The sequence below is a fragment of the Pseudoalteromonas sp. Of7M-16 genome (assembly GCF_022347805.1).
In the GTDB taxonomy this organism is placed as follows: Bacteria; Pseudomonadota; Gammaproteobacteria; order Enterobacterales; family Alteromonadaceae; genus Pseudoalteromonas; species Pseudoalteromonas luteoviolacea_F.
Map to the genome: position 1 here is coordinate 1 of NZ_JAKRFY010000030.1, position 56,959 is coordinate 56,959.

The 56,959-nt window shown below is 40.8% G+C and carries 64 protein-coding genes (1 of these 64 cut by a window edge); 15 read left to right on the forward strand and 49 right to left on the reverse strand.

The annotated features are described in order from the left end of the window. Positions 1–263, forward strand: a 263-nt coding sequence (locus MHN81_RS23195; RefSeq protein ID WP_239426823.1) for a hypothetical protein, incomplete at its 5' end; no start/stop codon positions are given. On the opposite strand, the gene MHN81_RS23200 is transcribed toward MHN81_RS23195, so the two are convergent. After that, positions 260–667 carry a helix-turn-helix domain-containing protein gene (locus MHN81_RS23200; protein WP_239426824.1) on the reverse strand — a complete coding sequence of 136 codons (408 nt, stop codon included), beginning with the start codon at positions 665–667 and terminating at the stop codon, positions 260–262. The genes MHN81_RS23195 and MHN81_RS23200 overlap by 4 nt on opposite strands. 287 nt (positions 668–954) lie before the next feature. On the opposite strand from MHN81_RS23200, the gene MHN81_RS23205 reads away from it, so the two are divergent. The 3 genes from MHN81_RS23205 (at position 955) to MHN81_RS23215 (ending at position 2,391) form a co-directional block, all read left to right on the forward strand. Further along, positions 955–1,137, forward strand: a complete 183-nt coding sequence (locus tag MHN81_RS23205) for a hypothetical protein (protein WP_239426825.1) — start codon at positions 955–957, stop codon at positions 1,135–1,137. Then, positions 1,124–1,447, forward strand: coding sequence for a hypothetical protein (locus MHN81_RS23210; RefSeq protein WP_239426826.1), 324 nt, complete (start codon positions 1,124–1,126; stop codon positions 1,445–1,447). Before MHN81_RS23205 ends, MHN81_RS23210 begins: the two co-directional genes overlap by 14 nt. A gap of 188 nt (positions 1,448–1,635) precedes the next feature. Beyond that, the gene (locus tag MHN81_RS23215; RefSeq protein ID WP_239426827.1) at positions 1,636–2,391 is read left to right on the forward strand and encodes a hypothetical protein; all 756 of its coding nucleotides are present in this window, start codon (positions 1,636–1,638) and stop codon (positions 2,389–2,391) included. Between the two features lie 16 nt (positions 2,392–2,407). On the opposite strand, the gene MHN81_RS23220 is transcribed toward MHN81_RS23215, so the two are convergent. Next, positions 2,408–2,896, reverse strand: a complete 489-nt coding sequence (locus MHN81_RS23220; protein WP_239426828.1) for a hypothetical protein — start codon at positions 2,894–2,896, stop codon at positions 2,408–2,410. 212 nt (positions 2,897–3,108) lie between these two features. On the opposite strand from MHN81_RS23220, the gene MHN81_RS23225 reads away from it, so the two are divergent. Continuing rightward, positions 3,109–3,582, forward strand: a complete 474-nt coding sequence (locus MHN81_RS23225) for a hypothetical protein (protein WP_239426829.1) — start codon at positions 3,109–3,111, stop codon at positions 3,580–3,582. A gap of 100 nt (positions 3,583–3,682) precedes the next feature. Continuing rightward, positions 3,683–4,453, forward strand: coding sequence for a hypothetical protein (locus MHN81_RS23230; RefSeq protein ID WP_239426830.1), 771 nt, complete (start codon positions 3,683–3,685; stop codon positions 4,451–4,453). Positions 4,454–4,701: 248 nt separating this feature from the next. Here the strand turns inward: MHN81_RS23230 and MHN81_RS23235 are convergent, their stop codons facing one another. The 6 genes from MHN81_RS23235 to MHN81_RS23260 all read right to left on the reverse strand — a co-directional run bounded on the left by MHN81_RS23235 (position 4,702) and on the right by MHN81_RS23260 (position 8,899). Further along, complete coding sequence (locus MHN81_RS23235) at positions 4,702–5,295, reverse strand: tyrosine-type recombinase/integrase (RefSeq protein ID WP_239426831.1); 594 nt, start codon at positions 5,293–5,295, stop codon at positions 4,702–4,704. Next, complete coding sequence (locus tag MHN81_RS23240) at positions 5,282–5,650, reverse strand: DUF6283 family protein (RefSeq protein ID WP_239426832.1); 369 nt, start codon at positions 5,648–5,650, stop codon at positions 5,282–5,284. Before MHN81_RS23240 ends, MHN81_RS23235 begins: the two co-directional genes overlap by 14 nt. Before the next feature lie 2 nt (positions 5,651–5,652). After that, positions 5,653–5,868: a hypothetical protein gene (locus tag MHN81_RS23245; protein WP_239426833.1), complete on the reverse strand. Its 216-nt coding sequence runs from the start codon at positions 5,866–5,868 to the stop codon at positions 5,653–5,655. Between the two features lie 59 nt (positions 5,869–5,927). Beyond that, positions 5,928–6,179, reverse strand: a complete 252-nt coding sequence (locus MHN81_RS23250) for a hypothetical protein (RefSeq protein ID WP_239426834.1) — start codon at positions 6,177–6,179, stop codon at positions 5,928–5,930. A 168-nt stretch (positions 6,180–6,347) separates the two neighbouring features. Then, complete coding sequence (locus tag MHN81_RS23255; RefSeq protein WP_239426835.1) at positions 6,348–7,841, reverse strand: terminase; 1,494 nt, start codon at positions 7,839–7,841, stop codon at positions 6,348–6,350. Beyond that, positions 7,841–8,899, reverse strand: a complete 1,059-nt coding sequence (locus tag MHN81_RS23260) for a hypothetical protein (protein WP_239426836.1) — start codon at positions 8,897–8,899, stop codon at positions 7,841–7,843. The genes MHN81_RS23255 and MHN81_RS23260 overlap by 1 nt, the downstream gene beginning before the upstream one ends. A 153-nt stretch (positions 8,900–9,052) precedes the next feature. On the opposite strand from MHN81_RS23260, the gene MHN81_RS23265 reads away from it, so the two are divergent. Continuing rightward, positions 9,053–9,292 (forward strand): hypothetical protein, encoded by a 240-nt coding sequence (locus tag MHN81_RS23265; protein WP_239426837.1) that lies wholly within the window; start codon positions 9,053–9,055, stop codon positions 9,290–9,292. On the opposite strand, the gene MHN81_RS23270 is transcribed toward MHN81_RS23265, so the two are convergent. From MHN81_RS23270 to MHN81_RS23360, 19 genes are all read right to left on the reverse strand, one after another. Beyond that, positions 9,270–9,812: a hypothetical protein gene (locus MHN81_RS23270; protein WP_239426838.1), complete on the reverse strand. Its 543-nt coding sequence runs from the start codon at positions 9,810–9,812 to the stop codon at positions 9,270–9,272. The genes MHN81_RS23265 and MHN81_RS23270 overlap by 23 nt on opposite strands. A gap of 2 nt (positions 9,813–9,814) precedes the next feature. After that, positions 9,815–10,345 (reverse strand): VRR-NUC domain-containing protein, encoded by a 531-nt coding sequence (locus MHN81_RS23275; RefSeq protein WP_239426839.1) that lies wholly within the window; start codon positions 10,343–10,345, stop codon positions 9,815–9,817. Next, positions 10,332–11,249 carry a recombination-associated protein RdgC gene (gene rdgC / locus MHN81_RS23280; RefSeq protein WP_239426840.1) on the reverse strand — a complete coding sequence of 306 codons (918 nt, stop codon included), beginning with the start codon at positions 11,247–11,249 and terminating at the stop codon, positions 10,332–10,334. Before rdgC ends, MHN81_RS23275 begins: the two co-directional genes overlap by 14 nt. A gap of 63 nt (positions 11,250–11,312) precedes the next feature. Beyond that, complete coding sequence (locus MHN81_RS23285; RefSeq protein WP_239426841.1) at positions 11,313–11,780, reverse strand: hypothetical protein; 468 nt, start codon at positions 11,778–11,780, stop codon at positions 11,313–11,315. A gap of 11 nt (positions 11,781–11,791) precedes the next feature. Then, entirely contained in the window at positions 11,792–12,031 is a 240-nt protein-coding gene (locus tag MHN81_RS23290; protein ID WP_239426842.1) for a hypothetical protein, read from the reverse strand. 6 nt (positions 12,032–12,037) lie between these two features. Next, positions 12,038–12,301, reverse strand: a complete 264-nt coding sequence (locus MHN81_RS23295) for a hypothetical protein (protein ID WP_239426843.1) — start codon at positions 12,299–12,301, stop codon at positions 12,038–12,040. A 15-nt stretch (positions 12,302–12,316) separates the two neighbouring features. Further along, on the reverse strand, positions 12,317–12,598 hold the full coding sequence (locus MHN81_RS23300; protein ID WP_239426844.1) for a hypothetical protein: 282 nt from the start codon (positions 12,596–12,598) through the stop codon (positions 12,317–12,319). Positions 12,599–12,617: 19 nt separating this feature from the next. Continuing rightward, the gene (locus MHN81_RS23305; protein ID WP_239426845.1) at positions 12,618–13,487 is read right to left on the reverse strand and encodes a hypothetical protein; all 870 of its coding nucleotides are present in this window, start codon (positions 13,485–13,487) and stop codon (positions 12,618–12,620) included. Between the two features lie 3 nt (positions 13,488–13,490). Further along, positions 13,491–14,183, reverse strand: a complete 693-nt coding sequence (locus MHN81_RS23310; protein ID WP_239426846.1) for a hypothetical protein — start codon at positions 14,181–14,183, stop codon at positions 13,491–13,493. 57 nt (positions 14,184–14,240) lie between these two features. Further along, on the reverse strand, positions 14,241–14,459 hold the full coding sequence (locus MHN81_RS23315; protein WP_239426847.1) for a hypothetical protein: 219 nt from the start codon (positions 14,457–14,459) through the stop codon (positions 14,241–14,243). Beyond that, positions 14,452–14,712: a hypothetical protein gene (locus MHN81_RS23320; RefSeq protein ID WP_239426848.1), complete on the reverse strand. Its 261-nt coding sequence runs from the start codon at positions 14,710–14,712 to the stop codon at positions 14,452–14,454. Before MHN81_RS23320 ends, MHN81_RS23315 begins: the two co-directional genes overlap by 8 nt. Positions 14,713–14,723: 11 nt before the next feature. Then, the gene (locus MHN81_RS23325; protein ID WP_239426849.1) at positions 14,724–15,014 is read right to left on the reverse strand and encodes a hypothetical protein; all 291 of its coding nucleotides are present in this window, start codon (positions 15,012–15,014) and stop codon (positions 14,724–14,726) included. A gap of 10 nt (positions 15,015–15,024) precedes the next feature. Continuing rightward, entirely contained in the window at positions 15,025–15,399 is a 375-nt protein-coding gene (locus MHN81_RS23330) for a hypothetical protein (RefSeq protein WP_239426850.1), read from the reverse strand. Between the two features lie 34 nt (positions 15,400–15,433). Continuing rightward, positions 15,434–15,715 carry a hypothetical protein gene (locus MHN81_RS23335; RefSeq protein WP_239426851.1) on the reverse strand — a complete coding sequence of 94 codons (282 nt, stop codon included), beginning with the start codon at positions 15,713–15,715 and terminating at the stop codon, positions 15,434–15,436. Beyond that, positions 15,690–15,974, reverse strand: a complete 285-nt coding sequence (locus MHN81_RS23340; RefSeq protein ID WP_239426852.1) for a hypothetical protein — start codon at positions 15,972–15,974, stop codon at positions 15,690–15,692. The genes MHN81_RS23335 and MHN81_RS23340 overlap by 26 nt, the downstream gene beginning before the upstream one ends. Then, positions 15,971–17,284 (reverse strand): hypothetical protein, encoded by a 1,314-nt coding sequence (locus tag MHN81_RS23345; protein ID WP_239426853.1) that lies wholly within the window; start codon positions 17,282–17,284, stop codon positions 15,971–15,973. Before MHN81_RS23345 ends, MHN81_RS23340 begins: the two co-directional genes overlap by 4 nt. A 27-nt stretch (positions 17,285–17,311) precedes the next feature. Next, complete coding sequence (locus MHN81_RS23350) at positions 17,312–18,001, reverse strand: phage N-6-adenine-methyltransferase (protein ID WP_239426854.1); 690 nt, start codon at positions 17,999–18,001, stop codon at positions 17,312–17,314. A gap of 8 nt (positions 18,002–18,009) precedes the next feature. Then, complete coding sequence (locus MHN81_RS23355) at positions 18,010–18,486, reverse strand: hypothetical protein (RefSeq protein WP_239426855.1); 477 nt, start codon at positions 18,484–18,486, stop codon at positions 18,010–18,012. Continuing rightward, positions 18,458–18,724: a hypothetical protein gene (locus MHN81_RS23360; protein ID WP_239426856.1), complete on the reverse strand. Its 267-nt coding sequence runs from the start codon at positions 18,722–18,724 to the stop codon at positions 18,458–18,460. Before MHN81_RS23360 ends, MHN81_RS23355 begins: the two co-directional genes overlap by 29 nt. A 546-nt stretch (positions 18,725–19,270) precedes the next feature. On the opposite strand from MHN81_RS23360, the gene MHN81_RS23365 reads away from it, so the two are divergent. Next, positions 19,271–20,134: a helix-turn-helix domain-containing protein gene (locus MHN81_RS23365; RefSeq protein WP_239426857.1), complete on the forward strand. Its 864-nt coding sequence runs from the start codon at positions 19,271–19,273 to the stop codon at positions 20,132–20,134. A gap of 56 nt (positions 20,135–20,190) precedes the next feature. Beyond that, positions 20,191–20,610 (forward strand): hypothetical protein, encoded by a 420-nt coding sequence (locus MHN81_RS23370; protein WP_239426858.1) that lies wholly within the window; start codon positions 20,191–20,193, stop codon positions 20,608–20,610. A 277-nt stretch (positions 20,611–20,887) separates the two neighbouring features. Here MHN81_RS23370 and MHN81_RS23375 read toward each other — a convergent pair whose 3' ends face one another. Then, on the reverse strand, positions 20,888–21,796 hold the full coding sequence (locus tag MHN81_RS23375) for a hypothetical protein (protein ID WP_239426859.1): 909 nt from the start codon (positions 21,794–21,796) through the stop codon (positions 20,888–20,890). Between the two features lie 11 nt (positions 21,797–21,807). Further along, a complete protein-coding gene (locus MHN81_RS23380) occupies positions 21,808–23,427 on the reverse strand; it encodes a hypothetical protein (protein ID WP_239426860.1) in 1,620 nt (539 codons plus the stop codon). Positions 23,428–23,496: 69 nt separating this feature from the next. Here MHN81_RS23380 and MHN81_RS23385 point away from each other — a divergent pair, with 69 nt between their 5' ends. Next, a complete protein-coding gene (locus MHN81_RS23385) occupies positions 23,497–30,141 on the forward strand; it encodes a helicase-related protein (RefSeq protein WP_239426861.1) in 6,645 nt (2,214 codons plus the stop codon). A gap of 2 nt (positions 30,142–30,143) precedes the next feature. Beyond that, a complete protein-coding gene (locus tag MHN81_RS23390) occupies positions 30,144–30,584 on the forward strand; it encodes a hypothetical protein (RefSeq protein WP_239426862.1) in 441 nt (146 codons plus the stop codon). 20 nt (positions 30,585–30,604) lie between these two features. On the opposite strand, the gene MHN81_RS23395 is transcribed toward MHN81_RS23390, so the two are convergent. After that, complete coding sequence (locus MHN81_RS23395; RefSeq protein WP_239426863.1) at positions 30,605–30,838, reverse strand: helix-turn-helix domain-containing protein; 234 nt, start codon at positions 30,836–30,838, stop codon at positions 30,605–30,607. A gap of 132 nt (positions 30,839–30,970) precedes the next feature. On the opposite strand from MHN81_RS23395, the gene MHN81_RS23400 reads away from it, so the two are divergent. Next, positions 30,971–31,123: a hypothetical protein gene (locus tag MHN81_RS23400; RefSeq protein ID WP_239426864.1), complete on the forward strand. Its 153-nt coding sequence runs from the start codon at positions 30,971–30,973 to the stop codon at positions 31,121–31,123. A gap of 147 nt (positions 31,124–31,270) precedes the next feature. On the opposite strand, the gene MHN81_RS23405 is transcribed toward MHN81_RS23400, so the two are convergent. Next, positions 31,271–32,371: a transposase gene (locus MHN81_RS23405; RefSeq protein ID WP_239426865.1), complete on the reverse strand. Its 1,101-nt coding sequence runs from the start codon at positions 32,369–32,371 to the stop codon at positions 31,271–31,273. Positions 32,372–32,444: 73 nt separating this feature from the next. Here MHN81_RS23405 and tnpA point away from each other — a divergent pair, with 73 nt between their 5' ends. Beyond that, positions 32,445–32,864 (forward strand): IS200/IS605 family transposase, encoded by a 420-nt coding sequence (gene tnpA, locus MHN81_RS23410; protein ID WP_239426866.1) that lies wholly within the window; start codon positions 32,445–32,447, stop codon positions 32,862–32,864. Positions 32,865–32,970: 106 nt separating this feature from the next. Here tnpA and MHN81_RS23415 read toward each other — a convergent pair whose 3' ends face one another. Genes MHN81_RS23415 through MHN81_RS23425 form a run of 3 tightly spaced genes read right to left on the reverse strand, consistent with a single transcriptional unit; the run spans position 32,971 to position 35,793 of the window. After that, entirely contained in the window at positions 32,971–33,522 is a 552-nt protein-coding gene (locus MHN81_RS23415; RefSeq protein WP_239426867.1) for a pesticin C-terminus-like muramidase, read from the reverse strand. A 58-nt stretch (positions 33,523–33,580) separates the two neighbouring features. Next, positions 33,581–34,555: a hypothetical protein gene (locus tag MHN81_RS23420; protein WP_239426868.1), complete on the reverse strand. Its 975-nt coding sequence runs from the start codon at positions 34,553–34,555 to the stop codon at positions 33,581–33,583. Between the two features lie 2 nt (positions 34,556–34,557). Beyond that, on the reverse strand, positions 34,558–35,793 hold the full coding sequence (locus MHN81_RS23425) for a ParA family protein (RefSeq protein WP_239426869.1): 1,236 nt from the start codon (positions 35,791–35,793) through the stop codon (positions 34,558–34,560). A gap of 253 nt (positions 35,794–36,046) precedes the next feature. Here MHN81_RS23425 and MHN81_RS23430 point away from each other — a divergent pair, with 253 nt between their 5' ends. Together MHN81_RS23430 and MHN81_RS23435 are read left to right on the forward strand one after the other, a co-directional pair. Continuing rightward, the gene (locus MHN81_RS23430; protein WP_239426870.1) at positions 36,047–36,418 is read left to right on the forward strand and encodes a S24 family peptidase; all 372 of its coding nucleotides are present in this window, start codon (positions 36,047–36,049) and stop codon (positions 36,416–36,418) included. A 362-nt stretch (positions 36,419–36,780) separates the two neighbouring features. Next, positions 36,781–37,020 (forward strand): hypothetical protein, encoded by a 240-nt coding sequence (locus tag MHN81_RS23435; RefSeq protein WP_239426871.1) that lies wholly within the window; start codon positions 36,781–36,783, stop codon positions 37,018–37,020. Between the two features lie 281 nt (positions 37,021–37,301). Here MHN81_RS23435 and MHN81_RS23440 read toward each other — a convergent pair whose 3' ends face one another. The 15 genes from MHN81_RS23440 to MHN81_RS23510 all read right to left on the reverse strand — a co-directional run. Beyond that, positions 37,302–37,442, reverse strand: coding sequence for a hypothetical protein (locus MHN81_RS23440; protein WP_239426872.1), 141 nt, complete (start codon positions 37,440–37,442; stop codon positions 37,302–37,304). 85 nt (positions 37,443–37,527) lie between these two features. Continuing rightward, positions 37,528–38,355 (reverse strand): hypothetical protein, encoded by an 828-nt coding sequence (locus MHN81_RS23445; protein ID WP_239426873.1) that lies wholly within the window; start codon positions 38,353–38,355, stop codon positions 37,528–37,530. 1 nt (position 38,356) lies between these two features. Further along, positions 38,357–43,312 (reverse strand): hypothetical protein, encoded by a 4,956-nt coding sequence (locus MHN81_RS23450; protein WP_239426874.1) that lies wholly within the window; start codon positions 43,310–43,312, stop codon positions 38,357–38,359. A gap of 3 nt (positions 43,313–43,315) precedes the next feature. Next, positions 43,316–43,909 carry a hypothetical protein gene (locus MHN81_RS23455; RefSeq protein ID WP_239426875.1) on the reverse strand — a complete coding sequence of 198 codons (594 nt, stop codon included), beginning with the start codon at positions 43,907–43,909 and terminating at the stop codon, positions 43,316–43,318. Next, positions 43,902–44,363 (reverse strand): hypothetical protein, encoded by a 462-nt coding sequence (locus MHN81_RS23460; RefSeq protein WP_239426876.1) that lies wholly within the window; start codon positions 44,361–44,363, stop codon positions 43,902–43,904. The genes MHN81_RS23455 and MHN81_RS23460 overlap by 8 nt, the downstream gene beginning before the upstream one ends. Continuing rightward, the gene (locus tag MHN81_RS23465) at positions 44,363–44,665 is read right to left on the reverse strand and encodes a phage holin family protein (RefSeq protein ID WP_239426877.1); all 303 of its coding nucleotides are present in this window, start codon (positions 44,663–44,665) and stop codon (positions 44,363–44,365) included. The genes MHN81_RS23460 and MHN81_RS23465 overlap by 1 nt, the downstream gene beginning before the upstream one ends. Before the next feature lie 100 nt (positions 44,666–44,765). Continuing rightward, positions 44,766–45,086, reverse strand: a complete 321-nt coding sequence (locus MHN81_RS23470) for a hypothetical protein (RefSeq protein WP_239426878.1) — start codon at positions 45,084–45,086, stop codon at positions 44,766–44,768. A 13-nt stretch (positions 45,087–45,099) separates the two neighbouring features. After that, positions 45,100–45,735, reverse strand: coding sequence for a hypothetical protein (locus MHN81_RS23475; protein ID WP_239426879.1), 636 nt, complete (start codon positions 45,733–45,735; stop codon positions 45,100–45,102). Between the two features lies 1 nt (position 45,736). Continuing rightward, positions 45,737–48,511, reverse strand: coding sequence for a hypothetical protein (locus MHN81_RS23480; RefSeq protein WP_239426880.1), 2,775 nt, complete (start codon positions 48,509–48,511; stop codon positions 45,737–45,739). Between the two features lie 13 nt (positions 48,512–48,524). After that, positions 48,525–51,344 (reverse strand): hypothetical protein, encoded by a 2,820-nt coding sequence (locus MHN81_RS23485; protein ID WP_239426881.1) that lies wholly within the window; start codon positions 51,342–51,344, stop codon positions 48,525–48,527. A gap of 3 nt (positions 51,345–51,347) precedes the next feature. After that, positions 51,348–51,755 carry a hypothetical protein gene (locus MHN81_RS23490; protein ID WP_239426882.1) on the reverse strand — a complete coding sequence of 136 codons (408 nt, stop codon included), beginning with the start codon at positions 51,753–51,755 and terminating at the stop codon, positions 51,348–51,350. A gap of 35 nt (positions 51,756–51,790) precedes the next feature. Next, a complete protein-coding gene (locus MHN81_RS23495) occupies positions 51,791–53,026 on the reverse strand; it encodes a hypothetical protein (RefSeq protein WP_239426883.1) in 1,236 nt (411 codons plus the stop codon). A gap of 3 nt (positions 53,027–53,029) precedes the next feature. Further along, positions 53,030–54,427: a hypothetical protein gene (locus tag MHN81_RS23500; RefSeq protein ID WP_239426884.1), complete on the reverse strand. Its 1,398-nt coding sequence runs from the start codon at positions 54,425–54,427 to the stop codon at positions 53,030–53,032. Continuing rightward, positions 54,424–54,768 carry a hypothetical protein gene (locus MHN81_RS23505; RefSeq protein ID WP_239426885.1) on the reverse strand — a complete coding sequence of 115 codons (345 nt, stop codon included), beginning with the start codon at positions 54,766–54,768 and terminating at the stop codon, positions 54,424–54,426. Before MHN81_RS23505 ends, MHN81_RS23500 begins: the two co-directional genes overlap by 4 nt. Beyond that, positions 54,761–56,959, reverse strand: the 3' portion of a protein-coding gene (locus MHN81_RS23510; RefSeq protein WP_239426886.1) for a hypothetical protein. It continues 2,049 nt past the right edge of the window; only the last 2,199 of its 4,248 coding nucleotides appear in the window; the start codon falls outside the window, past its right edge; it ends in the stop codon at positions 54,761–54,763. The genes MHN81_RS23505 and MHN81_RS23510 overlap by 8 nt, the downstream gene beginning before the upstream one ends.

Sequence of the window (56,959 nt, forward strand, 5' to 3'; positions counted from 1 at the left end):
TGCTCCAATCAAAGGAACTTGACACATTTTGTATGAAACTAAAGAATTTATCAATTTTTAAGCGGTTACATGTACCAAACAACAAAAAAGCATTAGAAAAGCTTGAAAAAGCGTGTGTTTTTCATGCGCTCGCCATGGCGCGGATAGAGTCAGACATTGCCGCAGCATCCACAGCCAAGGCAAAGCTGGTATTAATCGACCAATTCAACGAAGAAAAGGCCGCATTAATGCAAACAGCGGAACAAATAAAAGTGCTCTCTTAGTAGAGTACTTCTTTAACAACATTCACCACACCTGTTGCGAACATATCCGGCCCATCTTCTTGGTCTAACAAGTTAAAGCGTATGGCGTTTACCACCAAGTCTGTCACCTCGTCTTTAATCTTGGTTTGAGTCTCTTTGGTGAAACTCGGTGCAGGCTCGACACCTGTTAACAACCAATCAAATGAAGTGTTGGATTTGCCAGCGCAATCTAACATCGCATCATACGGTACGCGCTTGTTGAATATCCATGATTTAACGGTGCTTTCACCTGCCTCAATATATTCAGCTAGTCGCTTTTGGTGGCCTTTCTGTGCGTCTATACCATACGCAATACACATACGTTTAATTATGTCTTTTATTAACTCTTTCTGTTTCTCTTCAGGCAGAGCGCGTACATCAATCATATTTCTTCCTGTTAAAATTGCCGTGTCAATTACAGCGCATTACAGCTAATACTACACAAAGCGCATCCAAATTTCATTAAACACTGTAATTATTGCAGCCTTCCCTTCATTAAAGTTTAAATATAACAACCTGAGATATTAAAAACCACTTAAAAGTATACATTTTAAAACCTTATGAATATAATCATAGCAAATGTATGTAAATTGTAACTTTATTTGTAAGGGAAAGGGTTCACCGCGCTTTAATCCAGCGCTAGGTTGTACTTTTATTTATCGCTGGTGGTTTTATGGAATTTAACACAGTTAATTATGAAGCGCTCATGGCGCGTTCTATTTCGTTAGTCGGCTCAGTGTGTGTCGATACCATGGTTGCCGAACATACACGCAATCACGCTATGACTGACAACGAAGTGGATGCATTGCGCACCGACTTAACAGAGTACGTGGAGTTAAACGATGTTGAAATTTAACTTTCGTAGAGAAATAGAGATCATGATAGGCGCGATTTGCTTTCAAAGTGCTGTGAATCTAATCACCATACTAACCAGCGGTTACTTTGACTTTATGATGGCGTTGACGGTCCTGTTAATGACACTGGCGCACATTATCTTTGTCTCTGACATGACTTTTAAAAAGCTCATCATCTTTGCGGTGAACTCATTCAGCATGAGCGCCCTTTTTTATCTGAGCACCACCAACTTACACATCGCGGCGTTTATTTGCGGTGTCATCCTGATTCTTGCAAGCTGCATCATCCTAACAAACCAACTCACCGAATAAGCTACAAAACCGAATCCCAACCGCACAAAACCGTTAAAAATTAAATGTTTCTTGATTTTTAGCGGTTTTTTTTAAAAAATAGGGAAAATTTCCTACTATATTTAAAGTAAATCGCTTGACGCTAAGCCTGTTTTTAGGGTTACTTAGCAACCTATTTTATACGAACAAGCTTTTTACAAAGGTGTACTATGACCACCAATTTATTCCATATATACGACAAGTTTCTAGAGCTGAGAGAAGAAGACTTCATCAAAACTGGCCTAGAAGAATGCGCGTACAGCGAAGAAAGACCAGATGGTAATGTGCGTCCACTGGTGCTTATTCAAAGTGAGCACAAGTACAACGAATGGCTTGATAAGTTAAACCACTGGCGCGAATCCGTTGATAAGCTTTGTGAAGGTGATCCGGTTCGTTTTAAAAGAAGCGCTAAGATATTCTCACCTGAACCGCTACTTTTAAAAGATGTGTACCGCGTTGAAGTGCGAGAAAGCACCGCCACCAGCCAGCGCAAGCAAGAAAAGTCTAAAATAGTGACTCGTCAAAAGCGCCTAGTAGACGCTGAAGCCATCAATGCAGAGCGCACAGGTGATTACGCACAATACAACCGCTATAAGGCACAGCTTGATAACATGCTCGCTGATGATGATGAATATTACCTTATTAGGACCAGTGGCTATAAAGATGTGCGCTTACTTATCTACATGGACGCAAGCTCAGAGCCGATTAAACACAGCCTTAGCTATGTTGGCGCTTATATCATGCCATCTAAAACGTGCTCAGCCAGCTTCTTATCGCTACCAAGTGAAAGCCAGCAAGAGAAAAAGCGTAGTGATGCACTGGACTTCACTAATATCAGAGAGATTGATCACAGCTTAGGTATTCGTGGTCGTATTTACTCATACAGTGACTATGAGAAAGTGAAAAGAGACAGAAAGCCTGCCTAGCTTTCTGTCTAGCAGGCTAAAGCGCTTCTCTAGAGGCTATTTCTACTTCAGAGTAAAAGTCTCTAAACCCTTTTTTGGGTGCAGTAAATGTAAGATCTGGACTTCCCTGTATTTTTAGCGTGTATGTCACAACGCCACTACCATACTTGTTAAACCTTTGCGCTACATACCGCGCACCCGCATCCGTTGCAGGCATAAAGATTAAGTCTCCTTGATTACATTGCGCTTTATATTTTACTTCTCGATGATCCACATTAAAAATGTAACTGTAAATGATACCCTCAAACCCATTCATGCATTTTCGGCTGTTCGGATTGATAAGCAGTATTTCAGCGGCTTCTTTTTCTTTATTTGCTTTTGCTACATGCATTCTAAAAGTCAGGTCTGGTGCGCTGGTTCTTACTGAATATACGTAGGTTGAACTACTACTTCTCTTCCAGCCTGAAGACTCTTCAGCAAGTACAGGCATCGCAACTAACCCAGCCATTAATAAAAGTTTTTTCATTCGATTTCCTTTTTCTAAAATTTCAAAATTTCTTACGCATTAAGAGCAAGAAAACGTAAACTTCATAGATGCTGGTAATGATCCACCAGCAATCCATCTAAGTAGCTTACAGAAAAAAAAGAGGCTAAAAGTCGGACTAAAATAAATATATTTGGCAGTTAATTAAGACGCATTCAAAGTTGTTCATGAACAACTTTGAAAATGAGGAAACAATGAAAATCATTTATGACTTGGAAGATGCAAGGAAATATAAGCGCGGCTGGACCTATGTTCTACTATCCAAAGACAAAAAAATGATGAAGATAGGACACGCAATACCGGACCTAAAAAGGCGCGTGTACCAAAACCAGCACATCAAACAGAATAAACAATATGACTTTCAATTCTTACTCGCCATAGACCACGCTAAGTACGAACATGCATTACATAAACACTTCGGTAAATATCAATGTTGCTATAAGTGGTTAGAGGGCGAGCATAAAGGACAGCACTTTAATGAAAGAGAAGCTAGCGCACTCGCACTTAGGTTATTTAAAAACGACAAAGTGAATTACAGCTCCACCTACGAAGCTTTTAATGACAATACGCAAGTAACACGCCTTGAGTTATTTAGCATTCCACCTCGCAAAATAGGCGCTCGCCTTACCGAGCTGATCACTGAAGCATTAACTGAAATAACAAAGTAATGTTGTTACTTTGAGATTTCAATTCAATGCATAATGCTCAAAAAAACCAGATAGAAAAAAAGTGATATGATAGTTACATCATTTACTTGAGGGATTCAATTTGTCAGCTCTGCCAACACCAAACAATAGCCCAGCAAAAATCATCATAACTGGTGGCCCGAATAAGGGTGAATACTGCATTCAGCATATATATAACCATCAAATTGTACTGAACAATTTTGAATTTGACCACGGCGCTACTGGTGTTGTTACCGTCTATGTAAGGCCGACCAATCACGTATACAGTCGCGCATTAGAGGTTAAAGATTGCGAAATTTCATTAAGAAAAACAGGTGAGCTGCTGTTGAAATATGAGCATGAAGAGAACGATCCCTCTAAGTTAAAGCTCAAAAATGGTAAACCCGTAATCTCATCTGATAAACGTGTCTTTGAAATCAACAAGTATAGTAGCAGTCACAATATAGATGGTTTTATCCACCACCTTCAGAATTTTCCAAATGAGACTGTCATACTCGCAAACCAAGGGGATGATAAGCAATGCCTGAGCGCATTAATAAATTTTAAACATGGCTCAAAAGATAATTACGCTGCATACATTGCCATCTTTAAGCTTCACAAATTACCTAAAAACAGCCTGTCTATGGTCATAGAAACTGCATTCTTAGTATCGGAAACCGATTTCAGATATGAAAATTTTATTGATTCTGACAATGACAAGTCAAAGCCTTTATACGTTGTACTACGCAATGTACTAGCTCGACGCAAACCGTTTGAAGGCAAAGCGAAGAAGAACTCTAAGAAGTCGTTTAAGAGGGCTAAAAAGGCGAAGAAGTTAGCAAAGCTAGAAGCAGAAACGAAAAAACCTAGCTAAAAAGCTAGGTTCTTATCGAATACTTTAAATTTTTTCCGAGATCCCTATTATTTACTGTCACTGTCTTGCAGTGCGCTATCGTCTTTCTAAGTGCCGCAGCTCAAACAAAGCGTGTAGATAGCGGGAGGCAGGGTATATAGAAGCGTATTAACTTCGCAATCCGAACGGTCCTGCTCTTACTGATGTCTATATTAGTCTTAATACGCTGCAATGTAAACAATTACACTGAATTGGTTTTATTAATTAAACTAAATTGTTATTTCTACATTCAGGTACACTTCTTTAACCGAATCACTGGTAATCCCGATATATTCAAACGTTTCACGCACTGAGCTGTGATTAAACAGCCTTTGTAGTACGTTGATGTCTGTACCTTGCTTATAAGCGTGATAACCAAACGTTTTGCGCATAGAGTGCGTACTCAACGTATAATTTAAGCTAAGACTCTCAGCAACTTCTTTTAACTTCTTAAACACGTACACACGCGACACAGGCGCATCATTACTGGCGTTTCTGCTTGTGCGCTGGAATAAGTAAACATGTTCAGGATTTGCCGCCTTGAGCTTATCTACTGCCTGCAATGCAACGCTATTAAGCGTTAACTCTTTGGCCTTGCGCGTTTTAGTTTCCTGAAGCTGGACCTTGCCGATCTCTTTACCGGTGTGACTATCCGTTATGCGCTGTATGTCTTCAAATTTAAGTTTAAGCAGGTCGTTAATGCGTAGTGCTGCATTGCAACCAATTAAAAACAATTCAGCTTCTCGATGGTAATTGTATTTAATTAAACGATTATAGATGGCTTTTACATCACCTAAATCGCGGATAGGATCAGCCTTGCTCATTTGCGGCCTCGTATTCGTCTAGCATGGTCCAAAAATCAGGGTAAAGGTCGTGTGTATCAGCGCAATCCAGTGCTTTAGATATATTAACGCCGCCTACCGTAGCCATTAAGCGCACATTGATGTTTTGCAGGCCATGACGCGCAATATAGCCAGCACACGCATACTCGCCACCAACAGGTGAATCATGACACGCAAAGATATTAAAAAAACCATCTTGCTCGCTGCCTCGCGCTGGTACAGTATTTTTAAGGTTTCGCATCAGGTCCATATCAAAGTTTGGTATATCCGCACCACCAGCCTTAGAAGCCTTTTTCCAAGGGCAATTTTTACAAGGTTTATCTGCACACTTTTTCATAACTAATCCTTACAGTTTTCTAGTAGCGCTAAAACTTGGCCTTCATGCAACCAACCAAGTGATCCATCTTTGTAAGTCAATTGATACAGTGGATGCATCACCTGTGTGTGTTCATCTTTGTAATTAGCGCCTAACCTTTTTAGGCTGGCTTTGCCGTGTTGCGTTTGAATGGCGCTAGGAAGTGAACCAGAAAACTCATTGATGGCCGAAGATGACATGGTAATTCCTTTCTTAAATGTGAGTGAGCATGCTCGCCAAGCGGCGAGCCTTTGAGTAGTTATAGTTTATTTGCGAAAACTACATATTTTGTTAGAAACTCGCTGTTATCACGACCTTTCTCGAACTGGTAAAGCTTCGCTATTCTTTCCACCAGCTCACCACGCTTTGTTTCTAAGCGGTAGCAAACTCTTGCTTTACCGTCTAACGCTTCAAAACGCGCTTTTGCATCACGGTAAAGTTTAAAATCCTCTACTTGGTGCTCTATCGTTTCGTTTGTATCACCTGAAATAACCTGAAATGAAACCGCCATCTTTAACTCCATTTGTTTAATGTTTTAGTTAACATAACGAGAATATAGACTCATTTTGATAACCTAGCAAGCGAAAAAGTTAAAAAACCTATATTTTTTAAGGGGTACATAGTTAACAAAACGTGCTTTTGTTAACTATCGCAACTTTTTTGACTGGTGGTTTGGTGGTTAAAGTGAAGAGGCGGCTAAGTCTTCGAGGTCGTTTCTTTCATCCAGTAAATCTTCATCAATGCGTGTATTAGCAGGCACGTATTGCACAAGTTGAGAAAAACAGTAGGTGTCCCAACGGTCCGGCGAAGGAATGTTCATCTTTTCGCGCATGGTTTCTTTTTTAACGATCTGGTACTGGCCTTGGTCATTAATGATGTACGGTATCTTAACCGCTTGGTCTTTGGTCTTTGGTGAACCATCAACAAGCATCCTGCCACTGGTCATAGCGCGGTGCGCCATGATGTTGGCATAGGCTCGCTGATTTACATAGTTTTCTTTGTCGAAGTCATTAAAGCAAGAATGCCCCCAGCGAATGCGCTGAACGCGCAAACCTAACTCTTCGGCTATCTGTGCGGTGTCACTCCCCACCCCGTCACTATCTATGGCTACGGTGATATTTGGATAATCATGGCTGGCAATGTGGGCTTTTATTCTGCGACCAAAATCAACAGGCGAAATGTTACCTTCCATTTCCTCTATTCGCACTGGTATAAACTTACGCTCTAGTCCCCAGCCGCACACCTTACCAATGAGCATCACGGACTTATCACGACCATTACCCACATCACACAGCGCCACCCATCCCCAATCATCATCTAGAGTCGGCGTATTTGCTTTATTTGCCGCCCTATCAAAGTCACTCGATGAGATTAAGAATCCTTCCAAGACTTTCGGGAACTCACCGCGCACCTTGATCATGTACTGAGCTGATTCCCTACCTCCGAACTTAAAGGCTGCATTTTTCAAATACTGTAGATTAACCCATTGTGAAAACTCAGAATTAAATTTTAATGGCGACCATATACCATCCTTTGGGTCCATATCCTTACTGAGCTTATGATGAGAATCGTAGAATCGACCTGTATTACGTGTTGGCTGAGACAACATCAACATACGGTTGTCATCTTCGGTTAAAGCGCCTTCCATAATGTCGATTGCTTTATCGCTTAGACCAGATGCCTCATCGACAATGTATAGCAAGTGCTTTCCATGCTCACCAGCCAAGCCTTCTTCATTACCTAACCTATAACCTTTTGTCAGTACACACCAAACGCCTTTATAACCTACCGCGTAAAACTCGGTTTCTGTTACTACGAAATATTGCGCTATCCATGGAAACCTTTTACAAACAGTCTTAAAGTTCTTTTTTATGTATTTGAAAACCGCCGCTTTAACCTGCCCGATTTTGTTAGCAACAAGAACGATACGTGACTCAGGATAAAAAAACATGTAGATCATGGTTATGATGGATGACATGTCTGACTTACCTGTACCGTGACCTGAACTTACAGACACGCGACAAGCTGTTTTTTGAACGCTAGTTAATAGCTGGTACTGCTGCGGTGAAGGCCATTTGCCAAAAAGTTCAACTGATGCCCTCACCCAATCACTTCTATATCTCTTACAAAAGTCTAAATAACGTGGGTCTTGATTGATGCTTTTTAACTTCACTATTCAATCACCTCAACGTTATTATCTCCATCAACCTGTGCGTTGTTGATAAAGTCAAGGCGCTCTGCCATAAACTCATGACCTGACCACTCTTTAAGCTTCGCTTCGTATTCCGCCATTTCTTTATCTAACTGCTCAGCAGAAATTTCCTCGGCCTCATCACGCTTAGGTTGTCTAAGTGAAATTTCTTTCGCTGCTTCAGCTTGTAAGGTTTTTGGTGGTTCAATGCCGTTTTTGTCGAATAAGTAACAGGCTGATACAGCGGATAGCTCCTGTTGCTCGACTTGTTCAAGCAACTCAGTAGTCAGTGCTAATTGCTCACCTTTTGAAAGGGGGTGCAGATCATGTAATTGCAGTGAGGTTTTATATTGTTCTAATGCCAGCTTTTGCTTGTTTTGATGTGCTTTGATGATGCCAGTTTCTAACTCGGTCATCGGTTTAGATGTGCCAAAGACAACATGAGATAAAGCTTTGGATTTTGGCATGGGATTACCAAACTCATCTTTCCATGCGTTGCCATCTTCATAATCTTTTTCAATGGCGGTCATCATTTCTTGATGTGTTCGATGCACATATAAATATCGTGCCTGCATCATATTTAGGACCGCATCACCATCACTTAACTGCAATGCAACGTTTCTAATATCCTCCGGTATTTTTGCAAGGTCCATGTAGGCACCATGCATGACACCTTGCGCATCATCACGGTGATCATGATCAACAAGGTTGCTGCGCGGCGGCACTTTAAATTTGTGATCAAAAACGTTACTTTCTTTTGCTCTATTAGCGCTCTTACCGCCGCTAGTTTGCGCCTTTCCTCCTGTTACCCCCTTGTTTTTAGCGGCTTTGCTGCCAGTGTTGACTTTAGGTGATCGATCACTTTTCTCTGTGTCGCTTTGTGATCGATCAGTTTTGCTTTTAATGTTGTTGAAAGACCGTCTACAGCTATTAACGTTCAAACCTTTTTCACGCGCAAAGGCTGCTGCGCTTAGGTCTTCTGAGGACTTCAGCCTATCGCAGTATTCTTTGTACAACGCTTTCCAATCAGTTTTAGCCAAGGTAAAAACCACATCTTCCGAACAAACTTATTAAATTCTACATATCAGAAAGTGATCGATCACCTATTTTTAGGCAAACAAAGCTAAATACCGTGTATTTATTGGTGTTACATGTAATAATTAGGCTTTTATATGGGTTGAGTACTTCCTAACATGGACAAGAAGATAAGCAAAAGCGCTGCATTTAAACTGCGACAAGCTGAAAAAGGCTATAAGCCTGCGTCATTTTTTTTGGATGATGCCACACACGAACAAATAGCAAGAGTTAAGCAGGTGGCGAATTGTGCGAATAAAGATGAAGCGTTGCGTTTAATGGCTGGTATTTTTGCAACGCTCTCTGACAAGGAAATAGAGTTTTTGACTGAAGAAGCTAGGAAACGATTTCCGAATTAAACACCGCGTTTGCGATTTCTCGCTTCCACTCTTCCAATGTTAGGTCTTTTAACTGTGTTACTTTGACACCATTTGCCGCTACATCAATATATGGATTAGATAGCTTTTGACCATCTAATCTAACGACTTTGTATAGCTTACGCGGCGCATCATGCTCAACACGACAACCGATTTTATTAGCCGCTTCATTGATTAGCTCAGTCGTGGCTTGGCGTTCATGTCTGCGGCGCTCCTGCTTGAGAATTGATTTATTAGCAATCAGTGCTGAAGAGGCTTTAAATAAATCTCCGCCGCCATGTGCCGGACCAACAAACTCTAATAAACCTGTATCATGCAATGAAGTCACTGTGCGACCATGGACGTACACGATCACATCTTCTTGTTCATCACTCTGCTTGTCGTACTCAACAATGGCGCTACCATCGTTAGAGCGCGTTTTATTACGCTTAACAACATAACGGTTTTCATTTTCAAGCAATGAGATAGCAAGGTCTGCTTGTTGTTTTGAAAGTGATAGCATTGTTATTTTTTCTCCAAATCCAGCTCTGCACCATCTGCCAGCTTAGAGTATAACAAAATCGCGTCTTTAAGTGACTCCCAGCCAATGAATATATCAGAGTAATAACCTTGCTTACGCAATATATCACGGCGCTCTAGTTGCGCTTCGCTGGCTCTGCCACCTTTGGCCTTCAGCTCAAAACGTGCGCCATGGTACGTACCTTTAGCCATGTCTAATATGATGTCGGGATAACCTTTCTTCTGGCCTTCCGCCTGCATAGCAAAGGCGGTTTTCTTTGAGCGCATACCCCCAGCAGGATAAGCAGATAACAACTCATAGATTTCAGGGTGATAACGCTCGAAAAAATCAAAGAGCTGCACTTGCTCATAGTGCTCAATGTTACCTTTGCGTAGTTCTGGCTTTTTAGCCAATGCCGCCAGTGCGCGAGCATGGGGACTCACGTTAGGCTGCTTAGCTTTGACATTGCGCCTGTTTTTAGGTTTTCTCTGACCTAAGAAACTATTGAATGCGTCCTCGCTATCAAACCGCAACACTTTCAACCTCCATGCACTTTATTAACTCTGAATAGAAGTTGATTATTTCACTCGAAAACAACACAAAATCATTTTCTAAACGATTGGCTAACTCTTCTTTTGGAATGTCCGAATTAGTCTCTTTTAGTGCATCAGAGAATTTGATTGATGTCATCGAGCCATCGTTATTAAATTTTAATTCGATAGACTCATACAGCTTCAAGTGAACGGATTTACAACGCATACCGTTGTGAATGCTATTTAAAATATCTTCTGATGTAATATCTTCTTCGTTTATGTAATTGCGCTTGCTGTCTGTTTCTGAAGGTTCTACTAAATTAACAGTGTGTCCAAGCTGTATTTCTCCCAAACTTTCAGGCTCTAAAAGAGAGTTTGTAAGTAAGTGATCTAGGTCGTAACTAGCAAATGAAGGTATAACAGGCAATGTACCTAAAGACTTCCTAAGAAGCGCTAAACACTCTTCAGCTCGGGTGAATTTTGCTACGAATATCACCACCAGCATATTCTTGGTATCTATGCACAAATCTATGTAGGAAGGTTTCGGTATGAGGTTAGGCAACATCGCCATAGTGATATTGTCTTTAATTTCATTTTTTTCTTTAAATTTAACTGGCCTACTTTCTTCATTTTCAATTTTTTCTATTGTCGAAGCCAATTGTTCATTTATAGCGGCGCTTGGTAGTGTTTTTTTGTCTTGTCTTACTTTGAGCCAAATTAGATTAGAATCTGGTGCTTGTCTTGCTAATTCTGAGCCGTACTTACCTAAAGGTTTAACGAACCCCATTGAGCTAACTTGTTGACCGCCTACGGGCTTAAATACGTCTTGCTCTAATGCTTTATTAAGCTCTTCAATATCGAAATTTATCTCTTGTTTAAATGAATAAAACAATGCTGATGTATACATAAACCTAAAAGCCTTTTAATTTTTTAAATATTTAGTTAGGAAGATTCTCAACGGTTGAGAAAATCAATCATGCCACTCTGAGTTGATTGCCAATTCATAGATTCTCTTAATTTGATTTGTATATTTAGAAATTCTACGTTGGTTGTTGCTTTTTATACTGCACTCTAGATTGCTTAACGTATCAGCTATCTTTACTTTTCGAGCTAAAGGGTTCTCAACACATCTAGCTATATAATCCTCTCTCGATTCTTGATCTTGTTTGGTGATGGCTTCTAGAGCTTTAATTAGTTGCTCTACCGGATAAGGTTTATGCCCTATCTTTGCTCTAATATCCTCTATTGTTAGCTCTGTATCTTCGATGACATCATGCAAACAGGCCAAGTCATCCAGCATAAAATCCCTTTTGTAATCTCCACAAGCAAATAACTCATGTGTTTTATTTCTAACCATGTTTACATGCACAATATAGTCTTGCTCTCCATATTTTTGGTCTTTATGTGCATACGATGCGATCAAATAAGCCATTGCCATAATATTGCCTTTTATTCTTGAATTACTGGCGCTGAATGAATGCGCTCTTCTAGCAGACTCATAAAGCCTTCTTTGCTTTTTGCTTCTATCTCAAACTCTACTGCGCCATAATCGCCATTATCAATATGGACCTCACCAGTACCGCAGGGCTTTAGATGAAGGGATAAAAAGCCTACAGGCGTGTCCCATTCCTGCTCTACACAGCCGCAATCCTTGTCAAACTGGTCTTTTAGTAAATTACAGTCTTTCATAGTGGCTTATTTGCTCTCAGTCATTTTGATAGGCACTACAGGCAATGTATCTATCCAATCTAAAACGCTCTGCAAATCGTCAAGCTCCATGATTGAATCAAAGTGACAAGATTGATCTAAATTAAAAATCACATCTTCTAGGGCTTCATCAAACTCTAAATCATACCCATTAGCATAGCCGCTGGGTGTTGGGCAGCCTCTTAGGTACTCACACCTGATAGCAGTTATATTCTTTTTCTTGAGCGCTGCTAGAATTTTCCTACTGCTCATAGTTAAACCTCTTAATTACTCTGTTTGAGCTTTTTCTAACTGATAAATTGCTGTCTTGAGATTTTCAAAATCACACGCATCTACCTCGTAGATTTTAATTTCTGCTTCAGCTCTCCATTCACGCTCTACAATTCCAAATGGACTGATATAAACAACGCTGTAATCTTTGCCGCTAACACTTGGTTTATCATCAAAGTTCTTGCTTTCAACTATTCCTGAAGCAAGATATTCAAGTCCACCTTCTAAGCAGCCGTTACAACTTAAATCTCTAAAGAAAAGATTGCTCATTATTTTCATAATTCTATTTGGCCTAACTTTAATGGCCGCTAATACGCTGAAGCTTATCTATTTCTGCTGCAATCAGTGCGCCTGACTTGGTAAGCTCTTTAATTCTAGAGGCGTAACTATTGTCCCCCACCTTTAAATGCTTTGATTGCCATGGGAAGTGTTGTATAGGCTCATTTTTGCTTGCCTTCTCTCTGAAGTTATCTCGCATGTGACTTGAACTCACCGCTGTTGTTGCGTAAACGATAGCCGCCATAACGAGTGAGCCTTTTTCGTACTTATCATCATGCGTTGATGTATAGCCTTCTTCGCTGATTTGGCGCGATCTTTCTTTGGCTATCAAAGCTACGCCTGACTCTTTTTCAATTTGCCTTTCTATTAGCTTATCTGAGTATTCAGACTCAGCTTTTTCAGAGAGGTTTCTTATATCATCTTCACAGTGATCACTTAGATAACCGCAATCATCCTTATCACCGTCATTTATCTTCTTAGCATCATTGAATCCATCATAATAACCGTCACCAAAGGCGCTAATCTGCTCGTACTTTTGCTCTTCAAGCATCTTTTTTGCAGATTGGAATAGCTCAATAAAGAACAATTCTGAACTCATGGAAAAGCCTGAGTCTTCAAAAACGAATTGCCAGCAATCTATTGGTTCACCAAGAGAAGTAAATATCTGGTTGTAATTCCACATTACATTAAAAGTAACTGTGCGTTTTGTTTTACTTCCAAATTCACACCATGAAACTAAGGCGTTAAAACCAATATCTTCAGGGAATGTTAATTCTTCAAACTCAACCTTAAATTCAAAAGACGGGTACGAATCAATCATTGCGACAAATGCGCTCATACCTTCTTTAATCTTGTCGCTTGCCCACTCTGGTAGCTTATTCTGGTTCATGAGTTATGCCTCACTCTCTTCTATAGGTTGCCAAGTATTTATGTCGTACTTTTGGGTTTTTTCTACATTAAAGAAGTTAGGTGTAATTTCATGCTTTTTGCACCACCAACTTAGCAACCCATGTAATGCATTGCTTAACTCAAGCTCAGCCTCTTCGGAAGCATCAGGATAATCAAGCGCGTACTCGCCACCTTCGTCTTCAGCTTGGCAAGCCATGTAATTGGTTATTTCATCGGAATCAGGAAAGAAAGATTCATTACTTGGTTCGGTGCATGTGCCAAAAACAGCAGTTGTTGTATTATCATCTAGCGCCAATGCTTCCATTTGCGCGTCAGCCAAAGCATCATCTAGAGAATCAAAAGTGCCATGATGAAACTTTTCCCCATCGAAGCTATACGTCCATTTTTTATCATCTTTAGAATTTGAACTATGAAGTGAATCTTTGGCTTCAGTCGCTAAAACCTCTAATGAAGCTTGGAGTTCTTCACGCTCTGCTTGCGCTTCTTTTAAATAAGGTTTAAATGCTTGAGTGATCACATAACCTAATGGCCCTGTTAGTTCAAACTCCCCCTGCTCTTCAGATAAAGCGTATAAGCGCCAACCTCCATCTACAGCCTCTAGCTTTACATCGCTAGACTTTTTCTTAATAACTGTGAGCATTGTATGAATACAAAAACCATAAAAAGACAATCCCATACCTACACCTTTTAAATTTTTAAACTTTTATTTAGGAAGATTCTCAACCGTTGAGAATTAACTTCCGTATATGAATAATGTGTGTTGTTTACACGTTGTTTTGGTGATTTTCTCCAAGCTATCATGCAGCAGTTTTACAGGTTTAAAATCTGGATTTTTCGCTGAACCTTCATTGAAGATGTAATGTTCACCTTGAATGCTATGCACTCTGTTACTCCACACAACGCCGTTTGTTCTGATTTCTACAAAATCACCTATGCTTGGCTTTCTACTCATTGATAGCTCTCTCACCTAATTTAATTGATAGTCCACCAGCGAGGGCCATACGAATAACCTCGTCAGTTGCTAGGTGCTCTAAATTGCCTGACAACAAGATAGCAATAGTGGCCTCGCCTGTTTGAAAGCGCTCCGCCGCTTGACTCTCTGTTAACGCTTGCTCTTCAATCTTAGCCATAAGCCAAACTACTAACTGATACTTAAATATCAGCGCTGAATCTTGAATAGGTTGCTGTATTTGCGGTGCGTACATGCTTTTTCCTTTTAGAATGTCGGTTGTGCTTTAGAGAATGGCGATAGTGATAACAAGCTAGATAACAGGCTTTGCTTTTTCTTCGCTGATACCATTGGTAAGCATGGCGTTTCACTCACAAACTTAGCCAAGTCTGAGAATCGGCTAAATTCGATACGACCATTTACCGTGTAACAATTAACGGCTCTTGCTGCTTGTTCTGACTCGTTGGAAAAGCTTACTTCTATACCGCTTCTGGTAAACTCAATTGAATCAGCTTTGATGTTCTTTTGCGCTAGCTGCGCTTGAATTACTTGTTTCATTGCATTTTCCTTAAAATAACTGCTCGACTTCGGGTATTTCGTATTTAGAGCCAATTGGCAACCATTCAAACTGCGGCTTCTTTCCTTTCGTTAAAGCGATAGAGCCATCTTTGTTTAGCTTGGGTACTTTTTTAACAACCGATAGATTTCGATAGTTCTTATTTCCCTTAGCCAGCTCAATGAACTCATAAGCGCATGAAGGCATTGAAAAGTCTTTACTGACAATTTCAGGCTTAGCCTTTTCAAAAATAATGTCAGTTTGTTTTGTTAGCGCTTCGGCATACTCAGTGACATTTGTCGGCTTTTCATCACCTCTGAGTAAATCAACTTTCTTCTTCGCTTTGACCTCACACTTGATCCTTGATACACCTTTCACTGCAAACATAATTTCACCTATGAACTCAGTTTTTAGTTAATCCTCAACCGTTGAGGAATTTCTTTTCGTAGTACAATTGCTGGCGGCTGCTCAATCCGGTTTCCACTGTAATCAAGCGCCTATAAAAGCCAACCTGTCTAAATTCTATTGCTAATTTGATTACCGCTTCATCTAAAGCCTTATGAAAAGAGACTTTCATTTCTTGTGCTTTTCGATGTACTGACTTTTCAGTGCGATTGAGTGTTTTACCTATCTCTTTTGCTGTTTTTCTGCCAGCAAAGGCGGATAGGTAAAACTCTTCACCTTTGTGCCAGTTTCTCTGCATCCTTTTGCCTTTGGTAGACTCCATAAAACCCTGACCTGTACGAATCATATTGAACACCAGCACGTTCAAAGGCTCTTATTACGGTTTGCAGCTTGGTAGCGCTAATGCATAGTCGCTCTAAGACAGTTTGAACAGGCTCTCTTTTTACTTTTTCAACAAGCATCCACGATTCAATTTGTTTCAGCTTGTTTTTAGAAAGCGGTTTCCTGATGCGCTTACTTTTATTTTGCTCATCGAAAACCAAATCTACTTTACTCATGCAGCGGCCTTGCTTCTTCTTCTGCTACTCTTACCTTGCGCTTTTGCATACTGTTTACGCTTGGCTATTTCTTTGGTTCTGCTCTTCATGTCTTCAATGAATGACCGAGCAGCATCGTTGTTGACTGTAAAATCTGTTTCATACACTTTCGTTAAAGGCTCTCCACATATTTTTGCAGCCTCTCTAGCTCTAAATAAGCCATTCTTGAGCGCTTTTTCAAATTCAGTACCATCAAATGACTTGATATGTTTAACGATTTCAGGAATCCATTTATCATCCGGTGCAAACTGGCTATTAACAAAATTAATTTGCCCCTCATCAAACCCACCAGCCTTATTGAAATTCACTGAAGGAATAACTAGCTGATCCTCGTTTTCATCATACCTTACTGTTAACAAGCAACCTAAGCCGTTAGGTCTTACCCAGTGAAACATTGCCATTTCATTAGCCAGTTTTAATGAGCCTTCGCCTTTTGCAACCATGCACATCTCATTAGCGCTAGCAGTGAATAGCTTCAGCGTTGAGCCATCTGGTGCGGTATAGATAGGCGCTGTAGAATGCGAGTTCATATAAAGAGACAGCATTACGTTTTCTTTGTATAAACGCTTGTTTGTATCAGCGATAAGCTCAGCTTGCTTTGTAGCTTGCTCTAGTGTCTCTCTGGTAGAATTTAAAACCTTTTGATCATTCACTCGCATGTCTTTTAGATCTTCAACTTCAGCCTTTACGACTCTAAAATCTTCTGTTTTATGCGCTAACTGCTTTTGAAGCTTTTCCACTTCAGCGTGAGAATTGCCGCCTTGCTTGCGTAACTCTTCTAGTGATGCATCAGCGTTCTTTAGCTTATTGTTGGCTGCGCTAAGCTCAGATTTAAGTGCTTTATTGTCATTTTTCGCTTTTTCTAATTGCGAAGCATGATCGCTTGCCTGCTGCTTTAGTTGCGCTTCTAGTTGTGCCACCAGCGCTGAAAGGTCGTTTAGTTTTTTCTTATATGCTGCGGTTGTTGCATCGACTGATGTAGCTTTTTGTAAGGCTTCAGCTATTTTGCTTTTTAAGTTTTGATTTTGAAGGTTAAGCGTAACATTTTCGTCTTTTAGCTCTTCTACTTCTAAATTTGCCTCTGCCAGCTCTGCGTTAGCAGCCTTTAAAGCCTCATTTTCTAAAGATAAGTTATCATTTACAGCCCTGTAATAGTTAGTGGACATTGTTAGCAATTCGTCTGTTGTGATTTGATTGCTGTTATACAAATTGTTTAATTCGTATGGCGCTGAGAAGCTAGTTTTGCTCAGTGTGTTTATATCAATTGTCATGTGAGTTCCTTTAAGTTTAAATCTGAGTTAATAAGTGACTAAAGTTTTGGCGCGCCTTTCTTTTAACTCTTGGCGCTCTAGTGCGATTAAATCTAATTTTGGTAATGCTGTTCTTGCTGATTGTGAGTCTCTAAACTTTTGCACGTTAAAGTCCACGTATTGCGTTGTGTTAATAACTGTGTTTTCAAAGAGAATGAAAGCACTGGCGAAGTTCACGCCGTTTTGAACAGTCTTACCATCTACTTTGTAATATTTGTAGCGGCGGTCCGGTAAATAAACTTTTGAAGCAACGTTATGAACCATGACTTGCCACCATATAGATTGGCGCTCATACGGCAACATCATCAATACAGGAATTTTGTATTGCTGAACTGTGTCATAGGATTTTTGGATAAATTCTAACTTGTCATCAAATGGCGGATTGCACCAAATGCCAGTTGCGCAACTGCCAAGCTTTGTAGCTCTAGACATCAATGCACAGTGCGCCTTAGCTGCTTTATTAAATTCAAAGGACCAATCTAGCGCTAGTGCATCCTGTCTTTTTAGTCGATCTATGAAATGACCACATTTAGCGGTGGCAGGCTCAGCACAAGCATCAAGTATTAAATCTAAACCTGAGATTGTTTTAGCGTCATTAAACGCACTCCAAGTTGTACCAAAGCGGTTTTTATCCGCTATCTTCGTTTTGCTTTTTAAATGTCCGTGTATGTGCGCCATGCCGTTACCTAATCAAATTTCAATCTGTCGTCTGGTTTACCGCGTACAATCTCTTCTTGTATGCGCCTTTCATAGTTATCTTTGCCGTACCACGCTTTTAGCGTGTCAAAATCAGCCTGAAGCGCTTTAACCTTGCTTTTCATTAGTGCGTTTTCTGCAATGACTTTATTTAGCGCCATTACAGCCTCTTCTAATGAATCGACTTTAAAACCAGTGCCATAACAAACTTTGCACTCTTCCCTGAGTAATAAACCTTTGTATTGACCTGTACCGTTACACGCAAAGCACTTGCTTGCATCACCGCTTAAAACCAATTCATTCACGCTCGAAATTGGCGCTTTTTCTTCGGTTTTTTCAGAACTTTTCTGCTCTACAAATTGCGCCTGATAACTTTCATCAAGCTGTTGTTTTTGCAGCCTCTTAAACTCTGCAAGCTCGGCTTTCTTTTGAGCCTCTTCAGCGCTTAGATCTGAACTGTCGAACATCTACATCAAACTCATTCAACCAAACCTGATAAAGCATTTCTGATGGCGTGGCTTTGTAAACAGTAAGCGTTGTCGCATACCAATCTTGAAGTGGTTTTTCTGGTGACTTTCTGACACCAAAGAAAGTGCCTTCTTTCATACCGAATACCTTACAAAGCGCCTTTATAGAGCCGCGCCCACCTCCGAAATGTAAGTCTCTAAATTTTAATAAATCAAAGCCTGTAAGTGGTTTACTCATTGAATTTTACAACCATAAAATACTCTATAGTTAAAAATCATATACTTTTTTATTCTTCCGAACAAGCTTTTTATTTTAATTGATACATGCAGTAATTTAAGTTTAAAGGCGGATAAACTTAAATAAATACATATTACAAAGCTTTAAAATATAGGGTTTAATGGGGGTTTCGGTGGAAATAGTGGTTAAACGAACAGTATTGAATTAATTTTTAAATGATCATCTAATGTATGGGAAACAAGGCGTAACCAGTTAGATCAGCAACTACGATCTATAGATCATTACAAAAAAGTGATCTATCATTGCAAATATTGAAGTAAGGAAGTATCAGCCGATGCGCCAACATTCGGCTGATGAATTGTATAAATACAACTTAAAGGTAAGACAATATTGATACGAAGTTAATCTAAGTTTTTATAAATCACTCAGCGCCAACCTTTGTGATTCACAACTTGAACTAACCCAATTTCACGGTATGAAATTCTAATCATGTCAATTAGGATTTTAGCAAATCGCGGGATCGTGTCAACTTGTCTGTAAATAAAGATGAGTAAAAATTGCACAAATGTCGTTAGACATCATCAGCAATTGGTTTTTCGTGTCCAATTGTTAGAAGAAAACAAGATAATCCGTCCAAATGTAGCGCACGTTCTTCTTGCGCTGGCCTCTTTTGCAAACGCTAAAGGCTTTGCTTTTCCGTCACAGTCTACACTCGCCAGCATGACAGGTTATAAACGTGAAACAATTAACCGTTTATTGAATAAAGCAGCCACATTAAAATTCATCAGCAAAACACAAAATAGAAAGCCGTTTCACTTCAACGGTAAAACATACTGTCCTCGCGTTTTGTATAAATTCAACATTGCCAAGATCACAAAGCTAGTTGGTGATGAAATTCAACAAGTGAAAAAAGCGCTAAACACTCAGAAAAAAGCCAGTGATAATGATCACTCAGCCATTAAGAAAACCGATCACACAAACAAGCCTTCGGCTAAAACTAATTTAAACACTACTGCTGAGAATAAATCTCGCAGCATGACTTTGCATCAAATCTTATCAAATGCAATTCAGAGCTGTGTTAAGCACCAAACTAAAATCAATCATGAAACAGCCCGTAAACATGGATTAAAACGCTGGCGAATAGAGCAAGGTTTAGAGAAATGCCCTAAGCAGCTAGCAAAAGAGCAAGCAATGGCTAAAAAGCGCATGAGTGCAACACAAGAGCTAGAACGTGAAAGAAAACCTGTGAAAGCCAAGTTTGAAGCGCTGGTGACATTGCTAAGAAAGTCCATGTTCAATCATGATTTGTTTAAACCAAAGCTTGATAAGTTTAAAGCGCTAATGGCTAGCAATCCGTGGTTAGAATTAGATTTAGTGTCTAAAAACATTCTGAGCAAAATTGAAGCTTAACCGTGTTTTAATCTAGCGCTTTACTGGTTACTTGATTAACTAAATGGATAGTAACCATGCTATTTAAAACAAAGATGCTTTTAGGCTTAGCAATAGCTACTTGTTTGTCTTATGCAGTGCATAGTGTGAGTAGTGTTATCAATGAGCACTTAGAGCAAAGAGATAAAGACAGGCAGGCAGTGAAAGAATTGCATGAAACTGTTACCACTTTAAACGCTCATATTGATCACTATAAATCAGCCAATGAGCAGTTGGAAAAAGTCTCTGATTTGCTAGAAAAACAGCTCTCAATTAATGAGCGCAGCATGAGTGATTTTGTGAAGTTTGAAGCAGCTCAAAAAGAGCAAAAACAATCCACTTTAAACGTACTAAATCGAATCTCTAACGAGGCCAAAAATGAAGACTGTATTAATAGTAATTTGCCTGACAATGTTAAGCGCTTGCTCATCAACTCAGCCACCAAATATAGTTATTAAAAAAGAGTATATCCACCAGCAAATACCAAGCTATTTACTGGACCAAGAAGACGTAAAGAAATTAGACTTTTTTACGTGGAAAGATGTGGTATACGGTCATGTTGAATTGCAAGAAAAGCTATTAAGCTGCAATAACAAGTTAAAGCTAATAAAAGAGCATATAAAAGAATCCTCAACCGTTGAGGATTTTGAAAAAGACAATAAAAACAGCGGTTTGTAACACCGCTGTTTTTCTTCAACTTCAGTGAGTAAAAATCTTCAACCGTTGAGGATTTTATTATCCATATAAATTATTGCCGTTTCTAGGCGCTCCAACCAACTCAAACTCCATACTTTCATTCTGCTGTTTATTGGCGCTTGGCGCACCGCTTAATGCGTCTGAAATTTGTGTTTTTGATGGTAGTGTTCTTTGGTCTGCTGCAATGGATTCAAACATCTGAATAACGACTTCTTTGTCATGCTGAGTAGTCATATTTACCAGTGAATTTTTTTGCGCTTCTGTCATGATAACAGGCAATGAATTTACACACTCTAACATGTAGTCTTTACGTGCGTTATTTAGCGCGTCTGAGTCCTTTACCATTTCCTCTAACATCAGCTTTTCTAGCGTTATATCAGTGAGTGTAATTTGCTGCTGATTTTGCGCATGTAATGACTCTAACATCATCTGATATTCGTCTGCACTTTCAAAGCTTGTGAAGTCTTGAATTGACTCAAACATGGCTTGTTTATCTACATCAATGTAGCTTGGCTGTTTTACATAATCAAAACCAGCCAGCACGTTAATAGCATGTGGCTTGCCGCTGGTGGCCCACGACCAGCCGCCAGTTTTTCCATCATGCATTGCCTGAACTTGCTTGCCTGAACTTGTATCTAAAATGCGTTGCTTATGCGTGATAATACCTTCATCTGAACAGCTTACATCTAAACAATAATTCGATGGCTCGACATCAACCTTTACCATCTTTCCGTTTACATTAATAAACTCAACTTCGCTTGGTTTCATCTTGCCTGTCATAGCGCGTATACCATGACCAAAGTAACCGAACATTTCACCTAACTGGATCTCTTCTTGAACCGTATCGGATGCGATAATTTTCTGCACCGCTTTGATTAAATATGGTCGGTTGTTGTGCTTGGTGCGACCATGCTTTGCTAAATCAATCGTTCCGCTGACATCTTTCATAATACTTTACCTTAAACACTTAACAGTGAATCAAATTCTTCTTTAGCTGCTGAACGCGCTAAGTCTCTAATATGCTCGATGCTTTCAAATTGCTGACTATCACCACTTTGCTTTGCATCTTTTAAAATCTTTTCCACCAGCTCATCATCCATACTGAGTGAGTCAGTCATAAGCCAGCGTTTAACCGCGTCCGGTCTTGAGTCAATCATATCTAGGACCGTTGCCACCGCTGATGCATGTTCGGCGCGTGTTAGCATGGCGCTTGCCTTCTCTTGCTCAATGGCTGTGTTTAGTGAGTGATACTTGACGTAGATTTTACTTTTATCTGTAAATGTCTTGCCGTATTTGAAGATCATGTGAATATCGACAAGGCGCAATATCATTGCAGTGACCGCATCACGCACCTCATTTGCTCTAATAGCGGCCTGAATACTGGTCCTGAAAAAACCGCCATCACCTAAACCGCCTGACATTAGATCGCCCCAACCAAGTAAAGACACATCTAAACCTAAGTTTGCACAGGCTCTTTTTAGGTGAAACATAATATCTTCAATGTGCTGTATGTCTGCTGGCATAACTTGGCTATCTACGGTTATACCTCCTTTACCTGCAAGACTTGGAATAAGTGAAGTTAGTATGGTCGGCACTATGCCTTGCCTTTCTGCTTTGTTACGTGCCTTTTGTATGTCTTTTTTAAGCTGACCACCGACCATCTGCATATTTTGTGCGGCGGCGAGTGGACTAAGGCCATCCATCCCTACGGTCATATATCTATCAATACGGCCTGAGTTTTCACGACTACCACGCAATGCACGTAAACCATCGCGCATATCATTCCAAGGCTCATAACAGCCAGCCAGCATACTAGAGCCGTAATTTTGCGTTTCTAATATTTGCTCTTGGAAATTATCATCAAACAAGGTGTGTTCTTTGCCTGTGTGATTAAGTGGTGGTGCATCAACGCGCAATTTAGATGCGCCAATTTTAAGTGCTACCATTTTCCAAGGTTCAGCAAGTACCTGTCTGCTTTTCTCTTCGCTTAGCATATTCATGCTAGTAAAGCCTGCACATAGACCGCCGCGCTCAAACTCGACAATGTTACTCGCTAACGTGTAATAACTGGACTCAATGCGCGTGATACCTTTGCCACTTTCATAGTATGGCCTGACATAATGCGCACCATGGACCGAGGCTAGATAACTCCACCCAGCCACATGCTCTCTGACTAAGCTTTGAATGGTCTGGTTTAACTCTGTGACAACATCAACATACGCTGGCTCTTTGGTTTCAATACTGAAGATTGAACCGTCCTCATTGGAACTGCTTAGCGCATGAGCTAAATGCATTTTTATGCCGGAGTCTAAAATAGGCTCATCTGACATCTGCTGTAAAATCGGATAACGCTCAGCGCGACTGACATCTAATAAGTTGATGCGACTTGCAGCAATGGCATTAGACGCTATCGCTGATTGTGTGTCTGTATTTTTGGCAGATTGTGGCAAAAAAGACGTTCCGGCTGTTTCTGCACTGCTGAGCGGCACATTATCATTGTGCTGATCTTCAGGGCTGTAGCCTTTAAACGCTTGCGCAAGCTGGCTGAGCAGCTTTGGTGTTTTTTTGTCTTTTGCCATGCCTTTTTATTTAACCGAGCTTTAATCTTTCGCCAATCTAGCGCTAGATTAAAGCGCGGAGAAGCAAAAATGAGGCTAGATTTATCCGATGTGGCTATAGGTGTAATGTCTGCAATAGAGCAGAGCGCCACCGCATCAGAATTATCAGAATTAATCCTGAATCTCGATAACAACGAGCATGTTGTTAACTATGGTTTAGAGAAAGGCACAAAAACAAAACGCCTTGCGGCGAACAAATCAGCAAGAGAAGTGCTAGATCGTGTTGGCGATGACCACACGCTATTAACTGAAGAAGACCGTGAAGTGCTAAAACGCTACAGCGGTAAAGGTGGTATTGGTGGTTCGGTCCATGAATATTATACGCCGGAATGGTTAGCCTCTTCGATTTGGGATGCAATGGCGGTTAATGGTTTTGATGGTGGTGTAACAGGTGAACCGAGCGCTGGTGCTGGTGTGTTTAACGGTACTAAACCGCGTAATACGAACATCACAGCCAGCGAAATGGACGCTACAAGTAGCCAGATCAACCAGCTTTTACACCCCGAAGATAAAATTTTTAATAAAACTTTCGAGCAACTGACACAAATCGCAACCGAAGGTATGTTTGATGCCTTTACCGGAAACGTGCCTTTTGGTGATAAACGACCTACGGCGTATGCTGATCCTGAGTATCAAGACATTGAAGAGTTAGAGCGATATTTCATCACGCGAATGATTGATATGGTTAAGCATAACGGCTTAATTTGTTGCGTTGTTCCGACTCAAATTATCAATAGAAAATCGTGGTCAAACTGGCGTGAAGACATCAGCCGAAAAGCGGAATTTTTAGGTGCTCATCGCCTGCCTTCTGGTGTGTTTAAAAACAATGGTACTGATGTTGTAACAGACGTTATCGTACTTAAAAAACACTCTGAAGAGCTGCTTGAAACTATCGCTAATTTACCGGATAAAACACTTGAAGAAGCCAATGTTTTATACGCGCCATTTATTACCGGAAAATGGTTTCAAACCAGTGAAGGTAAAAAGTTTATTCACGGCACTGTAGATAAAGTTAAAAACCAATTTGGCGGTTTTTCTGAGACAGTTAAAGCCAACGGCACTATTAACCAAAAAGCAATACAAGCTAAGCTTGCTCGCCGCTTCGATAGTCGCATTGATTATGATCTCGTTAATGTCGCTAAACCTGTTATTCGCCTACATGTCGAAGGTGATAGAAAGAAAATCAATGGTCGCTGGCATGAATACATGGATGGTCAGTGGCAATTGCAGCAACGTAACAGTGTGACATCAGATATTGATAAATCAGTGTATGGCGTTGCGAGTGTGCAAGAGGCAAGCGCTGTTATTGCTGGTGGTCCTGAAGAAATTTTAAAGCTAGATTTCAGCCAATTTGAAAAGCTAGCTGAAGATTTTGAATATCTTTTCCATAACTCTGATAGTGCTCGAAGAACGCTTGATTTATATAAGTTTGCAATCGCTCAAAATCCAAAGCACCACACGCGCATCTTTAGAGGCGCTTTAATTGGTGAGTTGATCACGGACCTATCAAATATCTCTACTCAAATGCGCTCAGTACCACCAGCGCAAGCGGCAAGACTCAGAGAGTTAGTTAGTGCAGAGATTGAGCGCCATGGTATCGCAGCAAAAGAGCCGTTTGCATTGCTTACTGGTAGAAATGCGAATGCTTGGAATGCGTTTGCTAGCGCCACTGATACAAAAGGCGATTTTAGCGATTTATTAAAAGGCACGTTAGACGTATCAGAAACCGTTGAATTTCAGACCGATGATGCGCAACAAGTGATTACGCATTTACATGCTCGATATGACTTAAATCCTGTGCCATTTGAAGAGTTTGAGCGCCTATATACCGGACCTGACAAACCAAAATCTTTAACTGATGTTGCCAAGATGGACGGTATCGCCATCACACCGGACGGTAACTTAATGCCAATGGACCGCGCCACCAGCGGAAACGTTGTTAAAACGGTTGCACAGATTAAAGAGGCCATGAGCCAAGCAAGCGATCCACACATCATTGCAAACTATGAGCGCCAATTAAAACAGATTGAAGCTAAGAGAAAACGCAATACAGATAAAGAGATTGAGTTCTCACTTAATGCGAAGTGGTTTAGTCGTAAGTACGTTTTAGAGTTCTTACAAGAAAACGGCTATGAAGACTTTAGCTATATCAAGACGCAAGAGGATGAAAGCGGCGAGTCTTACATCAACGATGAATACGAAGGCCAAGACGGAATTTTTGCAGGTTATACCATGCATAAAAACGGTCAAAAGCGCCCGACTAACCAAAAAATTGCGTTTGAAAGACAGTTAGAGAATCATCTTAATGGTGTTTCTGTCCGTTCTAAGAACAAATCAGCCGCAGCACGTTATAAAGAGCGTATCAAAGTTGTTGAGCGCCAATTTGCAGATTGGATGCGCCAGCATGACGATATAGACGACATTGTGGATAGCTACAATGATATTCATAACGGCTATATTGCGTTTGAGCACTCAGAGCATGACTTAGGTCTTAAAAATGTCTCTGGCGATATTAAGCTGCTTAGCTATCAAAACTCAGCTATTCGCCGCGCCTCTGAAGATGGTCGTGGTATTGTTGGTTTTGGTACTGGTCTTGGTAAAACACTTACAGCCTATGGTTTGATTTCCTTTAATACTGAAATGGGCCGTTCTAAACGTACAGCGGTTGTTATTCCTAAAGCGGTGTTAGAAAACTGGTATCACGAAGCTAAAGCGTTTTACGGTAAAAATGGCATGGAAAAGGTACTGTTTCCTGCTATCGAAATTATCCGCGATGATAATGGCGAAGTGGTACAAGAAACGGTTTTAGATGAGCATGGCGAGCCTAAAATCAATGAAGTAAACGGACAGGTGATCAAGCGCGATAAAATCAAAGTGATCACGGATGCTAAAACCATTAAAAAGCAGCTTCAAAAAATACCGCACTCTAACTATCAAACCGTGATCTTAACCAAGGAGCAGTTTTCTAAGTTACCTATGCGCCCTGAGTCAGTTGAGGCGCATGTTATGGAGCGTGTAAGTGTTGGTGCATTAAAGGGTAAGTACGAAACCGCTGCTAAGAATTACAAAGAAGCACAGAAAAACGAAAACTTTAAAGCTAAGTATGCTGATGTTGGTACGAAGAAGTATGATGATGTTCCGTACTTTGAAGACATGGGCTTTGATACGATTGTAGCTGATGAAGGCCATAACTACCGTAACAGCTATGCGGCAGGCTTTAAGTCCTCTAAGTTAGCTTACCTACCAACCGCGCCTAGTTCTGATGTAGCTGTGGATATGGCGCTTAAATCTGAATACCTACGCCGCAAAAATGGTGGTCGTGGTACTTACCTGCTGACAGCTACGCCAACGGTGAATAGTCCGACTGATATTTATAACATGCTCTCTCTTATTCTTTCACCGGAAGAGTGGATGCAGCTTGGCATTGTTGATGTGGATGATTTCATAGAGCAGTACGGTGAAACCGCCATTGAGCAAATCACAAAGCTATCCGGCGAAGTCGAAGAGCAAGAAGCGCTTGTAGGCTTTAAAAACTTAACCGCTTTGCGTTCCTTGTTCCATCGTTGGGTTAACCTCAAAGACATAAAGGACGTTAACAACACGGTAAAAATTCCTAAGCTTGAAGAGCATCAAGTCGATGTTGATCTGTCTGAAGAGCAGCAAAACATTTACGAAGAATTGCGTGAACGTGCCGATCAGTTAAACGAAGAGGTCATACAGAAAACCATTGAATTGCCTGATGGCGAGGAAATGCTAGTTGATGTGCCAAATGGTGATACGATTTTTGGCATTATTCGAGATATGGACCGTGTGGCTACGGACCTAGATCTTTACAATAAAACCATGACCTTTGTGTTACCTGCTAAAAACCTTGATGCAGTAAAGCAGGCTGTTGAAACTTTACCTGACACGCTAGTCATTAAAGAAACCAAAGCAGGTAAAGATGATGAGTTATCGCAAAAAGAAGCGTTAAAAGTCGAAGTTGCGCACCGCGCTAAAATCACCGAAAACGGCGAGACTATAACGCTGGTGGTGCATGAGGCATACGAAGCGCTAATGATTAAAGCGCTGAGTAAGTTTGATGTCAAAGAAGAAGAGATCACGCACCCGATTAGCCCGAAATACGCGGCGCTAATTGAAAATATCCGCACAGGACTCAAAGAAGGTAAGCAAATTGTCTTTACTGAAGAGAAAACACAACACAATAAGCTAAGGCGTTTACTTAGCCACCAGCTCGATATGAAGCTTTCTGAGATTGGCATTATCAATGCTGATACGGTGGCAGGCAAAAGCAAAGCAGATGATCAAGAGGCAGGTTTAGAGGCCATAGCCAAGGCGTACAATGAAGGTAAAACCAAAATTGTCATTGCCAATAAAAAGGCGGAGGTCGGCATTAACCTACACCATGGTACAGCCGCAACGCACCATCTAACATTGCCATGGACACCAGCTAGCATTAAGCAAAGAAATGGACGCGGTGCGCGTGTTGGCTCTAAATCTGACAAAATGAAAGTCTATTACTACTGTGGTAGTGGCTCTTTTGATGAGTTCCGCTTAAAAGCACTCAAACGAAAAGCCGGATGGATGGATGAGATCTTCAAGTCAGACAAGGAAAAAATGGAAAATGGCGATGCAGTAGCCAGCGCCGAAGAAATGAGCCTGTTACTTGCTGCTAATCCTGAAGAACGCGCAGCGCGTGATGCTAAAGCTAAACGCATTAAAGAAGCGAAGATTAAAACCGAGAAAAAACGCATTGCTACGGTTGATGTGGCGAACTTCATTAAAGCTTCACATGATGCGCAATGGTCTGAAGAATCACTGACAGAGCAGCTTAAAACATTACAGGCTAAACGTGTTGAGCTGAAGCACCAAGACAGTGAACTTGAGCAAAAGCTTAGAAGTATGAACAGCTACTATGCTAGCGCCTCAGACATAGCCAAATATAAATCTGATCGCGCACAGATTGCCAGTGAACTCAAACAGATTGCTACGCAAGTTAAATCATTGTCTCAGGTCCAAGGTAGACTTAAAAAGAGCCTATCTAAGTTTAAGCAGTTAAAGCCACAAGTCGAGCAGGCCATTAAAGACGGTTTGGTGTCCGGCGCAGATGAAACGTTATTAACTGAAGCGCACAAAATGATGTTGCATAATGGCCGTGTTATCAAAGAAGGTGACATTTACGAGCATAAAGAAGTAACAGGCTCTACGCGCAACCCATACATCTACAACCGATTGTTAGAAGTGCAAAGCATAGACTTGAACTTAAAACAGGTTACAACAACGGTTTTATTTAGCGATAAATCGTGGGGCAGTGCTACTGTAGGTGGCTCTTTCACTGTGCCTGTTGATGAGCTTGGTAAACTAACCAGCTATACGAAGTCTGAAGCTGAAATAAAGCAAAAGCTATTAAACAACTTGGATTACTCAGAGATACAGAAAACACTTAATCGTGAGCAATACTACCAATTCCTAAAATCGGATGAATTGAAGTTTAAGGACTCGATTTTAAAGCGCACTGAGAATGGCTTTGTTATAGAAAGTGGACCTAATTATAACCGCAGTGACAGTGATACTTTCATTTATCCTGACAATACAGACAAGACACTTTTAAAAGAAGTGGCGCAATGGTTGTTAAGTGATCGTGAGTCATTAAACCGCTATGGCCTTCGAGATCTACTTACTCACTTGTACGGAGCTGGTTTTGTTTCGACTGTTGAATCATACGGTACACAGGCCACCGAAAAGCAAATTTCTGATTGGGTGCAAAAGCATGTCTCTGAACTGTTAACCAATGAGTCATTTTTAGCTGAGCTAACAGGTACTTCAGAATGGCTGTTAAAGCGTGAGTTTGAGCGCAACTTAGAAGACATAAAAACGCCTGAAGGCGTGGATAATGTCTCTGCATTTAAAAAAGCCATGGCTAAGCGAATTGATACAGAAGTAGCAAAGGCGCTTGCTCGCAATCAATCTGAAGAAGAGCGTAAGAACACGCTAAGAAAGCAAAGAGTCAGTATCTTTTATGCGCAAGACTTGGAAACTGCACTACCTCGATTAGAAGCGCTTGTGTCTGATGCTGTGTGGTCCATGAATGAAGATGACAGATACAAACTCATGAAGCCTGAAACCGCGTTAAGTGCTTACAAAGGATTAGATGAAGATGATTTAATTGCCGCTTTGTATAGTGACATTAAACGACTCGACATTAGATCGACTTATAGCGATATTCAAGCTTCAGTGAAACAAGCCTTTCAATTTGTTCGCTCATACCAAACGGATGAGTTTAAACGCACATTAGAGCGCTTAAAGCGTGAAAATGCGCCTCAACCACCAGCAGAGCAAGAAAAAGCGCAAGAGGCTAAAGACACCATTGAAAGCACTGGTGATGATGGCACAATCAATGGTGTAACCGTTCTAACCAACTACAAAGAGATACATATCAAAGGCTCTAGACGTTTCAAAGGTGTGACGTATGAAACGGGCGAAGTGTGGTGCTTACATGATCCGGCTGGCTTTGATGGTGCGCTGTATGAAAACAGAGAGGAAATGAAAGAGCTAGCTGGCAAAGGTAATTATAAGTATGCTAAAGATGCTAGCGCTGATTATCCTGATAGCTGGTGGTTTATCAGAAAAGAAGCCGTAACTAAGGCGCAACTAATGGAATTATTTGGAGAATAACGATGGCTTTTACACAAGAAAACTTAACACCAACATTAGAAGAGGCGCTATCACAACATGACAGTGCTGAGCAGTTTGTTATTGAGTATTTATCCGGTGTAACAAGAGCACTTGTGCGCAATCCATTGCAGTACCGTAGTTTTGGTGTGCATTGGTGGCAATTAAAATCATTACTTGTGAACGCTGGCATTAGCTTTTTCGGAAAGCAGCTAGAAACTGAAACGCTAACGCAATTTAGATTACCGAGTGATGAACTGGTTTGCTGTGCGGCATTTGCCATGCAGCAACAACGTTTAGCCGCTGGTTGCCTGCTAAGTTCTGAGCACTTAATTGCGACTGAAGAAGCTGAAAGTTTGGATTATATTTTGGTAGACGAAGAAATGGAGCAACTCGCTATTTCTCAAGAAATGCTGAAGCAATCCAAGCAGGCGCAACCTGCCTAAATTGCCAAAAGATAAAATCCTCAACCGTTGAGGATTTTATCTACCTTCTCGATATTTTCATTTTTTTGCATTTCAAACAACTGCTTATAGCACAAACCTAGCGCCTCTAATTTCGCCGCCATTTCTGGTGTTAAGCTTGATTGACCACCACACAGCCTAGTCAACGTACTCGCACTAACCTCTATCTTTTTAGCTGCTTGACTGAGTGACATTTGCTTTTCTATTTCTTGTTTTATGTATTCGTTTAACTGCAAAGCTTAAACCTCATTTTTAACTCTTTTTTATAATATCTGTAATTTGCGTATTGCGCAAACTGCAAAGTTCTATTATATTTAATTTGCGCGTTGCGCAACGCGCAAATTAAACCATTAACTTAAAGGTGATTTATGAAAGCAAATAATCAAGTGCAAGCTACAAAGGTTGTGGCTAGAGATAAAGGCGTAGAGGCTGCATTTAAGGCTGTGAGAGAAAATTTACGCGCAATGGGAGTAAGAGAGAGCGGCAGAAAGGGTGCGGTTTCGGCTAACACCGCAGCTTAGACAATTAAACTAAGTTGAAACTCACCTAGCTAAAGCAAGGTGATTCTTGTCGTCATTGGTAATAGCGATCAACATTAGATTGATTACGTCTTACATCACCTCTTACAAGCGTTTAACGTGTCGGTATTTCCTACCGCCACAAATCTATTAGGCTACTAGTAATCGCAAACCTTCAATGTGAATATTAGTAGCCGCATTTAGATCACGATCATGCTTTTGGCCACATTCACAAGTCCATTCACGGATAGCAAGCGACCATTTACCAGAATACAGAACTCCACAACAAGAACACATTTTAGATGATGGAAACCACTGATCTATTTTAGAGACAGTTCGACCATACCAATCTGATTTGTATTGTAACTGCCGTTCGATCTCACCAAAGTTAGCATCCAAAATATGCTTTGCTAACTTCTTATTTTTAACCATGTTCTTAACTTTTAATGACTCTAAACAAATCACTTGGTTTTCGTTTACAAGTTTAGCTGTCATTTTGTGTGTAAAGTCAGAACGCACGTTAGAAATCTTTTCGTGAATCTTGGCTACCTTTGAGCGTTGTTTTCTGAAATTATTAGATCCCTTAATTTTTCTAGCAAGTTTACGCTGTTCTTTGGCTAGTTTACGCTCATACTTCTTGGTTGTTCTTGGATTGCTAAAAGTTAGCGAATCGGAACAAATAGCAACGTCTTTGATTCCTAAATCAACACCAATGGTTTTTGTTGATTCTGGTAATTTACAAATTTCTTCTTCAACTAGAATTGAAATGTAATATTTTCCCGCTTTGGTTTTTGAAATGTAACAAGACGATGGAGCACCAACAAATGAGCGTGACCATTTTATTTTTAATGGCTGCTTCGTCTTTGCCAGTGTCATGGAATTAGTTTTAGCATCCCATTTAAAAGAGTTCGACATATAGCAAGCTGATTGCTTGTTGCGCTTACTTTTAAATTTAGGGTATCCAAATCCAGACTTGAAAAACGCCTTAAACGCCTTGTCTAAGTGTCTCAATGATTGTTGTAATGGAACGCTAGAAACCTTTTTAAGCCAATCAAAATCTGGATTCTTCTTCAACTGAGTAAGGTTTTTATTCCAATCTGAAAAGTTGGTTTTATTACCCTGTTCATACTGTTCTTTAGAGAAAGCCAACGCATTATTATACACAAAACGGACGCATCCAAACGTATGTTCAAGCATTTCTACCTGCTCGCTGTTTGGGTAAAACCTGTATTTGTAAGCTCTTAATGTCATTTGGCCTATCCTCTTTCCATGTGCTAGTATACAAGCCTTAGAAAGCATTTCAATAATTGGTCTAATTACATTTATGGCACGCAAACATGAACAGCAAGTGCGAAAAGGTAGGCACTGTGTCAGTGCCTTACATGCTCATTTAGTATTCGTTACGAAATACAGACGAAAGGTGTTTAATGACGATATGCTGAAACGACTAGAACAGATATTGAAAGAGGTTTGCCAAGACTTTGAGGTTAACCTAGCGGAGTTCAATGGTGAAACTGATAACGTTCACATTCTCATTGAATACCCTCCAAAGGTTCAACTTAGCAAGCTGATAAACTCGCTCAAAGGTGTAAGCTCTAGGTTAATGAGAAAAGAATATCCAATGATACGCCGTTATCTATGGAATGGTGCTCTTTGGTCGCCTAGTTATTTTGCGGGTTCTTGTGGTGGTGCTCCTTTGGATATGCTCACAAAATACATTGAGCAACAGAATAGACCATCGTAACGTTACCGCTTTGCGGTAATACCTTGTATCCCCTACATGAATATAGGGGTTTTACGGTTTAATTGATAATTAAAAAGGCAGTGGCGGCTACCACTGCCTTTTTAGTTTATACCAATCCTTGATCAATAAGCCAGCCTTCTAATAAATCAGCCTCTTTGTTGCGTCTTGTTCGGTATCTATCACCAAAATCACGTAAATTCTTTAATGCGGCTGTATAGTCTTTAGTAATAATTTGCCGCCAAAAGTTAGGCGTTTTAAGTGCTAAGTCACCATACTGATATGCGACTGAGGCGATCACGGTTGCCACTTGCTCATCTAATAAATCAAAATCTTCAGCGGTTGCTTGGTTGTAAGCGCGTCTTAGCCTGTCTGTTGCTTCGCCATGTGCAAGTAGGTTAATGACTTTTGAGTCATTTTTACTTATTACTAGCGGCGTTTCGTCTAGCGCTTTTGCGGCTTCTTGGCCTTTTAACTGTAGGTAGGGTTCTAGCTTTTGAATTAAATCAGGTGTTAAGCCCATTAAGCAATCAATTGAACGCTGACCAAGGTCAAAGCCACACGCGATAGTAACACCGCTTTTTGAGTTTTCAGGATCAGGCACGTAACCTGCTAATTTGTTGCCTTCTAGCTCTTGAATGAATGATAGGTTGATTGGCATGTTAATTGGTCCTCACTAGATGATATGAGGACCATATTTACGCTAGATTAAAGCGCGGTTAAGCGTCTTGTAGCAGTTTGAGGATTTTCTTTTGCGTTGCTTCATCAATGTGCTTGTCTAACTTCAATGTCACAGCACCACTTTTCGCCACTTTTACCGATGCGCCTTTTTTAAGTGGTTTGTCATCCCACACGCTTTTGCTTGATGTTTTTTCTTGTACTGGCTTATCCGACTTAAACATAGCCAATAGCTTTGTTTCTAACTGCTTTGTTGCCAGTTTTAAATCGTCTTTGCTGGTATCTTCATTTACAGTGATACGTAGACCATCACGGATCGCTTTATCTAACTGACCTCTAAATGCTTGCTCAGCTTCTTTGTATAGCTTTAAGCAATCACGTAAGAACCTGTGACTAATCGCACCAAGCGAAGGAAATAGGCTGTATAGGTCATCCGGTAGCTTTTCAGCAAAGCTCATTGCTTCTGACACGCGGCCTGTGCTCACTTCAAATAACTCAGCTAGCTTTTCTTGGTTTAGCTTTTCTTGGCTGTTGCGCTTCATTTCAAGCATGGAAAAGCCAAGATCTATAATGCTCGGCTCTTCATACGTATCAGCGATAGACGTTAGCGACTTTCTATCTGAGTGAGATACTTGGTCTGCTGGTGCAACAAGAATAACAAATACGCCATTTTCTGTAAGCTGAACACATTTACGTCTACGCATACCGGCTAAGACTTCGATTCGTCCGTCTTGGTGTTCAACACCATACGCATGAACAGAATTTCTGCCTTGCTCTCTAATTTCTGGCAATATGTCCATGACAGAGCCAATTGTAATGTGTTGTTCTGAGCGCTTGTTAGTTGGCGATTTAAAAGTTTTCTCTGCAATTTCAGCGCTTGGTATTTCTACCGTTCTGAATGTTACTTCCTTGCCAGATTTCAAAGTCATTTTTGATTGCTGGCCTTGGATCGCGGCTAAAGCATTAGCTTTAACTTTGCCGCGATTTTTATTTTGGTATGGATTATAGATTGTCATTGTTAACTGCTCACATCAGAAATGTATAACATTAATTCTCTTGCACAGGCATTGAGCTGCAATTGCGCTTTATCAAGTTGCTTGTTTGGTACAACCTTGTCTGATTTCTTAAAATCAAACACAGTGCATTCTTGCTGTACTGCTTTTTCAAACGCGGTACTTCTAGGAATAACGTTATTTAGTAAATCACTGCCAAGAGTCTCTTTCATCTTATCTAAGATGTGTTTGTCTCGGTTGTACTCTTCTTCATAGTTAGTTGCTAGCACCTTCCACCAGCCGATATTTTCACCTTTACTTGGTAGGCTTTCAAAGGTGCTAGGAAGTGCTTTAATGAATTTTTGCGTTGACTCCCAATCCAGTGCATGAGCCATACAAGGGATCAACATGCCTGTTGCTGCTTCAAATGCAGACCACACAAGCGGATTCATAGTTGGTGCTGTGTCGATAAAAATAAAGTCAAAGTCATCTTTCACAACATCAATGATTTTGGTTTTTAGTAGGCTCAAGCTTTCCATGTCTGTATCACCGCCGTTTTGTGCTTTTTCTAGCACTTTTAACCATGCAGCACTATTAAAGCGCTCATCTTCAGGAAAGGCCGGAAGAATAGACAGATTAGGTATATGCGTTTCAACCAATGAGTTGTTTACGATGTCTTTATGAGAAAGTCCGTTCTTTCTCAATGCATTATAGATGCTGTCCGGCTCTTCATCACCCAACATAATATCTACGGCTGTTAAGATGGTTGCATCATTTTCAACGTCAATGTTTGCATGTTTGGCTTGCGAGCCTTGCGGATCTAAATCAATGAGCAATACACGCTTTCTGTTTATTAGCTCTAAAGATACTGCTGTTGCGATAGATACAGAGGTGGTTGTTTTACCAGTGCCACCTTTAAGGTTAGAGATAACTGTAACCACACAGTCGCTAAACTTGTCTCTCCATGCAGGCGTACCGCGCTTTTCCATCAGTGTATGAATATGATAAAGCGTGTATTTATACTGGTTTGAGATTTTTAAAACTTCTGGTAATTCGCCGCTTTCGCGCAACTCATTTACAAAATCTTTAAATGCTACGTGATTCATTCCAAGTAGCTCAGCAACTTCTGAGGCTGGCTTAGAGTGATTTAAAATTAAGTTTGAAATTTCCTCTTTTGACTTGGCTTGCTCAGCCAGCAATTGATAGTTGTTAACTTCATTTTCAATCTTTTGAATTGTTTTAGCTAAAGATTCTGTAATCATGACCAAATCCTAAAAATTATCCTTTAAGTTATTTTTAAGTTCTATAGTGAAATTTTGGCGCAGAACTTAAATTTTCATTTAGTTTATGTTTTTAGTTTTGGTTATGCAATTAAAGATTGAAAATAATTGAAGATTTTTTATCCACAGATTTTGTGAGTAAGCTGTGACCCTTCTATATACATACAAAGAAAGGTGAAACTGTAATTTTTAAAGTTTATACTGTATATAAATACAGTTTTTAAGGGTTTTACCAATGAACTCAAATGGTATTTCTTATTCAGAATGCACTTTAACGCTAGATCAGATAATTGCACCGGACCGACACAGTATCTTCTTTGGTCGTGTATCAGGTGACTCGATGAATGAGCTAGGCATTTTTGATGGTGATCTACTTGTGGTAGACCGTGGAGTCGAACCAAAGGACCAAGACGTTATTGTGGCAAATCTGAATGGCGAGTTTGTCTGTAAGATATTGGATATAGAAAACAGAATGCTTGTATCTGCCAATCCTAGCTATAAACCAGTTTATATTAACGAGTGTGATGTATTTAGCTTTGAAGGTGTTGTAACCAGTTCAGTGAGAGTATTTAGATCTAGGTCCGGTATTCGCTCAAAACTACGCTAAACCAATAATCACCTCCTTGCAATGCCCATATAACTAAATGAACTATTAAACACAATACAAATTACTAAATGTAACTTGCAATTTCACTTGGTTTGCGCTAATGGGGAATCGTGATATAATGGAATTATAAACTAAACGAAATGAGGAATTTTTAGAGAGAAGATAAATAAATTAAGAATATAAAAACTGACTTTTAATAGAGTAAATCACCGAATGAGCACTAGGACTCAATCGGCAACTTGAACAAATATGATGAACATATTCGCAGATTAGACACCTCCGATTATATTCATCAGCTTCAAATTGTCAATGTTTGACCCTGTGCCATTCAGCATATAATTACATTTATAATAGGAGGCCGAATGGCTACAATCCTAGCGTCTTTGTGCGCTTTCATCACACTTATTATTACGCTGCTTGCTAACTTTTTACCGCTGCTTATCGCTATTACTGCAATGCTAACTCCAATTATCGCCTTCTACTTGCTCCGCTTGAGAGTGAAACTTGAGAAACTTAAAATCAAAGATACAAACCTCTCTATTGAAGAGAAAAGGCTATCTATTGAATTAAAAAAGATTGAATTAGCTGAGAAAAGGGATTAATCAGGGTAGAACCTAAATGGCGGCTTCTTGTCGCCTTTATTTACGGTCCAAACGGTGATATTTAATCTGTTTGCTTCAATGGTTTTCTTAATTCGCTTCAGGTAGCGGCTTTTTGTGCGATCATTCACTATTAATACTATGCCTGCTTTTCTGTTGGTCATTGACGCATAATAAAGAGACTGTCCAATGGCTTCAGCCCATTTCTTGCTCCAATCATACTCAATAGCATAAGCGGTGTTCAGGCAATCAATGCGCGCTCTATCCGGTAGCGTGTGCTCAATCTAGCCTCTGCAATGGTATTCAACGTAATCCTGTTCCTTCCATACTTTATCGTCTAGCGTTGGTTTTGTGCCTGCGCCAGTTGTAGCTATGGCTGAAGTGCATAGAAATGCAAGAGGTAATAGAGAGGTGCTGAGCTTCATGTTTAGTCCTTTGCGTTGCTTGGCTGAAAACTATAAAGCTCTGAATTGATGTTGTCTAGGTAAGGCGGAATACTCCGCCTTGTACTTAGGCCGCTTGTTGCTGGTGGTGTTTAATATAGCGTGTCACTATCTCTTTGTTTTCGTCTAAATCCATGCCTTCTTGCTCAGCCTGTAAAATAAGCTCACTAAATGGCACAGGACCAAGATTAAACAATCGACCTGAACGGTAGTCATCTAAAAAGTTATTAGCAAGTTGCGGTAACTGTCCGGCTGGTTTAGTTTGAGTTGATTTTAGCCACTTCTTAAATGGCTCTAGTTTCATAGTGGTGATGTCACCTAAACCATCCCAACCAGCATCATAATTAGAAAGGTATGCTTTTCTGGCTTCGGCTAGGCTATCAAAGCCAAACATAACTTTGTGCTCATCAAAAGAGCCGTCCTTTCCAACTTGGTCAATGATATATACCGAATCAAACTCGGTACTGTCACCAACAAATACATCAATCGGATCACCATCTGCACCATGCGAGCCTTTGAAGTCACCATAATGATGTTTCATGGTGATGGACCACTCTTTACCATCTTTAGATTTTCCGCTGCGAGTTGAGCCTTTTGGATTCTCGATACGAATATCTATACCCGCAATGGTGATGTCACCTTTTTTGTAGTTACCAGCTAGCTTTTGCTTTTCAGTTGGTTCAGGTGTGCCGTTGTCACCTGTAGCGGCTGTATTCGCCGCTTCAGTGATATTGTTACCGTTATCGTCAATTAAGCCTCTAATGCGCTTTCTGATGAATGAAAAGCGCTCCACCAGCTTAATCTTTTTGCTTAAATCGCTAGTGGCACTCAAATCTTTTTTGATTTGAGCACCTTCTTGCAATAGTTTCATCTTTGTATTGAAGTCTAAAGCCATATTAAAGCGCCTCCACCTTTGCAAAGATTTGCATTAACGCATCATCCAATGCAGCTTCATGCTCTGCCATGGTGTCGTTTTGCTCCGCTTCTTCTTTGGCTTCTTTTAGCAACTCCATTACTTTATCAGTGTCACTTTCTGTCTCTAAAGCTTCTTTTAGAGCGTCTAGCTTGCTTGTGCTAGATTTGCCTGAATTAAAGTTATCTTGAATATTATCAAAGTCTAGCTGGCCTTGATTATCGTTAGAGCCTTCAGCCGCTTCATTTGCACTTAGGAACTCAAAAAACTCAGCTTCAGTCTTTGTGATCACGGTAAACACTCCATCTGCATTTGCTAACCAAGTCTCTTTTTTAAAGCCTTGCTCATGCTCGACTTTCCAACCTTCCGATTTTTCAGCAGCTCTAAGCTCGATAAACTCACCTCTAGTTTTTACTCCGTACTTTGAATATTTATACTGCTTAGCAAGAGTATTCTTTGCTTTACCAGCTTTCATAGGTGATAGGCTTAATAGGAATTTTGCTTGTGACTCAGAAACACCATCAATGAGTTCAGCTATTTTTTCATCTTTTTCCTTTTGTGTCATAGCCTCTTGCTCAGCTCTGAACAAATCAGCTTCTTTTTTCCTTTGCTCTGCAATCTCGCTATCACTAATGCCTGTGTATTCTCTTAGCATTTTATCTATACCTGCATTGGTTGTAGGTACTTTATCAAAACCTGCTTTCTTAGCTACATACGCCACTGATGCTCGATTTCTAGCGGCTACATACTCGCTCATTACAAAGTAGTCTTTATTTTCTATTGCATGAGCTATGCGAATTTGGTTTTTATTCAGATAGCCTGAAGGTACACGTTTTATTTTCAGGAAGTCATTTACAAAGTTAGAGAACTCTCTTGCCAGCTTATCTTCACTTGTTGCGTTGCCTATTACTTCTTTAGCTCGCTCTAATCGGTTTAAATACTCTTCTTCTGTAAGGGCTTTCTGAGCCAGTTCAAAAAGGTCTTTAGAGCCAGTTTCAGCCATTAACTTATCAACATCTTCTTTTGCTTTAATAGCTTGATTAGTAGATAGGTTATCTTGGTATGTAACCAATAGATCGTTTAACTCTTCGTTATTGCCATCTGCATTGAGTTTGCCAATTTCACTGATAACAGTGTCAATGAGTATCAACTTGCCGATAGCGTCTTTTTGAGCGCCTGAGAATTGATAGTCTTGGTCTGCTGCTTTTGGTGTAGATTGACCATTCTCAGAAAGCATAACTTTTAACTCGTCTATCACTTCTTCTTGAAGCGCTTTATCTACCGTGTATTTCTGAATAGCATCATAGCTGGCTTTGTCGTTATCACGGTTTTGCACTGCTGGATGCCATTTTAATTCAGTCATTCGTACAAATGACTCTTTAAGCTGGCTTTCTTGCTCCATTACCCAAGAGCGAATAGTATCTTCGCCTTGCGCCTCATAAATCCACTCCGCAACTTCTTCTACTGAGATAGATTTATCATTTACTTTGGCAAGGTCCACCAGCTCAAAGTTGCTAATTTCTTGCTCTGATAGTGGTTCATCATAGGCCACCGCACCATGGCGAACATTATTAGAATCACCAAACTTAGCTTTGGCCTGTGCAGTATCAAGCACAAGTGAAGCTGCTTTCTTTGGTTGCGCACCAATCATTAATGGACGCGCTCTTAAACCGTACCAATGCAAATCCTCAACGGTTGAGGATTTCACAAAATTATCTAATTCAGCGGCAATCTCTATCGGTGTTTTGCTCATGTCATCGCTGATTTCTGAGCCGTTTACCGTGTTGTTATCGGCGTCTTTGATGCTGTAATCAATACCAACAACGTTAGCACCAGCACCGACCTGTTTAAATTTGGTGTCTAAGGTAAAGCCAGCTTTAGCAAGTGTCTTGTATTGCTCACCTTGCCAATCACGCGCTCTTAATTCATTTCTAACAGCTATTATTCTACGCTGGAAAAAGCTATCTAGTGGATCTTGATACCACTCCTGCAATTCTTGGCTCTTCATGATTTGTGCGTACACACTAGGCGTTTGCAACTCTTCATCAGTAAAGTCTTTTGAAATAGCAGGCGTGTTATCAATAACATTAATTAAAAATACTGAAGAGGCCGAATCATCGACTGAGTTAGCGTTGTCTGTTTTGTTATATTGCTGAGCAATGCGCTCTAATTCAGTTTTCACAGTGTTAAAGTCGTTTTCACCGGATAGCTGATTAACTTTAATGCTCACTGCATCTTTATGCGTAGACTTGGTTTTGTTTACGCCAATGCGAGCGCCAGCAAGAGGGCCATTAGCAGATTTAATATCTTTGGTGATTTCTGCTCGAATCGCCTTTACTACATCGCCAAAACTGGCACTTGCATCAAACTTGCTGCCTGTAATGCTTGAATTGACATCAGCATTATCAGCTTTAGGTTTGTAGTTGATAATGTAGTCTTCTAGCGTTTTGTTGATCAGCATGTTTACAGTGAATGTTTTTAGCTCTTTGCCTTCTCTTTTTTCTAAGTAGGCTTTAGCTTTTTCAAAATTAACTGTTTCGACTAAACGGTCAAACTTAGCAAACTGATTTATATTGCCATTTTTAACATGGTGAATATTGATAAGTTCAGGAATAAGCGTTTTATCTAAACCAAACAGCTCTGCGATTTCATCATGTTCAGAGTCATCGTTAGAAACGTTACCTTGCAAAGCGCCGCTTAGCGCCGTTAAATCCGCTTTTTGCTTTTCTTTGTATAGCTCAAGTTCAATGTCTAAACGCTCTTTAGCTAGCTCGCTAGAAACATCAAAGCCATAGAAATAAAAGGCACTATGAAAATAATCACTCATGCTATCGCTTTTATCCCAATGATAAGCATTAATGAGCTTATCTAGGTACTGTAAAAGTGCGGTTGCATCCGGTGAATATTGACCTTGATAGTTCTTATCACGACCACCTGTTAACTCAGGCTGCTTGTCATTCATCATAGCTTGCAAATAGCTATCAGAATAAAGCTGCATGTTATCTGGTATAGCGCGTAAAGTGCCACCGATAGAAATGGTTACTCCATTAGACTTTTTCAGTGTCGCATTTACTTTTTTAGGAATATCGCCGCGCTTCTTAGCGTCTTGTATGTCTTTGCGCATGACCTTAACTAGATCACCACGGCTTTCCTTTGCATCAGACTTAGAGCCGTAAGCAGGCGCATTTTCAAGCTTTACTAGGCTAGGTTTTAGGTTGTTGATGCGATTAGCTACATCTTGAACAAACTCAGTAATAGCAACATCATCAAAGCTATCGCCTTCAGCTTTTACAAATTGCACTGCAAAGTAGTCATTCATTGCAGTAGCGGTTGCTTCATCACGCGCCTCTAGATCATAACCATCTTTTTGCTCAAACTGATAAATAGAGATTTTACCGTATACAGTTTGAATGTTGATTGAGGCGTGAGACATGGTTTTATGTAACTCAGCATCAATACCAGCGGCTTTAACCTTGTCTAATGTGATTTGCATTAGCTTGCTAGTTGGTTGCGCGTCTACTTCTTCTTGGTGGCGTTTTTCTAGCTCTTTTCTGGCTGCAAAATAGGTGTCTTCAGCTTCTTGACCATTCATCGCTAGATGCTGCTTGGCGTGTATCTGAAAGTCTGCCAGTGAATTATTTCGGACCAGCTCTAAAATAGAATCGCTGATGTAGTTTTCAACGGCTGGCTTTGGTGCAATCGGATTAATATAGCCTGCACGTTTTAACTGGTCGTTGCTAAGCTGCTTTTGCTTATCATTGATAGTGACTGTTGCGCCATCTTGTTTAAGCTCATCTACAACAAGACCAACTTCACCATTAACGTTAATGCTGTCACCTTCATTGAGCATGACAGGTGGTTTAACCGAATCTATATCAGAAAGGCTTTCTAGGCACTTAACCAATTGCGCTTTAAATGCTTGTTTATCTGTCATAGTAACTGCATCAGATAGCAGTTCATGCAATAGGGTGTACTTTTGGTTATCTACTTTATCTAGAATGTTGCTAGAGGCTTTTTGTAGTGCTTCGATTTCAGCGTTATCAACCTGATTTGCCAACTCCAAAATAGCAAATTTAATATTGCCTTTGTCATAAGCGGGTAGGGTGAATTGCGCTATGGCTGAGTCGAGCTTTTGGCGCTTTTCTTTTGCTTTTGCTTTGTTGGCAATTTGCGTTTTTAATTGCTTATTACCGTCTTCTAGCTTAACGCGCTGCGCTTTTAATTTTGCTGCAAGTGATTTCTTGTCTTCAATGTTACTGAGTGCCTCTTCGACTTGCTGAGCAATCTCAGTTTTTTTCGTTTCGATTTGGCTGGTGGAGTCCTGAAGTGCTTGTAACTCTTCTTTGTTTTGCTGGCTTTCTGCTTGGCGAGCAACAAACTTAGCGCTGTTACGTTCAAGTAAGTTTGATAGTGCCATAGTCACTTGTGCCAATGAAACTTCACGACCACCAGCAGGCGCAACAACGTGCGTTACATCACGGCTATTTAACAAGAATCTAAATGCGACCAGTGTATCACGCTCGGTAATTTGCTCTGGTTTATTGTCCGGTGAATGAAAAATAATTGAGATAGATTGACCGTCTGAGGTCGGAATTTTAACCGCTAAAATGGCTAAGCCTGATACCTTGCGTGTTTTGCCGATTTCAGGCTCTAGCGCTGCTATGTTTGTGCCATTTAATGCAGAGATAAATTTGCGGTTAAAGGCTTTCATTTTATGCTCTAAACGCGATTTTACTGCTGTTATGGCTTCAAGCATCATTTCATCCGGTGTATCACCATCAGATAACAGGTCATCGTAAATGTCTTGCAGCTCTATGCTCTCAAACATTAAACCGCACTGTTGCTCTTGTGCCAGCGCTTCATCACTTAGAATGTTTGGCTTGCGATAAAGTACATCAATGATTTTGATTGAATTTAAACTACTAAAGTGCTCACTCATATTTTATTCATCCATCGCGTCTAGTTGTGTTAGCAGTTGTTCTTTTTCTGCTTTAGCTGCATTGATAAGGTTTCGCTCTTCAGTCACATTATTTTCAGCTCTGGCGGCTTTTTCTGTGACCTCTTTAAGCTCTGTCTGCATTGCGTTTAAACTGTTATTTGCGGCTGCATGAGCGGCTTTTGCTTCATTCATGCGTTGCGTTGTGGTTTTGCGCACAGCGCGCTTTGTTGATGTGTCTTTGATTGCTCTAGCGGCTTTGCGAGCAAGTGAGGCTTCAAAACGTTTTTGATTGGCTTCAATCTTGTTGGCAAGCTCTTTTGCAAGTTTAGCTACTGAGCTGCGTTCTTTAACCGGAATAACGGTACTATTCAGTTTTACCTTGAATAAATCACCTGTTTCATTGATAGAGAGCGTAACTGACTGACCAGACACAAAATACAAAATCACATTTTTAGTGCGCTGTCGGTCCAATTTCACAACGCGGTTATTGGAAAAAAACTCAGAAAGTTCTTGTCCGTTTCGCTTAAATGCATCTATTAGCTTTTTAAATTCGCGCTCATTAGGATTATCAAACGCGAATTGAATGAATTTAGTCATGTGCGCCTGCCTCACTGGTTACTTGATCTAAAAAGACAGGCGTTGTGATTAACCTTGTTTTGACCGGAAACAACTTATACAACGGGTTAAAATGTCCGGCTACGCTGGTAGCTTCAACTTCGAGCACCCACCTGTGCGAATCACTGGTTTGCGTTAGGGCTTCTTTGATATGTAGATACTCGGAATTAGCGCCTACTTTGCAATGTGTTGTATTTCTACACTTACCGATTATCACGGTTTCAGGATGCGCCTCATCGCGTAGCCTGTACTGAATGCAACCCCAAAATGGCAGTTCAGCCAATTTGTACGTTAGATTAAAGCGCCAGTAACCAGCGGATTTGTCTTTTAAGTGACAGTTCACTAAGTTGATTTTGCCACGACAAATAACAAACCTGTCTACCGTCCACCATAGGACCAGTAACAGACCACAATAGATTAGCCATTCATTTAACATTATATTTTCTCGCTTACTTTATTTGCTAAAGCCTTGCGGCCTAGCTCTATGAAATACGCGCCATTACTGGCGGCAATAAGTGCTATCAAGCAAGTAAGAGGCATTGGAAATCCTTGCCAATCACCGACAAACAGCGCTGCTAAACCAGCTATAACAGCGGTCACTAATTCGCTGATTAATTCCACCAGCCAACCAGCTTTTTTTTGTCTTTGAGTCCTGCGTTGTTGTAGGTATGAGCCTGTGCCAGCTAGCAAAGAGACAGCAACCACAACCAACACAAGGAACAGGTCGATTGTTTGCATACCTCGTCCATCGCGTTTATTGAGTTTGCAAAGTAGCGCTAGATTAAAGCGCGGAGAAGCAAAAAAGGCTCATTAGAGCCTTTTGTTAGGAAGATATGAATTAATTAAAAATTAAATATGTCAGTAGAGCAAGCATGAGGCTTAACCTGAACCAATGCCACCTTCGAGATTTTAAATCCTCAACCGTTGAGGATTTTCTTACTTCGTCCCACTCAACGGAATTATGGCAGTGGTTTTTGTCGAAAAAGAATAGCGCATCAATAAATTTTCTCAGTGCTATCCAATACCACTTTTGCGTCTTAACTGCCATGTAACCAGCGCGACCACTGATAGTATGGTCCTCTGAACCATTAAACAGCAATACATTAAAAAACTGGTCAATGGCAATGAGTAAGCGCATGAAATAATTATATCGCTTCATAGTGACTTACTCCTTACATGCCTGCTTTAGCGTACATATACGCTTCACGCGCTTGCCAAAATTGCTCACGAAAATCTAGCCATTCTTGTTCTGTGGCAATGACAACATGCTTACCATTTTCTAAGAAGAACGGGAAAGGCTTAAATTCAACGCCTTGCTCCATAAGTTCCTTATAGCGCCCGTGAACGGTTTCAATACCGTTCTGGTCTGCTTCACAGATAGAGCAATCAACATCATTAAAGGTAAATGCTGCTAGCTTTTTAAGTTTATGCTCAAAAGGCTTTAAAACGTCTTTGATTGTTTTATCTGCTGGCTTAACTGGCGCTTCAGGTAAAGCTTTTGGATCTGCTTTAATTTCATTGCCTTCTTCGTCATAGCCTGCTAGCGGTAAGTCAGCGTTGTAAGCTTCAGCTTCAGCGAGTTCTTTTAGGTAATCAACGTACTGCTTTGCAAAATCCCACTGAGCAGCTTTAACGTGCTGCTCAGCGTGTTTCTTAATGCTCGAAAATTTCCCTCTTTCGATTAAACCTTCAATCGCTCTGGTTTGAGGTCTGTCAATTAAAATTGGCAAGCCTTGTTTATTTAGTTTTGGTGAATTTTCATCTATCACTATGAAATCGAATATCAAATTTAAGTTTTTAACACTCATATTACAACCATCCTACAGGATTAACGCACACTGCTGCGCCGCAAATTACATAATTTAAATTATCATCTTGCATTGAAGATAAATTGTGTACTGGATGGATTTCACCATCATCACCCCAATCAGAGTTGTTATGCTTTAGCTCTGCAAAAATGTAACCAATATAAGCTTTTTTGTTATCTTCAAAGAAATAAGTTAGTGCTTTTAATCCTGATGAATTTGCGAATGGCACATTAATTAATTCGTGCTTCGGGTTTCTAGTATCAAAGCCTTGAGGGTCTAAACCGTTAAATGGCGAACCGGAATAGAAGAAAATTGATTTTAATGGTATATTTTCGTTGTATCTTACAGCTCCCCCTTCCCCTGTGCCTATAACACCTGAAAGAGAGTACATAAAATTGCGACCAAAATTATCGTTAGCTATACCATTAGTAATATAGACATCACCAATACTTGCCGGACCATTTAAAGCAGGTTTTACATTAAAAGGCTTTGTTACTTTTGCGTCAGTGCTGTAGGTGACGATTGCAATACCGTTTTCAGGTATATTCATGGTTAGTTCATTGCGCGTTAAATCAGCACTGTTGACAGACTCCGACCAAGAGCCACCACTGAAGATACTAAATGGAATTGCGCCTTGCTTAGTGGGTCTTGTTAATTTGTATGCTGATGCTACTCCAGTAGGGCTTTTGTTTATATACCCCCCAAGCCAGCCATCCTTTAAGTCTTCACATAAAACAATCTCAGAGGCAAGACCAGCTACATCTTGGTGTGTTAATTTGCTTGCTACGGAAATGTTTAAATTAAATGTAATAATGCATTGCGTTGTCGCAGGGATTACATCGCTCACTCCGGCAGGTTTTACACTTCTCGCATAGCGTTGGTCGGCTGGGTTTACAATTGTTTGCTCCGCGCTAATCCAAGAGCCATTAATGAGGGCGTGGACGCTAACGCAATCACTTGTACGCATCGGTCTATTTAATGCGCTTTCACCATCTACGCGTACAATTAGATGACCGCCATCTATGCCTGCTATATTCTCATTTAATACAACGGTTTTTCTGAGGTTTTCTAGACCTCTTTGGTTAGAGGATTTGCACTTCAAATCAATTGATTGCAAATCTTCTAATGTTACTTTGTTTGAGCTATATCTCGAATCTAAACATACACCACCTTGGCCTCCTTCGTATACTACATCATAAAAGCGACCATCATCACGACCTGATTCTCCACCTATTTTACCAGCATAACCACCAGATATAGCCTTACCTTCTATTGCTGAAGCGCTAAAATCAAAACACTCAGACTTAGAAGAAACTGGCACAGCTCTCTTTTTCCATTTATTTATAATCCCACCGCTTTTCCAAAAAGCACTTGCTCCTGCGGGATTTTTAGACGGGTGATAACTGCCTGCATTTAGGCGATTTACAGTGCCGCAGACTAAGAAATAACAATGTCCGCCAACACCGAAGGTAGTTCTTTCTGCTCGCCACAAACCATTTTGATATGTAGCTCCTGCATTTACAGAAACACCAGCTTCAGGGCCACTGAAACCATTGCTGTAACCACCAAAACTTTCAGAGCTATCAAATTGGCCTTGAGCTTGAACAATAGCGCCATTACTTGATGTTGCCCCTGCCGAACCAAACGATAGAAAGCGATCAAGGCTTCCACCTTTCGCTGTTGCATCCAACTGCTCCCAATCGCCATTGCCTGCGCCAGCAAAAGAGCGCCCTCTAACGCACCATTGTCTGAATTTACCGGACTCATAATCAAAGTGAATGTTGTTTTTAGGGTCGCTCAAAATTGCTTTGCGCTGCTCTTCTGAGGCTGCAAGTAGGTTAACGCCACGGCCACGGCTTGATTCATCACCTTTAAACCACGCAAAGTAACTGATTGGCCTTACATTGTCATCAGTAGTCCAAACTTCATTAATTCTATCTGCGCGACTTTGGATCATGCCTTTAGCATAAACAAACGGATCGCTTTCGTTTATCTCTCGTAAGAAAACTTCAAAACCCCACATGTCAACACGATCTGTAACCACCTTGTTTGTTTCACTTTCAGCAGCAAATGCCAAGGCTGGTGTTGCGTGTTTTACCGACACACCAGTTGCACAGTCGTTTGTTCGAGTACCATCTTCCGCTGGTGGAAATTTAATAACATTAAAAGCTGTGTCCTCATGGCATATTTGCGTTATGTGACTTACAACGCCAGCGCATACAATGACAGGCTCGTCTGTTTTAGATGTTCCTACATTTAAATATCCAGCACCTAGGCGTAGTACGTTAGCTTCCGTCTCTCTTTGCCATAGACCTTCGCCTATTTTGATAGCTGAATTTAAATGTTTGCCAAAATGAACAAGGCCACTTGCAGTATACTTTTCAAGATTCTGCCGCCTGTTAGCTTCAAACTGCGCCTTGCTCATAGCGTAAGGATGACCAATTGCATTAGCCATTAGCGCTAACGGCTTAACTTTGCGTGTTACACCTGCACTATCAACATAGTTATACTCAGCAGTAGCAGTAAAGAAGCTATTCACCGCGTCTTGCTGCGCTTTGGTTGCTGCATCCATCTTTTTAAGTGATGGAAAGGTCACACTGCCTGAAGGAGTGTTAAAGGTGATGTCAGCATTCAGCGTTGCAAAATCCTGTAGTTTTTTACGCAACTCTTGCGCTTCAGCTTGAGAGCTTTGCATTAATGAAACAGCAGCAGTTAACTGCTCTTTCGGGATTCTTAATTGCTCGGAAATGAGCGATAAAACTTCTGTGTCAGTCATAGTTTATCCTATGTTAAGTATTAGCAGGTTGAACAGCTATGATTAGAGTCTGTTGGTTGTTGTTTGATGTGGAATTAGCTTCTAGTGCTACTCGGTATTTGTGCTGTGAATTAGCAGCCACATTGTCATCCAAATTCATAGAGCCGCTTAACTTGTAATCGGCTTCTGTGATAGTGCCGCCATCCCATGTAGGAGTGACTTCTGTTGTAAGTGAGACTCTGTGAAATTCGGCTTCTGGCTGGTCGTTAATTTGGCGATAGACAACAACACTCATTAGCTCGTTACTGTAAGGCTCTGCTGTTTTTTTCCAGCTAGCATTGAGCGATACAAAGACTTCAATATCTTTTGTGGCTGAGAAATACACGCTTGATTGCACTGTTGCAGCAAGACCGACAACGTTAGATGTGCTTTGGCTTACTTTCTTAATGCTGCCGTAGTCTACTTCTCGCAAGAATGTGATGTACTCAGTGTTCACATAACGCAAAGCTTCATCTGGCATTAGCGCATTAAAATCAATTGAACCATCTTGCTTTGTTTTCTTTGGTCCGACATATTCAAAGAGTTGCGGTTGAGCGCCTAAATTACCGAAGGCTGTTTTGGATTTAACCTCAATCAAACTACCGATTTCATTAACTGTCACATCGCCAGCCAATGCGTTTACAGACTCGTTCAAATCTCTAACTGAATTTTCTAGCGCATTGATACTTTCGCCAGTGCTATTACTGAGCTGCGTTACGGCCTCATTAGTTTGATTTATGCTTTGGTTTAATTCGTTTACGCTGGCGGCTGTGCTTTCGCTAAGTTGTGAAATAAGGTCGTTGATTTGCTTATCTTCATTGAAAAGCTTTAGCAGTTCCTTCGTAACCAGATTAAAATTGCTATTTACCGCACTGTTAATACGATGCGTGAAGCCAAGCAATATGTCACTGGTGCTTTGTTGGTTGTTCGATGCAAGCTCAAGCGATTCAATAGCGCTTTGCACTTCTTCAATAAGTTGGTTGAGTGTTTCGCTTGCTTGCTCTGACTCTACTTTGTGCTGATTGGCCTTTTCAAAAGCCTGCTTTTCTACTTGAGCAATTTGCGCAATGGCGCTTAGTTGGTCCAAACAATGCGTAAAGCTTTGCTTAGTCTCATTCAGCGCTAATGCACTGATTGCATCAGCGTTGTTTTTGATACCGAGATCAGCACTGGCCTTGTTTGCATCAATGTCAATTCTGAGCGCATCTTCTAGCGCATAAATAGCAGTGTTGATATTGCCGTTTAGTTCATTTTTTAAAGCTGTATCAGCAGCCACCAGCTCAGCGCGTAGCGTATTAATAGCTTGAATACGCGCATTGTCTAATGTGGTTTTTAACGCGGTATCTGCACTTGCAAACTCACCTCTGAGCGTTGATAAAGCGCTATTTTTAGCTGCATTAATTTCAGATTGTAGTGATGTTGTTTGTTCGCCATCTGCGTTAATGAATGCGTTGGTAAGACTTTCTTCAAGTGCGTAAATAGCGCCGTTAATCGCTGAAGTATAAGCATTTGTTACTGCTGTATCAGCCGCTTTGAATTCATTTCTCAGCAGCGTTTTTAAGGCATTATCTGCATTCTGATAAGCGGTTGTTAGGTTTTGATTTAAAGCGCCATCTGCGGCGATATAGTTATCAGTCAACGCCTCTTCAAGTGAAAGAATGGCGATGTTAATGGCGCTTTCTAACTGGTTCTTTAAGCTGGTATCAGCGTTTTGGTAAGCTGTTGTTAGCTGAGTTCGCAAGCTTGAGATAGTTGAATTAATCGTTTGACTTTGCTGTGTGTCAGCATTGGTTAAACTTTCATTCAGCGCATTTATCTCGTTGGTGATCAGCTCTTCTAGCTTTTGCTGTAGCTGTGTATCAGCATTTTGAAATGTGTTAGTTAACTGATTTTTTAACTCTGTATCAGCCTGCTTGTATGCATCTGAAGTGGCTTTAATTTGCTGGTCTAGCAACTCTCCAAGCGCTTTTAGCTGGCGTGACACATGATATTGCAGTAGCTTTATATCACCTGCATTTTTATGAATGCCACCTTTGTTTTTAAGTGACAGACTGAGCGTAATATCAAGTGCATTTTTCAGAGACTCAATATCTAAGTGATTTGTTTCAGCGGCCTCAGTGATTGCTTGCAATTGATTGGATAGCGCTAAGTATTGCTCGCTGGTTTCTTTTCTGTGCTCAAAATCAGCAGTAAACGCGGTTTTTTCTTGCTTCGCTTGCTGCTCAATCGCCTTCATTTGCGTGAGTGCTTGAGACATCAAATCTTGCGTAATGCTAATTTGATTTGCTTCAATGCTGTCTAAGCGCTTGTTAATGACTTCAATGCTGATCTCTTTGACATCTTTTGTGTCGATCATGCCATTAGTCACCGCGCCTGCACCCGAAGGCACAGTCACAGTGCCAAGATAAAGACCGTATGAGTCACTTAAACTCGTTGTTAATTGAATTTCAGCCGATTCAATATGGCTACCAGTATTCACCTGCTTGGTGATTGTGCCATAGCTAAAATTGGCTTTTAGGTAAACGTGCCGAGTACCAGCAGGCACAGATAAAACAAGATCTTTTTGTCCGGTGATTTTTATTAGCTCATCACCGCTTGTATGGACCAATGCAAAGCCACCAGCAGACTTAACCTTAATGCTTAAACCGCTATTAGGCTCAATCTTAAAGCCTTTTACTACACAGCTAGGAAATAGACCTTTTAAAAGACTGTTAATCGCTACATCAGGTCTAGGCTCATAGTGCTGGACATGTGCCAGCAATGGCATGTTTGCAAGTTCTTGCGCTGTTGGTGGTGTAATAGATACGTTACTCATACCTTACCCCAAAACCACAACTTGCAGCTCAAAGGTTGCATCGACAATGAGCGGTCTTTCTTTGCTTACCCAAGCGGTTTGACCGATGAGTACATAAGCGGCCTCGTTGTCGTTATCTCTGATCACAACAATGTTGTATTCATGCGATTCATTTTCTGCAAAGTCGCTTGTTTCAATCTTAAAAACTTGCTTGCCGTTCACAAAATCCATGACAACGCCAAGCGTTTTAAACTGGTTTGGAACACTGGTAAACGGAACGGTTGGCACTTGAGATTTATCCGGCAAGTTATTTTTAAGCCAGCCATGACCGATCACCGCATCTTTAATACGGCACTCTGGCACTTTGCCTAATGCATACTTTTGTAACTTCTCATGAAAGTTTTGCGTTTGAATTGCTTGAAATATTGCCATGATTCCTCCGGTTATTGAGGCATCATGGCGCGAGATTAAAGCTCGGTTAAGGAATTGATTAGGGGATTTTTGAAAAAGTTTTCGGAAGAATCGAAGGAGCGCACAATCACATACATAATTGATTGCGTTGCTTTGAATGTTAAGCCGTAATCACTCGGTATAGATGAGGTTTCAAATACACGCGCTTTTACGCTTGATGGCGTATTACCTTCGCAAATTAGCATTTCGTAATTACCTAACCTGAGTTTGGTAGTTCTAATGCAATATCGTTTACCAATCTGAAGCTGGTACGCACGATAAATATAGCCAGCACCGCTAATAGAGTGAGAGCCGCCGTGATCTGCTACATTTGCACTCACGCCGCGCCAATCGCTATACACACCAATACTGTAACCAATGGATTTATCAGGATGGTTTTGACGGTATTCATCGAAATAGTAATGAGCGCTCAAAGGCCAATGTCCTAGCGGTAACTCACCAAATAACGGCTTTTCTCTGTCATTGTAGGTAACACGCTCGCTTGTATGTTGATCTGTGCTGTGTCGGTCCGATTCAATATCAAAGGTACTTACCAAGGTTTCATTGTGCGTACTTGATACGGTTTGGTTGCTACGATTGCTGAAGTGGTCATGAATTGGCGCGAGTACCTGAGAGAAGATATGCAGCTCAAACTTAATAACAATCTCAGCTTTGGTATAGAAGCCATCAAAAACTATATCAATCGGTATCAGCGGCACTATTCGCTCTTCAATAGTCGAGTAAATATGTTGAAGCTCATCCTCTGGTGGCATGTATTTTCTGAGCTTTAAGATCATGCGACTACGGTTTGTTAAGAACCAGTTTGCTTTATCCGCTTCGCTAAGCTGCTGATACTCGTATTTAGGAATAAGCCGTGTACCGTATGGATAGTTCACTAAATCCATGTTGGCGTACATGTCTGACCATTCCATATCCATGTCAGAGAAGTTGCGCTTAACCATGTCGCGCACAGGCCATTGTGTGCTCTTTAGGTTGATGTAATCAAGTCGCTGTGACAGCGCAATACCTTTTTGGTCGTCCGGTACATCTAAGACCGTAAAGAAAGCGCCTAGCTCTTTTTGCATAGCTGCGACATCTTCAGGCTGCATTGTCATGATAGAGCGCTTAGCGATTAGCTTTTGCACTATACCACCTAAATGATCCTCAAATGCACCTTCTATGGACTCTGCTAAATGCGCAAAACGCTCTGAGTCTTGCTTCTTTTGAGAGAGTAAGCTTTTTGACCAGCCCATGCATCAATCCTCATAACCAATATTAAACACGCTATTACTTGTGTCTAAGTAGCGGTATTCGGCTAACTTTCTAACACTGTTTGTGCCGTTCACAACCAGTTTAAAATCAGTAAATAGGCCAAGGTTATCAATTAAGGTCCATAGGTCTTTTTCTTTGATTTCATCGCCGCCATCCTCTGATGAAGTCGCGTTGGCATTACCAAGCCCATAGCGCTGGCCCAGCTCAGTTTTTACTATCGAAATAGCCTCGTTTATCTCTTGAGTGCGTGGCATTGAGCCTGTCAGTGTGACTGTGATCGCGTTAATCGTTGGTGTGATAAAGCGGTGTTCACGGTTCATGTTTGGCAACGCATCCACCAGCTCTAGAATTTTTGGTGCGAGTCTATCCGGTGGCAGGGAAGTGCTATAAGCAGAAATAAACACGGTACGCATATTCTGTAAGTTCGGTGCGCCATCCTCTTTCTCTTGCTCTTTTTCACCCCAAACGCGCAAAAAAGCAAAATTACCGATATTGCTCGTCAGTACATGCGTGTAGTCATCCTTCCATACTACTTCGTCATTGTACTGAGTCACATATAACGCACCGCTGCGGATCTCTTCAATATCCGCCGCCTCTGTACCACCTATAATTGTGTCTGTGGTGATGATCTCGCACTGGCTATTAAGTTGGTCATCAATGAATTTAAGCTTTTTACCTGTTAACAGCGTTGTATCACCTTCAGTCAACCAAACTTCTAACTTAATCTCATCATTAAGCTGCGGCATATAGCCATCTTGACCATTGCCAAACCTAATACCAAATTCATGATTCGAATTGTAAAACTCGGTGTAGTCGCGTGATGTTGGCGTACTTTCTCGGAATTTAAAGGTTTTGCGCCATGGTACATAGCCGCCTGAGTCTTGCGACTTGGTGAACACATCAACGCGGTGCAATCTTTTAGCTATGGCTGGTGGTAGCTTTACCTCGAAATACGGCTTTCTTCTATCGACATAATAGGTAAATACTCTCAATTCTAGCTGTGCAATATTTACTGTGGCTGTCGCGCCCTTATTGAGCGGTCTAGCTTCTAAGGTGACATAAGGTACACCAAGGTCAGAAATCAAAGCTGAACCTACGGGAATACTGGCAAATAAATCTGATTTGTTGGTGATCATAGTCGGACCAGATGAAGGCGAGCGTCTACGACCTACATAACCTCTGTCTTCAGCCATTGCTAGAATCGTTGCAGGATTGGTTGCTGTACTTAAACTACTTTCTTGTAATGCTCGCTCACAGCGCTGAGCGTACCTTTCACCAACTGTTTCCACCAGCAGGACCAAACCAGAAACAAACTGAGAATTGATGATCTTCTGCCACCATGTATTTTGAATTAATCGCGCTCTTAAATTCTCTGAAATCATAGTTTTTTCTCTACTTCGCCCCATGGCGTTGAAATCTGCAAATAGTAATTATCAATATCGACTAACGTTGTTCTGATGTTGCTTATGCGCAAATGTGGCAGGTCCAACATGGCCTTTCTGATAACGGCATTTTCAAGCAAAATCATGATGTCTTCGTTTTCAAGATCTTCATGCTTAAACTTCTTCAGCGGATTACCCCACGCCGGATTGCCGTAAATCTCGCCCTCCGGTGTGTTTAACCATTCGGACAGTTGATTTAAAGCCTCGTCAGAGTTCTCATGAATGATTGGTCCTTGCTCGTTATCTGCCAGCAACCAATCAACGCCGTTAAATTCAGTCATTTGCAAAACGCTCTATATTCGCATCACTAAAGCTCGTATTTATTCCGCTAGATTGAGCCACGGACAAGTTGTTATTGATGTTTGTTGTATTGTTTGTGCTGCTCGTTTTCTCGCTGCTCTTTGACAGTGTTTTATCAAGCTTGGTTAAGACTTTTTTAAGCTGCTCGTCTTGTGGTGTTGAGACTGTGATCACTTCCGGTTTGGCGCTGGTGGCTTTGGTTGCTGTTTCTTTTTGAATATCAGAAATGCTTTTCGTATCAAATTCTTTTGCGCTGGTGGTGGCAAACTCTGTTTGTATATCTGAAAAGCTTGTTTCAGCTAAAGCGCTCTTGCTTGATGTGGAGTCATTATTAATCACTGAGTTTGAATCAGTGCGTGTTGAGGCTGTATGCTCACTGAGTTTTGATGTTTGTTCTGATGCATTTTTGCTATCAAGCTTTTGTGTATTGCTTGCGCTATTCACTTTATCGCTCGATGTCACTGTTTTAGTATCAGATTGCGCATTACTAACTTCGCTGTCGCTGCTCACTAACGATTTTAAACCGCTCATAAATGGCAATTCAGACAGTAGGCCAATTGCGTTATTACCAGCGCTTGAGAAGTCACCAGTAAACAATGAGCTGATCATGCCTGTGCTATGTGATGACACGTTACTTACTTTGTCATACACCGATTTTGCAATATCCGTAGAATCAAAGGTTAGAGACTCTTTTGCGCCTTCAAAGCCTATCATTTCAAGACCCGAGCCAAGTAAACCAGCCGCACCGGACGTTAAACCGCCTAAATCTAATACGCTACCTAGTGCCATCGCGCTTTTATGGCCTAGTGTCGGCTCATCCATTTTCGTTAAGCCAAACGCCTCACGCTGCTTGCCTTCATCTGTAAAACCTGAATACGCATCATAAGCGGTAGTAGCCGCCGCTAAGATAGGAATAGCCTTAGAAGCCATTGCACCCATGCGCAAGATACCAGTACCTACACTTGCACCACTGGCAAGCGTTGATGCACCCATAGCACCAGCACCACCTAAACCAAAAAAGCGGCCCATACCCTTGCTCGCACCAGCTAAACGCCTTGTGCTAGGCGCTCTGGTGCGCCCTCGTCTTGTTGGTCTATCTCTATCCGGTCCATCTTGACCATCAAGTAAAGAGAGTGGATCACTGACTACTTCAGCAATAGAGGCGAGCTTGCCTTTAAAGCCTTTTCTTGGTCTGCGCCTGTTACGTCTATTGCGCTCGCTTCGGTCCATACCGCCATCACGGTCCAATAATGAATCAAGCAAACCGCCACCAGCCGAACCACCAACATTAATGCTGATGTTTTCAACTGCATCCTCAACCTTTTTAAGCTGAACAATTTCATTTTGGCTGCTAAGGCTCTGCGCGTCTTTGAGTTCGCTGGTGCTCATTTCCTGAGATTCAATGATTTCAGCATTAGATACGCGCTCATTAGCAGTGCGGTTAATGCTTGTCTCATTAATGCCTGCTTTCATCATAGAGGCATTGAATGCAGAGGAATTAGCCGTTGCTGTATGTTTACTGACATAGCTATCAATGGCCTGTAAAAAGCTTTCACCGACTTGCTGTGTGCGACTTGCTTTATCGCTTGATACACTGCTTTGCTTTGTCTCGGTGCTAGATGCGCTCGATTCGATGGCTTTTATGTCAATCTGTGCATTCTGGCTGGTTGCGCTGCTCTGGCTTGCGTTTTCCAAAGTGGATGATTGATTAACACTTGTTTGCTTGTCAGTGCGAGCAAGTGACTCACTCACATCTGATTGCGCACTGCTCTTACTGTCATGCTGAGCCATGGAAACGGACACACTGGCAGACTCGTTATCGCGCTTATCTCGTTCTACGCTGTGTTGCTGTGTGCTGACTTTGTTTTGTGCCTGAGTCTGATCATGTTGTTCAATCTGGCTGATGTCACTTTCTTGATTGAGTACCTTGCTTTTAATGTGACTTTCACTATTGCTATTCTGAGTGTTACTAATCGCCTCTTGTGAAGTGCCAGTGTACGAAGTAGATGCATTATCAGTGCGCGTTGAAACTGTATTTTCAACGTTGTTTGTTTCGTTTTTTGCCTGAGTTTGGTTAACAGCGCTGTTTGATACGGCGCTTTGCTCATGTGTATCTTGGCGCTTATTAATACTGTGCTTTTCTTCACTAGAGCGCTTTACTTTTTCAAGTGT

Coding starts and splice junctions, on each gene's coding strand:
- MHN81_RS23200 (WP_239426824.1), bottom strand. CDS start 667: ATGATTGATGTACGCGCTCTGCCTGAAGAGAAACAGAAAGAGTTAATA.
- MHN81_RS23205 (WP_239426825.1), top strand. CDS start 955: ATGGAATTTAACACAGTTAATTATGAAGCGCTCATGGCGCGTTCTATT.
- MHN81_RS23210 (WP_239426826.1), top strand. CDS start 1,124: ATGTTGAAATTTAACTTTCGTAGAGAAATAGAGATCATGATAGGCGCG.
- MHN81_RS23215 (WP_239426827.1), top strand. CDS start 1,636: ATGACCACCAATTTATTCCATATATACGACAAGTTTCTAGAGCTGAGA.
- MHN81_RS23220 (WP_239426828.1), bottom strand. CDS start 2,896: ATGAAAAAACTTTTATTAATGGCTGGGTTAGTTGCGATGCCTGTACTT.
- MHN81_RS23225 (WP_239426829.1), top strand. CDS start 3,109: ATGAAAATCATTTATGACTTGGAAGATGCAAGGAAATATAAGCGCGGC.
- MHN81_RS23235 (WP_239426831.1), bottom strand. CDS start 5,295: ATGAGCAAGGCTGATCCTATCCGCGATTTAGGTGATGTAAAAGCCATC.
- MHN81_RS23240 (WP_239426832.1), bottom strand. CDS start 5,650: ATGAAAAAGTGTGCAGATAAACCTTGTAAAAATTGCCCTTGGAAAAAG.
- MHN81_RS23245 (WP_239426833.1), bottom strand. CDS start 5,868: ATGTCATCTTCGGCCATCAATGAGTTTTCTGGTTCACTTCCTAGCGCC.
- MHN81_RS23250 (WP_239426834.1), bottom strand. CDS start 6,179: ATGGCGGTTTCATTTCAGGTTATTTCAGGTGATACAAACGAAACGATA.
- MHN81_RS23265 (WP_239426837.1), top strand. CDS start 9,053: ATGGACAAGAAGATAAGCAAAAGCGCTGCATTTAAACTGCGACAAGCT.
- MHN81_RS23270 (WP_239426838.1), bottom strand. CDS start 9,812: ATGCTATCACTTTCAAAACAACAAGCAGACCTTGCTATCTCATTGCTT.
- rdgC (WP_239426840.1), bottom strand. CDS start 11,249: ATGTATACATCAGCATTGTTTTATTCATTTAAACAAGAGATAAATTTC.
- MHN81_RS23285 (WP_239426841.1), bottom strand. CDS start 11,780: ATGGCAATGGCTTATTTGATCGCATCGTATGCACATAAAGACCAAAAA.
- MHN81_RS23290 (WP_239426842.1), bottom strand. CDS start 12,031: ATGAAAGACTGTAATTTACTAAAAGACCAGTTTGACAAGGATTGCGGC.
- MHN81_RS23295 (WP_239426843.1), bottom strand. CDS start 12,301: ATGAGCAGTAGGAAAATTCTAGCAGCGCTCAAGAAAAAGAATATAACT.
- MHN81_RS23300 (WP_239426844.1), bottom strand. CDS start 12,598: ATGAAAATAATGAGCAATCTTTTCTTTAGAGATTTAAGTTGTAACGGC.
- MHN81_RS23305 (WP_239426845.1), bottom strand. CDS start 13,487: ATGAACCAGAATAAGCTACCAGAGTGGGCAAGCGACAAGATTAAAGAA.
- MHN81_RS23310 (WP_239426846.1), bottom strand. CDS start 14,183: ATGGGATTGTCTTTTTATGGTTTTTGTATTCATACAATGCTCACAGTT.
- MHN81_RS23315 (WP_239426847.1), bottom strand. CDS start 14,459: ATGAGTAGAAAGCCAAGCATAGGTGATTTTGTAGAAATCAGAACAAAC.
- MHN81_RS23320 (WP_239426848.1), bottom strand. CDS start 14,712: ATGTACGCACCGCAAATACAGCAACCTATTCAAGATTCAGCGCTGATA.
- MHN81_RS23325 (WP_239426849.1), bottom strand. CDS start 15,014: ATGAAACAAGTAATTCAAGCGCAGCTAGCGCAAAAGAACATCAAAGCT.
- MHN81_RS23330 (WP_239426850.1), bottom strand. CDS start 15,399: ATGTTTGCAGTGAAAGGTGTATCAAGGATCAAGTGTGAGGTCAAAGCG.
- MHN81_RS23335 (WP_239426851.1), bottom strand. CDS start 15,715: ATGCAGAGAAACTGGCACAAAGGTGAAGAGTTTTACCTATCCGCCTTT.
- MHN81_RS23340 (WP_239426852.1), bottom strand. CDS start 15,974: ATGAGTAAAGTAGATTTGGTTTTCGATGAGCAAAATAAAAGTAAGCGC.
- MHN81_RS23345 (WP_239426853.1), bottom strand. CDS start 17,284: ATGACAATTGATATAAACACACTGAGCAAAACTAGCTTCTCAGCGCCA.
- MHN81_RS23350 (WP_239426854.1), bottom strand. CDS start 18,001: ATGGCGCACATACACGGACATTTAAAAAGCAAAACGAAGATAGCGGAT.
- MHN81_RS23355 (WP_239426855.1), bottom strand. CDS start 18,486: ATGTTCGACAGTTCAGATCTAAGCGCTGAAGAGGCTCAAAAGAAAGCC.
- MHN81_RS23360 (WP_239426856.1), bottom strand. CDS start 18,724: ATGAGTAAACCACTTACAGGCTTTGATTTATTAAAATTTAGAGACTTA.
- MHN81_RS23365 (WP_239426857.1), top strand. CDS start 19,271: ATGAGTAAAAATTGCACAAATGTCGTTAGACATCATCAGCAATTGGTT.
- MHN81_RS23370 (WP_239426858.1), top strand. CDS start 20,191: ATGCTATTTAAAACAAAGATGCTTTTAGGCTTAGCAATAGCTACTTGT.
- MHN81_RS23375 (WP_239426859.1), bottom strand. CDS start 21,796: ATGAAAGATGTCAGCGGAACGATTGATTTAGCAAAGCATGGTCGCACC.
- MHN81_RS23380 (WP_239426860.1), bottom strand. CDS start 23,427: ATGGCAAAAGACAAAAAAACACCAAAGCTGCTCAGCCAGCTTGCGCAA.
- MHN81_RS23385 (WP_239426861.1), top strand. CDS start 23,497: ATGAGGCTAGATTTATCCGATGTGGCTATAGGTGTAATGTCTGCAATA.
- MHN81_RS23390 (WP_239426862.1), top strand. CDS start 30,144: ATGGCTTTTACACAAGAAAACTTAACACCAACATTAGAAGAGGCGCTA.
- MHN81_RS23400 (WP_239426864.1), top strand. CDS start 30,971: ATGAAAGCAAATAATCAAGTGCAAGCTACAAAGGTTGTGGCTAGAGAT.
- MHN81_RS23405 (WP_239426865.1), bottom strand. CDS start 32,371: ATGACATTAAGAGCTTACAAATACAGGTTTTACCCAAACAGCGAGCAG.
- tnpA (WP_239426866.1), top strand. CDS start 32,445: ATGGCACGCAAACATGAACAGCAAGTGCGAAAAGGTAGGCACTGTGTC.
- MHN81_RS23415 (WP_239426867.1), bottom strand. CDS start 33,522: ATGCCAATCAACCTATCATTCATTCAAGAGCTAGAAGGCAACAAATTA.
- MHN81_RS23420 (WP_239426868.1), bottom strand. CDS start 34,555: ATGACAATCTATAATCCATACCAAAATAAAAATCGCGGCAAAGTTAAA.
- MHN81_RS23425 (WP_239426869.1), bottom strand. CDS start 35,793: ATGATTACAGAATCTTTAGCTAAAACAATTCAAAAGATTGAAAATGAA.
- MHN81_RS23430 (WP_239426870.1), top strand. CDS start 36,047: ATGAACTCAAATGGTATTTCTTATTCAGAATGCACTTTAACGCTAGAT.
- MHN81_RS23435 (WP_239426871.1), top strand. CDS start 36,781: ATGGCTACAATCCTAGCGTCTTTGTGCGCTTTCATCACACTTATTATT.
- MHN81_RS23440 (WP_239426872.1), bottom strand. CDS start 37,442: ATGAAGCTCAGCACCTCTCTATTACCTCTTGCATTTCTATGCACTTCA.
- MHN81_RS23445 (WP_239426873.1), bottom strand. CDS start 38,355: ATGGCTTTAGACTTCAATACAAAGATGAAACTATTGCAAGAAGGTGCT.
- MHN81_RS23450 (WP_239426874.1), bottom strand. CDS start 43,312: ATGAGTGAGCACTTTAGTAGTTTAAATTCAATCAAAATCATTGATGTA.
- MHN81_RS23455 (WP_239426875.1), bottom strand. CDS start 43,909: ATGACTAAATTCATTCAATTCGCGTTTGATAATCCTAATGAGCGCGAA.
- MHN81_RS23460 (WP_239426876.1), bottom strand. CDS start 44,363: ATGTTAAATGAATGGCTAATCTATTGTGGTCTGTTACTGGTCCTATGG.
- MHN81_RS23465 (WP_239426877.1), bottom strand. CDS start 44,665: ATGCAAACAATCGACCTGTTCCTTGTGTTGGTTGTGGTTGCTGTCTCT.
- MHN81_RS23470 (WP_239426878.1), bottom strand. CDS start 45,086: ATGAAGCGATATAATTATTTCATGCGCTTACTCATTGCCATTGACCAG.
- MHN81_RS23475 (WP_239426879.1), bottom strand. CDS start 45,735: ATGAGTGTTAAAAACTTAAATTTGATATTCGATTTCATAGTGATAGAT.
- MHN81_RS23480 (WP_239426880.1), bottom strand. CDS start 48,511: ATGACTGACACAGAAGTTTTATCGCTCATTTCCGAGCAATTAAGAATC.
- MHN81_RS23485 (WP_239426881.1), bottom strand. CDS start 51,344: ATGAGTAACGTATCTATTACACCACCAACAGCGCAAGAACTTGCAAAC.
- MHN81_RS23490 (WP_239426882.1), bottom strand. CDS start 51,755: ATGGCAATATTTCAAGCAATTCAAACGCAAAACTTTCATGAGAAGTTA.
- MHN81_RS23495 (WP_239426883.1), bottom strand. CDS start 53,026: ATGGGCTGGTCAAAAAGCTTACTCTCTCAAAAGAAGCAAGACTCAGAG.
- MHN81_RS23500 (WP_239426884.1), bottom strand. CDS start 54,427: ATGATTTCAGAGAATTTAAGAGCGCGATTAATTCAAAATACATGGTGG.
- MHN81_RS23505 (WP_239426885.1), bottom strand. CDS start 54,768: ATGACTGAATTTAACGGCGTTGATTGGTTGCTGGCAGATAACGAGCAA.